We start from the raw sequence: 57,671 nt of genomic DNA, 5'->3' as shown, positions 1-57,671 counted from the left end.
AAGCGTGTTTCAAACAAGATGGTATCCTCAATGGCAAAAAAATGTGGGGCCCGAGTGTTCAGCTCTACACTCTACGTACACAACATAACTGGGGTATCGGTGACTTTGGTGACCTGAAGCAGCTAGTAGCAGATATTGCATCACGCGGAGGCGACTTTGTTGGTCTAAACCCGATTCATTCACTGTTCCCAGCCAACCCAGAGGGCGCAAGTCCATATAGCCCTTCATCGCGTCGTTGGTTGAACATCATGTATATCGATGTGAGTTCAGTACCAGAGTTTGCATTGAGCATTGAAGCTCAGCAAAAAGTAGGCAGTGCAGAGTTCCAGCAGCGTCTGCAAAAAGCACGTGAATCACATTGGGTGAACTACACCGAAGTCGCGAACTTAAAAATGAGCGTGCTGCCACAGCTGTTTGCTGAGTTTAAGAAACGCCATCTAGAAAAGAACTCTGAGCGTGCACAAGCGTTCTTGGCATTCGTTGAAGAAGGCGGTGAAAGCTTAGTTCATCAGGCGGCATTTGATGCGCTGCATGCCAAATTGCATGCTGAAGATTCGAATGTTTGGGGTTGGCCTGTTTTCCCGCAAGAGTATCGCAAGTTCGACAACAGCGCGGTACAAAGTTTTATTGAGAAAAACCAAGACCAAGTGCACTTATACATGTACTTGCAGTGGATCGCCGATACACAAATCAAAGAAGCTCAAGCTCTGGCTGAAGAGAAAGGCATGTCGGTTGGCCTATACCGCGATTTAGCTGTGGGCGTTGCTGATTCAGGTTCAGAAACTTGGGCCGATAACGGCAACCTAGTGATGGACGCAAGCATTGGCGCGCCACCAGATATCCTAGGCCCACTAGGTCAAAACTGGGGTCTGCCACCATTAAACCCTCAAGTGCTTCAAGCGACGAGTTACGACGCCTACATCAAGCTATTGCGTGCGAACATGAAGCACTGTGGCGCTTTGCGTATTGACCACGTGCTAGGTTTACTGCGTTTGTGGTGGATTCCGAGAGGTGAAAACGCAACCAAAGGTGCGTACATCTACTACCCAGTTGAAGATATGCTGGCAATTCTAGCGCTTGAGTCACATCGCCATCAGTGTAGTGTCATTGGTGAAGATTTAGGCACAGTGCCCGACGAAATCGTTGATATCTTACGTGATGCAGGTGTGCATTCGTACAAGGTATTCTTCTTCGAAACATCAGAAGAAGACGGTGGCTTTATCTCACCAGTTCACTATGCACCGCAGTCAATGTCGGCGCTGTGTACCCACGATATGCCAACATTACGTGGTTTCTGGCACTGTGACGATCTTAAGTTGGGCGAAGAGTTAGGTTTGTATCCTGATCCTGAGCAGCTAAAAGGTCTGTTTGCTGACCGTCTAGAGTGTAAACAAGGCATTCTAGATTCAGTGGCATGGCACGGTTATCTACCTGAAGGTGTTGGCCGCGATGCCCAATATGTGCCTATGGATTCGTACCTTGCCGAAGCGCTACAGCTTCATGTTGCCGCGGGTGCTTCGACGCTGCTGAGCGTTCAGCTTGAAGATTGGCTAGAGATGGATAAACCGGTCAACATTCCTGGCACGGTAAACGAATATCCGAACTGGCGACGTAAACTGTCGATGAACCTTGATGAAGTGTTCGCTCAGGAAGGGGTAAATCGTATTGCTCAAAAGCTCACCGAAGTAAGAGCTAAAGTAAGCAAATAGTGAACTCGTTACAGGCGGTACATGGAAAATTTACGGTTACATCACTCTATGTAGAGCCGGAATTCGGTAAACTGCAAAAACGCTAATTAAGCCCGCTGCCTAGCGGGCTTTTTAGGTCATAGACCTGTAAATAATACAACCGAACCATTTCGGAATTTGAAAGTTAGGTTAGGGAGAGAGGCAACTTGAAAAAAACAACGTTAGATAAGGCGACACAGAGTTATAACCGACTTTCACACGCTACGTTTGCTGACCCATTTTCCTTTATCGGCCCGTTTATTGACCCAAAGCACGGATCGCTGCGGGTATGGATGCCGGGGGCAGATAAAGTTGAGTTAGTGATTGACCATGAGCGTATAGAGCTAGATCGCGAAGACGCATCGGGCTTTATCCTTAAGCAATTCCAAGATCTTCACTTAACTCATTACTTGCTGGCCGTGGATTGGAATGGCACTGAACAACTGATTGATGACCCTTATCAGTATCACAACATTTACGCTGAATACGACGATCTGCATACACCAAAAGAAATGTACAAGCACATGGGCGCTCAGTTTATTACGCTTGAGCGAGGTGGTAAGCAGATCTCAGGAACGCGATTCCTTGTTTATGCACCGCATGCATCGGCTTGTAGCCTAGTCGGCGAATTCAACCAGTGGGATGGACGTCGTACCCCAATGCAACGTCTCGACTACGGTATCTGGGGAATATTTATTCCGAATCTTGCTGAAGGCACTCAGTACAAGTTTGAGCTAAAAGGCCCGAACGGCGAGGGTTTACCGCACAAAGCGGATCCATGGGGTGCTTACGCTGAGCAGTACCCATCATTTGCCTCGGTGACTTATGATCACAACCGCTATCAGTGGCAAGATAGCCAGTGGCAAAACCGCGCAGTGACAGAAAAGCGTAAAGAAGCACTCTCTTTCTATGAACTCCATGCGGGTTCGTGGCGACGAGCGGCCAACGGTGATTTTCTCAACTACCGCGAGTTGGCTGAGCAGCTAATTCCTTACCTTGTCGATATGGGCTACACGCATATTGAGTTGATGCCAGTATCAGAGCACCCATTCTACGGCTCTTGGGGTTATCAGCCTGTTGGTCTGTTTGCACCCACCAGCCGCTTCGGTACACCTGATGACTTTAAATATTTTGTTGATCAATGCCACCAAGCCGGTCTTGGCGTGGTATTAGATTGGGTGCCAGCGCACTTCCCATCTGATGACCACGGCTTAGCCAACTTTGATGGTACGCCACTGTTCCATGACCCGGACCCACGTCGCGGCTGGCACCAAGATTGGAACTCCTATATTTACGATCTTGGTCGTGAACACGTTCGTCGCTTCTTAGTCTCGAATGCGCTGTATTGGTTCGAGCAGTTCCATATTGATGGTATCCGCGTTGATGCTGTTGCTTCAATGCTATACCTCGATTACTCGCGCAGTCACGATCAATGGGTACCTAACATCGATGGTGGCAATGAAAACTACGATGCAATCGCGACCCTAAAATGGATGAATGAGGAAGTGTACAAGTACTTCCCGAATGCGATGACCATTGCTGAAGAGTCAACCGCTTTTCCTGGTGTCTCGGCGCCAACCTTTATGGGCGGTTTAGGCTTTGGTTTTAAATGGAATATGGGCTGGATGCACGATTCACTCTCTTACATCCAACAAGACCCTGTGCATCGTAAGTACCATCACAATACCGTTACTTTCCCGTTGGTTTATGCTCACAGCGAAAACTACGTGTTGTCACTTTCTCATGACGAAGTGGTGTACGGCAAAGGCTCTATCCACAATAAGATGCCGGGTGATGAGTGGCAACAAACGGCGAACTTACGTGCTTATTTAGGCTACATGTATGCTCAGCCGGGCAAGAAGCTTAATTTTATGGGCACGGAATTCGGCCAAACTGCAGAGTGGAATCACGATGATCAACTGCAATGGTTCTTGCTTGATTTTGAACGTCACCAAGGTGTTCAAGCACTAACGCGTGACTTGAATCATCTATATCGTAATGAAAAAGCGATGCATGAACTTGATTGTGAACCGCGAGGCTTTGAGTGGCGCTTACAAGATGCAGATGAAGCATCTATCTTGGCTCATGAGCGTTTGAGTGACAGTGGTGAGCGCATTCTCGTCGTGACCAACTTCACGCCAGTACCACATGAATCGTTTAGACTCGGTGTACCCCACAAAGGCACTTATCAGTTGCTGCTCAATTCTGATGATGAGAAGTACAGCGGCAGTGGGTTTGAGGTGTTTGATTCGGTCAAGACGGAAGCGGTCGAAAGTGAAGGGCTAGAACAGTCTATACACTTAAGATTGCCACCACTGGCAACGGTGTTTTATAAGCTAAGTTAACCTTTACACAAGCCCAGCCGTCGCTGGGCTTTTTATTGCAGGATAGATACGCTTTCCTCGCGTTTGGCTGGCAAAACTACTGATAGTTGGGCAGTTGTGCTCTTAATCCTTCAAACGTGTTACGTGCACTCTCTTTGGCGAGTTTATTGGCCAACCAATCGGGTAGAGCACCACCGGGATCTGCGTAGGCAATGTATTCAATCAAAGTATTTCCTGTGTTAAGTTTTTGCAGTGTCCACGTCGCTTTGACTGCCGTAATCCGAATGTAGCCCTCTTGCTCGGGTAAACTGGCTGGTGGCGCATCCTGAATGTCGAGCGTAAAGCCAATATCGTCGATTTTATAGCGAGAATAAGTGACCATATCTCGGTCTTTAGCTGGCCAAGGTGCGGAAAACTGGGTGTAAACGATATTTTCAGACTCAGATATTTTTCTGATCACACGACTGTGGCTGACGTTATCTATCCAGTTGGGTACGTTTTCCGTATCTTCGAGCAGCGCAAGAAAGGCGTTATAGCTGGTTGGGGCAAACATTCTTGCTCTGATTTCGACTAAACCGTCACTGTGCTCGCGAGAGTAGATGGTAATGCCATTCTCATCACTCTCAAACTTCCAGTTAGCCACAGGCTTAGCTGACGAAAAACTCGCCGTGCATATGGCGAAGACAACAATACTTTTCCCTAAGTGTGTCATGGTCAAAATCCTAAGCATCCTCAACTTATTCTACATGACGTTGAAACTAATGGGAGATTCGGCCACGGAGAGATTTAGTTTGAGACTTAATGTTTTTGCTCTTTAAACGCCGCTCTTTCGAGGCACGAGTGGGTTTTGTTGCACGGCGTTTCTTTTGCACCACCATCGCGGATTGAATCAGCTCGGCTAATCGATTAAGTGCATCTTCTTTGTTTTGCTCTTGAGTCCGAAACTGCTGCGCCTTAATTGTAATCACGCCGTCTTTTGATATGCGGGAGTCGCTTAATGCCAACAACCGCTCTTTATATACACTCGGCAAACTGGAGTGCTTGATATCAAACTGCAGATGAATGGCACTGGAGACTTTATTGACGTTTTGTCCGCCAGCGCCTTGGGCACGAATTGCCGTGAGTTGAATTTCCCACGATTGCAGCGTGACTGTGTTTGAGATTTTTAGCATGCTGTTAGAGCGAGTTAATTAATGAACACTCTATTCTAACCTCACTGAAACTCTTCGCCATGATTTTCAAGCTTTTTATGTCCGCACTCTTGGCATACTACGTAGCGATCAATCAGTTCTATAGACGCAAGTGCCGGCCCAACCGCTACGCCCGCTAAAAAGCCCGACAGAAATTCTTTGAATTTTTCCTTGCGACTCTTGCCATACTTTGACGGTTTCTGTTTGATGAGTTCTTTGTGCTCGGTCTCTTTGCCACACTTTTCGCAATATTGAATAGCCATCTTAGTTGTCACTTGTTGTTATTAGTTTAGGCTCAAAAATACCACACAATAATGCAACTAGATTTATATTTTAGTCACAGTTTCTGGCTTTTAATTTTTGATTTTTCAAGGTGTTGGCACCGGTTTTTGCCAGATTATTTCTAAGGCAAGCGGCAGCGCACGAATAGATGGGTACCATCGTTTACTCGAACACATGCTCACTTAAGCACCAATAACCGATAATAATCAATATTGATACTGGCATTCATCCATATGTGCACTAGTTTTATAAAGCTACATAGATCGCTCAAGGAGGTAGCATGCAAATGAATCCGGTAGGTTGGTTTGAAATTTATGTTGATGATATGCCGCGCGCAAAAGCCTTTTATGAGGCCGTGTTGCAGACGTCATTAGAGCAGCTTGATTATGACGCAAAAATGAATCTCGAGATGTGGTTGTTTCCGTCGTCAATGGAACAATACGGAGCCGCTGGTGCGCTGGCTAAAATGGAAGGCGTTTCGGCAGGAGGAAACAGCACGCTAGTTTATTTCTCGTGCCAAGATTGTGCCAATGAGCAATCCAGAGTTGAAGCCGCGGGTGGCAAAGTGATGCAACCTAAATTTGCTATCGGTCAGTATGGTTTTATCTCTATTGCAGCTGATACCGAAGGCAACATGATCGGCTTTCACTCTATGAGCTGAGAAAATTAGCCCCCGCGACAGGGGGCTAGTCGTTCTATCTAAATTAGCGTTGCGGCAGTTTGCTCACCCATTGCGATGAGTTTGTCTAAGATCTTTTCACCATCGGCACGCAACCCATTGTGCTCATACTCATTGGTAATCCACGCCTTGGCATTCGGGATCATTGTCAGTGTTTCGCGGCTAATATCCATCTCAACGAACATGTCATCCGCATAGACCGCGCAACTTACGGGCACCTTGTTGCTGGCTAACTGCTTGGCATCGTACAAGGCTGACCAATCTTGCTTGCTGGCGATTAACTCCGCCGCCTGTTTTAGTGGTTGCAGCGTTTGGTATTGGTCGAACATCCAAGGGAACACCATTTCGCCAGTGAAATAGAAAGGCTTGCTCTTATCGTAGTTGAAAGCATCATGCTCTTGTCTTACTCGGTGCGCACTCCAGTTGGAGGCGAAGCCTTGGCAATAAATCGACTCATGCAACAGAGCATAAATAGGATTGGTCTGAAAGCCTTGCTCGAACAACATGCTATTAAGAAATTCATAGCGTAACTGGGGTTTGCCATTGACTTCAATCAGCGCGTTTTCTAACGCGTAGTAAGTGGGTAGAAAGGTATCACTTACGCCAAAATTAATCCCAATCTGTTGGAACTGTTCAACGGTAAAGCGTTGGCCGTTGGGCAGAAATTCTTCATGCTCAAGCAGGTGATCGGCGATTTGTTTACACAGTTGTTGTGCTTTCGGAAACTGTTGGAAAAACGCTTGGTTCTTATCCATTGTGCGCTTAAATGTGGCGTGATAAACATCATCAGGATGACGAGATATCGAAGGTACGCCACCGGTGATATAGCTGCGTGACAGGCTTTCAGGGAAAAGAGACAGATAAGTCAGTGAACAAAACCCCCCAAAGCTTTGTCCGAGAATAGACCACTGCTTAACGCCGAATTCTTCACGGATAAATTCCGCATCACGGACGATATTGTCGGCGCGAAAATGACTCAGATATTGCGCTTGCTCTTCCGAAGATAGGTGCGCCAACGTCTGGTGAGAGATGACGCTACTGTTACCTGTTCCCCTCTGATCGAGCAGTAGCACGCGATACTCTTGCAATGCGCGTGTTACCCAACCACTGTTTCCGTTCTGGCGTGGGGAAGGAAACCCAGGGCCACCCTGAAAGTACACTAACCAAGGTTTTGTGCTGTCGCCATCGGCGCTTAGGGACAGTTCACGCGCAAAAACGGTGATCTTGCCTTGGCTGAGATCGGAATAATCTAACGGAACCTGAAAATAGTGTGGCGTGTATTTGACACCGGCATCAATAAACGGTTGAGCATTGTTCATAATAATAGTTACATCCGTGACGTTAAGTGGCGCTATCTTAGCGTGTTGCTCAAGGTATACCAATGTTAGTTTCGCTGAGTGAGTTCTCAGTAGTAGAGAAAATAACTGTCAGTGAACTGAGCCGCTGGTGGTTAGCACTTCTGGGAAACAACTCTCCTTGAGCAATAGTGAGACAAGTCGACAAATCTCGCTTACATCGCTTTGTTTCGTCAATTTTAGCGGTTAAGTTGAATCACAAACACAATGATTCTCGCATAAGGCTCAACGATGAATATTCCCCATAACGCTCTTATTCACTCTTATCTTGACGGTGCTTACTTCGCTGACACACACAACATTGAGTTGCCTTATCAAGGTGAAAGTGCGTTAGAGATCTACATTACGACAATGAAAAAGACACCTAATTGGGTCAATACCTTAATGGATGTGCGTAATCGTATTGTGTCCAAACTTGGACTGAAGCACTTAGGTAGCTTGGCGGATGTGGATAAGGATAAGGCGCTTGATGACTATCAGGTAGGGGATCAAATCGGTATTTTCTCTATCGTGAGTATAGAGCCCAATGAACTGGTGGTCGAAGATTGCGATAAACATCTCAATGTTAGGCTCTCTTTTCTCATCGTGCCTAAAGGCGATCGCATGGTGCTGCATGCCACTACTGTGGTTGATGTAAAGAACACCTTGGGTAAAGTGTATATGTTCTTCGTTGCCCCAGTTCACAGACGGATTGTCCCAACGTCTCTTAAAACCTTATTGCCAGCGTAGATTAGGAGGCTTGTTCGAATAATTCGAACGAGAGGCTCTAATCTTCCCGCTCATATTCTTTTCAGTGATGAGTAGACTGGCATTATTCCTTGAAGGAGCCAGAACATTGGGAGACAACATGAGTGCAACCAGACAAATCAATCAAATTATCCGCGTCCAACCAACCTCAGATGGCGATGGCGTGAAAATACAGCGAGTTGCTGGGTTTAATAACGCACAGTTTTCTCCGTTTCTGATGGTTGATGAGCTGAAATCTGATCAACGCGCCGATTATGTTGGCGGATTTCCTCCTCATCCGCATCGCGGTATCGAAACGCTGACGTATATGCTTAAGGGCCATTTTCAACATAGAGACCATATGGGGAATGTTGGAGAGCTAAGAAGCGGTGGCGCGCAATGGATGGCAGCGGGGCGCGGTGTTATTCACAGTGAAATGCCGATCATGGAGCAGGGGGATTTGCATGGCTTTCAGATTTGGATAAACCAACCAGCGCGAGACAAGATGAAACCTGCGAAGTATCACGACTTCCAGCCAGAAACGATCACGGAATACAGCAATGAAGAGCTGGGTTTAGTACGAGTACTTGCCGGTAGTATTAGCGCCAATGAACAGCCGCTTAAAGGCCCGTTAAATGATACTGGCGTCGAACTCAGTGTCTCTGATTGGCGTTCAGATAAAGGCCATTTCCTTAACCTGAGTGCACCTGAGCAGTTCAATATGATGGTATTGATTTACAAAGGTTCGGTACGAGTAGGGGAGCGTGAGGTTAAACAAGGTGAATTGGCGCTGCTGACTAAAGGTGAGCGAGTCGAACTCAATGCCCTAGAGCCAAGTGGGTTGCTGATTTTCGCTGGTGAGCCGATTAATGAGCCTGTGGTTCACTATGGTCCATTTGTCATGAACAGTATGGCTGAAATCGAACAAACGATTAACGACTATAACGCTGGTGTTTTCGAAACATACTAGATTGATTTATCGAACGATTTTTTGAAGCTCGATTTGGGCTTCATTCAACACAAAACGAACAATCCACTGCCAGTTCATGTTGTTTTGCCACACTCTTGAGTGTGGCTTTTTTCGTTTTAGCTATAACAAATCTGGGTGTGTGCAATATCGTTCAATAACTCTGTTTTATCTCGCGCTACTTTGGTTTACCGATAAAGGAGGACGAAATGAACAGTTTAGTTATTGCGATGTTGGCGTTTGCATTTGTTGGAGCGGCAACCCCAGGCCCGGTAAACTTATTGGCGACCGCTACGGCGGTTCAGCGTGGCAGCACAGAAGCACTAAAGTTGGTGCTTGGCGCTTCCATTGCCTACGCTCTGGTTGTGCTGATTTCTGGCGCTATGGTGCATCAAGTCGTTGCATTTATTCCTCGCTTAGAGAGCGCGCTTAAGTGGATTGGCAGTGCGTTTTTGCTCTATCTTGCTTATCAAATCTTTACTGCCTCTGTGGCAGATTACCAACGACAGAAAACAATGACTTCGGGCTGGTGGATAGGTTCACTAACCCAATTACTCAACCCGAAAGCTTGGCTGGTCGCGATGTCGGGCGTGAGCCTATATGTGGTTGGGCAAAGTGATTCCGAACATTGGTTGTGGGTCTTTACCTTGGTTTCGTTAATGTGCTGCATTGTCGGCGTTGGACTATGGGCGCTCACTGGGCGAGCGTTTGCAAAGTATCTGGCAGAGCCATATAAACAGCGCACATTTAATCGAATGATGGCGATTACTTTGGCGGCATCTGTTAGCATGATTTGGCTATAGTGTTATGAACCCATCACGCGCAAGGAGCGGCGCATGAAAAAAGACATCAGTGCCAACTTTAAACAAAGTACAGTACTGCCGTGGATAGAGATGCGAATCGCCAGCCAAAGTACGGCGTGCTACCAAGCTCATTCCCATGATGAGTTTTCGTTTGGCATTATCGAGCAAGGTAAGGCTAATTATCGTAACCATAAGACAACCCACCATATTGGCAAAGGGGACATAGTGACGATCAATCCAGCCGATGTTCACTCTTGCAACCCTGAAGCGGGAACTTGGTCTTATAGCATGCTATTTGTCGATACCGAGCAGATGGGACGAGTGCAGCAAGAAGTGATTGGACAATCTCATCTAGGCTATAGCGCCGACTATACTCCATTTCGCAATGCCCTTGAGCGTAATGAGCGTATCAAAAGTCGCTATTTATCACTGTTCCAAGGTTTACAAAACGAAGCTAGCGAACTTGAAGTGTACACGCGACTGTATGACTTTATCGAAGCTGTTCACGGACAAACGCCACTGAGTAATAAGCCGTTACCCTCATCATCGCTAAAACGAGTACAGGAAAAATTACTCGATGATGTTAGCCGCACCCCTCACTTGGAACACTTGGCCAAAGAAGCGCAAATGAGCCGATACCAACTCCTAAGAGCGTTCAAGCATTACTATGGTTTACCCCCTCACGCCTATCTAATGGATGAGAAAATAAAGCGCGCGAAGGTGATGCTGAAATCAGGGCAAGAGATCGCCGATGTGGCATTAGAACTAGGATTTGCTGACCAAGCCCACTTCCAACGCCAGTTTAAAAAGAAGATTGCCGTCACGCCTAAATTTTACCAGTCTCATTTTGTGGATTGAGATGCTAATTAGTTCTAGCAAACTAAATTGGAAACTTATTCGGGATAAATTATAGGTGTGCTGTGGAAAATAAGAATTTTTACAGCCCGCGATATCCCACAGGCTGTTACAGAGTACACATGTAGAGCTCATTGAGCGCGCTCTAGGTGAAAAGCTGTCCAGTCGTCACTAAAGCTCAATTTTCTTCAAGGTTTCCTCTAAATCGTTTTGTTCGGTTGCTAATCGTTCTTTCAACTGTATTCCCTCTTTGGATAACGGGGCTAATTTTTCTAATTTCTTAAGTTGAGTTGTAGCTAGTACTAAGTTTTGGCTTTCCAATAGGAACTCAATATATGTTTCTAGGTAAATTCTGAAGTCTTCAGGTTCTGTATTTGAGTGCTCAATGGCTTTTAGTATATAAGGTTCCGCTTCTAAATAGCGTCCATTTTTTATTAGGAAGTTAGCGTAGTTGTTGTTTGCACAGTCATCATTGCTATTTTTTTCAAGCGACTTTAAATAGTAGTTTTCTGCCTCCTCTAGTTTTCCCTGTTCAGCAAATAACTCGGCTAGATTTACCATCGGTATAATATCATTAGTTAACTTCATCGCTGATTGGTAATGCTCAAATGCCAATTCATAGTCTTTCAATTCCTTAAGATGATTGGCAAAGTTATTGTGTAGTTCGTACGAGTTTGGCAAGTTGTTGATAGCATTTTTATACATGCTAGTTATTTTGTCTTTGTCTTGTTCTTGGTCAATTCTAATCTGCCAATCCACCCAGTCTCTTTTTACGCCAGTTGCCGAGCCATCTTCTTGAAGTTTTTCTCTTATGCCATCAGAGCTCTCCTTAAATAGTTTTAATGTTTCTTGATCTAAAGTGGACAACATTTTTTGTGTATTTCTTGCAACTAAAGATTTTTGGTCATGCCTGTTGTAGCCCCATACTTTTCCTATCTCGAACATCAATTGGTCAAAGCCTGGTGTCGCTACTAGGACCCCTTGGTGTTTATCCATTAATGTGGGTATATCCCCGTTAGGTTTCCCATCTGGTTCGTAGTAACACCAAAATGGTCGGCCGCTAATATCGTTTGTTGCTAGGCTGTTGAGGAAATTCATCAAACTTCCGTCGTTTCCACCATATCCGATAAAAACAGGTGTGTAGAAACGAAATATGCTTTTAAGTGCGTCCACCCAATCCGTCTTAAGCTCACCAACACCATCTTCGTCATTAATAGGATCTGTAAACAGATCTCGGTGAATCTTGGCAATCATAGGGCGACGAGACATTGGTTTAAGGTAACTTGCAAGACTCTCGTGCCCAATAACCAATGGGGTCTTACCACCGTAAATATACATAGAATCCGCTACCAAATTGTCAAAGTTGGTTGTCACAACCATGTTGTGGCGATCTTGTGCAAGAATCCAAGCCAATACTGCGTAACCAAAGCTAGGACTGCCTTGCTCGATTGCTTTTTCCAGCTCAGCATATCCAGATTCATGATCACCTTCAAAACAGCAACTAAATATTTGTGGATAGTGAGTTGCGAGGTTATCGTAATCCCAGTCTTCAATGTCTAGTGGATTATTTTTAAGCCACTCCAAGTAGTTGCTCTCCTCACCGTTTTGAGATCGTCGGAAGATAATTTTCATCCATTCTGTTGCAAGTCGGGCTGCGCCTTTTACTTTGGATTCAATAGAGGCTCCGGCACCCAAGATAAAAACAAATCGCCTATCTGGCATAGTTTCGTGGATACGTTTTAGTTCATCTAAAAAGCCGTTTAGTGACCATTCTTGTTCTTTACCCATGTTTGCCTCTGAAAATTATGACGTTGGGGTTAAATTTGATTGTTATCAGCATTTAAAAGTATTGGTAACAAAATGCTTATGGAAAGGAAAGTGCCTGATTCGGTCAATCTTAAGTTATTGATGTGCAAATTAAATCAATAACTTACGCTACTTCTTCCTCGTCTTGGATAAAGCCACCCGTCTGATGCGCCCATAGCTGTGCGTAAATACCGCCGCTTTCAATCAACTGCTGATGGGTGCCTTGCTCAACGATTTCGCCTTTATCGAGTACGATTAAGCGATCCATTGCGGCAATGGTTGAGAGTCGATGCGCAATGGCTATTACAGTCTTGCCTTGCATCAGCTCGACTAGGCTTTCTTGAATCGCCGCTTCCACTTCTGAGTCCAGTGCAGACGTTGCTTCATCTAAGATGAGCAGTGGTGCATCTTTTAGCAATACTCGCGAAATAGCGATGCGTTGGCGTTGACCACCAGAGAGTTTCACCCCGCGTTCGCCGACTTGGGCATCGTAGCCCACGTTGCCGAATGGGTCGTTGAGCGTTTCGATAAACTCATGAGCGTGTGCTTGCTTGGTCGCTTTTAACAACTCGTCTTCAGTTGCATCTGGGTTGCCGTACAAGATGTTATCTCGAATTGAGCGATGCAGAAGCGAGGTATCTTGAGTCACCATGCCTATCATACTGCGCAGAGAGTCTTGCGTGACATCAGAGATCACTTGTCCATCAATTTTGATCTTGCCGCTTTCAACATCGTGGAAGCGCAGTAGCAAGTTAACCAAGGTCGACTTACCCGCCCCAGAGCGCCCGACTAGGCCGACTTTTTCACCCGGCTTAATATTGAGATTGAGATGGCTAATCACGCCTTTAGTTTTGTCGCCATAGTGGAAACTAACATCTTCAAACGCAATGCCCCCTTGGTTGACAACCAAAGGTTTGGCATCGGGTTTATCTTGAATATCAATTGGCTTAGACATGGTTTTCATACCGTCAACAACAGTACCCATGTTTTCAAATAGCGCACCGACCTCCCACATGATCCACATCGACATACCGTTGATACGCAAAGCAAGCGCGATTGCAATCGCAATGGCACCAATGGTGATGGAGCTGTCCATCCACAGGAAGATAGACAGAGCGGCAATCGAGAACACCAACACATAGTTAGTAATTTCGACCGCAACATCGAACCCCGTCACTAAGCGCATTTGGCGATAAACGGTGCCTAAGAATCCATTCATCCCTTCTTCTGCATATTCGGTTTCACGTCTGCTGTGTGAGAACAGCTTCACGGTTGCAATATTGGTGTAGCTATCAACAATGCGACCCGTCATAGTTGAGCGCGCATCCGCTTGTTCTGACGCGACCTGCTTAAGTTTTGGCACGAAGTAAAGCTGAATACTGACATAGCAGCAAAGCCAGATGATCATCGGAATGACCAGTCGCCAATCTGCCTGAGCCAGTAGTACAACGATTGAAGTGAAATAGACAGACACGTATACAAACACGTCCATCGTCTTCATGACCGTTTCACGCACAGCCAAAGAGGTTTGCATAACTTTAGTCGCGACGCGCCCGGCAAAGTCATCTTGATAGAAGTTGAGGCTTTGCTTGAGCAGATAACGGTGAGCCAACCAGCGTATCGACATCGGATAGTTACCGAGCAAAGTCTGATGTACGAGTAACGAGTAACACACAACAAGAATTGGCATCACAACCAGCAGTAAGGTGCCGTAGAAGATAAGATCGCTGCGGTTATCTTGCCAAAATGTTTCAGGGTTACTGTTTGATAGCCAGTCAACAAGGTTGCCCATAGCGCCAAATAGCGACACTTCAACAATAGCGACAATGGTTGCCATGATAGACATGACGAGTAATGGGATTTCAAATCCGCGAGTGTAGTGGCGACAAAAGGCAAAAATGCCCGAAGGAGGTTGAGTCGGCTCCTGCTCAGGGAACGGCTTGGTAAAGCCTTCAAATTTCTTAAACATAGTAAATTCCTAAACACGCAAAGACGAAATAGGCCAACGTGGCTGATTGATGCGTACGTCCATTAATAGGAAGGGGTTAGCAACATACTGAATAATGAATGGGCAATTGCGCGCATAGATACTTATCCAGTTCTTTAGCGCAATGGTATACTCTTGATGGCTGAATTGTAACCAGTTTATTATTCTTTCTCTTGCATAATATCCACTCGACAGATCATTCAAAATCATAGTGACAATAAAAATTACTGCCACAGGATTGTTTTACAGTTGTATTTACTGCCTTGATGGTGATTTATCAGGCTAATTCAGTAATATTTCTTTTAACATTATGCCTACAATTGGCAGTAATGAGTGAGATTAATTGAGTTTGTCACAATGTTGAAACAGCAAGCCCTACTACCAAAAAATCAGTCAACAGTACAAAACGCTAATTGCGTGGTGATGGTGCCACCGAAAGAGTTTGCCTTTAATGCCGAAACCGCAAAAGACAATGAGTTTCAGCATCAAGTTGCGCAAACAACCAGCGAAGTGCGTGAGTTGGCAATGCAAGAATTCAACACTATGGTTGCAGAGCTGCGCCAAGTGGGTGTTCAAGTTGTGGTTTTCGACTACCCTGCGGGTGAGATTGAAACACCAGATGCCGTCTTCCCGAATAACTGGTTCAGTACGACGGCTAATGGCGATTTGTATACCTTCCCGATGGCGTGCAAAAATCGTCAGCAAGAAGTTAAGGTCGACGCGCTAGTGGATACGCTAGAGAGTGCAGGCCGCCCAGTACAAAGCCAAGACAGTTTACTGAGTTATTTACAACAAGATGCGCATCTAGAAAGTACCGGTGTTATGGTTATCGATCACGTCAATCGAACCATCTACGCTGCACTTTCTCAGCGCTGTGATCGCGAAGTGTTAGAAGACTACGCCGAGCGTATTGGCTATGAGCGCGTGGTCTCTTTCCAAACTGCGCTTCCATCAGGCAAACCGATTTACCACACTAATGTCATGATGGCGATTGGTGAAGGTTTCTGCGTGATCTGTGATGAAGTGATCCCTGAATTCGAACGTCGTTTTGTGATTAAATCACTGGCTAAAGATAAGCAGGTCATTTCGATTTCTCTTGATCAGATGAATAAATTCTGTGGCAATATTCTGCAGCTTGAGACGGTGAACGGCGAGAAAGTGATTGCGATGTCTCAGTCGGCATTTGATGCGTTTTCACCAGCTCAGAAAGCGCAACTTTCTAGCCACGGCAAGCTTCTGCCATTCAATGTTCAAACCATCGAAAACATTGGTGGCGGCAGTGTACGATGTATGTTGGGTGAGGTCTTTTTACCGACACGCACCAACCCGCTGTAACGCGGTCATTGCACAATGAGCAACAAATGAACAGTCAATAGCAAAATGGACACCGAATGAGGTGTCCATTTTTTTAGCTATTGATAATATTGATTCAGATAGTCGTGCAACTGGTCTAAATCGACAGGCACAATCTGCGAGTTATCGGCCCCTTTTTTGACCAAACCTTCTTTGATCAGCTCATGAATAATGCGTGTATAGGCTCTCTCTGTGCAGCCAAACCTTTGCGCTTCCTGATACATATAGCTATGACCTCTGGCGGAATCCTGAGAAGTGAATCTAGCTAACATATCTTTGATAATGTTAAATTTTAACGGATAAAGTGAACGCTCCATCGCGATGTTCATGGTGTTAAGGTAAATGTTCGACATACGATGACTCATCCAAAATGCGACGTGTGGATCCTCTAATAAAAACTCGGCAAACTTTTCTTTTGGAATGACGGTAAGCACAGCATCTTCGGTTGCTATAACACTAAAAGGGCTGGGCGCATCTGAGAAAAATTCCATTTCGCCAAAAAAGTTATCCTCTAGATAATAATCACCTAAACTGAGGGTCTTGCCGTTTTCTGCTGTATGTATAACAGAAAAGCGCGCCGCTTCAGTCCAGTAAACTTCCTTCACTTCACTATGCTGGTGAATGATGCACTCTCCTTTGCGTACCTGCTGCGACTTATAGGGCTCTTGTTTCACTAATTGACGCAGTTTTGCTAATCCGCTGCTTAAAATTTGGTTCTTATCCATAGAGAAATTGCTTGTTTAACATTGAGTTGGCGAAATTTTCTAGCAACCGGACAATTGTCGTGTCGCATATTATTGTAAATCATATAACATGAGTTTAATCGTTATCAAAAACAAATGATTAAGTGCTATTCCAAACGGGTTGCTATAGTTGCAAGACTCGTTGTTATTTGCGCTGAATTAATAAGAACTAAAGTTAGGACAACCTACAGATGAACTATTTTGAACTGCCGAAAATCGATCTTCATTGTCACCTTGATGGTAGCCTGCGCCCACAAACCGTATTGGATTTGGCGGCGCAACAAAACCTCGAACTGCCAAGTCAGGATGCTGACGTTATCAAAAATATGATGGTCGCACCGGAAACGTGTCCTAATTTGCAAGAGTACTTAGACCGCTTTGCTCTGCCGATCAAAGTAATGCAAACCGCAGACAGCATTGAGCGTATTTCATTCGAGCTTTTTGAAGATGCGGCTAAAGAGAACGTAAAGTACCTTGAAGTTCGTTTTGGCCCTCAATTACACACCAAACAAGGATTGAGCTACTCAGAAATTATTGAGAGTGCGGTTAAGGGCATGAAACGTGCCGAAGCGCAGTACGATATTAAGGGTAACTACATTCTTTCGTTGGTAAAACTTCTACCGCTCGACTCGGTGAATGACATTATTGATGCCGGAGTTCCTTTGTTGGGTAAAGGGGTGGTAGCCTTTGATCTTGCAGGCGCAGAGCTGGATAACTTTGCACAAGAATATGTAGAGTACACCCAGTATGCACGCGACAAAGGCTACCGCATTACCATCCATGCTGGGGAGCAAGGCTGCGGACAAAACGTCTATGACGCAATTGAACTGCTGGGTGCTGAGCGTATCGGACACGGTGTGGCAATTAAAGATCACGCTGAGGCTTATCAGCGCGTTAAAGACGATGTCGTTGGATTAGAAGCGTGCCCGAGCAGCAATGTTCAGACGAAAGCGATCCCTGAGTTAAAACAGCATCCACTTAACGCTTTCCACCAAGATGGATTAGCGGTAACGATAAATACTGATAACAGAACAGTATCGAACACCACGATGACCGATGAAGTTAAGAAAGTCATGGAGCAGTTTAAACTCAGCGCTGAAGATTATAAGCAGATTTACACTGCGAGCGTGGAGCAGTCTTTTGCCTCTGACGAAGTGAAAAAACACTTAATGCAGTACGCTTAATTTCATCTAAAATTTTGGCGCTCGCAGACTATCTGCGAGCGTCATGACGATTGCACCTCCCGCCCCTTACAATTCATTTTGTCTCGATAATTTCTGACTTCATCGCCCTACCACTTTTTCCTACTCTTCATTTTCAGCCACTAATACGTTGCCAGATCTCCTATTAAAGTTAGACAACTAACTAAAATAATTAACATTCCATATTGTTATTAATGTAAATATGATTATTTTTCATATAGTTGAATGCTTTTAAGATTTTACCTCTAACTTGTTTGTTTTAATTTTGGTTAAATGACTAATGATTAGCCTTCAAAGTAAATATTTTATGCATAATGTGATTTGAGCCACATTTTGTGGGTTGGTTTTATTGGGTTTCTTGCTATTTCAGTGCGGTTTAAGGAGATAATAAATACGAAATTTATTTAGAGTACAAAGGAAATGCACATACCTATGATCGTATCAGCTCCGTGGATCGCTTATCCGGAAATAAGCGAAAAGCCGGAAAATCACTGGTCATTCAGTGAACCAAAAGCTGAAGATGGCGACGATGTTTACAAGTTAATCGCCAATTGCCCTCCGCTGGATGTTAACTCCTCTTATTGTAATTTTCTTCAGGCGACCCACTTTAGCCAAACGTGCATTTTGGTGCGCTATAAAGGAGAAGTAGCGGGGTTCGCTTCGGCTTATCGTAAGCCACAACAACCCAATACTTTGTTTGTGTGGCAGGTGGCTGTTTCTTCTAAGTGCCGTGGCTTGGGGTTAGCATCCCAGATGATTGAAAAGCTGCTAGCCCGTAAACATCTCTCGGACATCACTGCAGTCGAAACAACGATTACGCAAGATAATCAAGCCTCTTGGGCACTGTTTAAAAAACTCGATGCACACAACGGTCAGCACGGGCACATTTCTACTTTTCTTGATGAAAATACTCACTTTAAGGGGAAGCATGATACGGAATATCTGTATCACATTCCTCTGAATACAACTCAATAAACAGGATAGATAAAACGGTCTAATCATGGATATTTTTGACAAGCAAGAATCTCAAGTTCGCTCATACTGTAATAGTTTTCCAGTCGTGTTTACTAAAGCGAAAGGATGCTGGCTAGAAACAGAATCCGGAGACAGATATTTAGACTTTCTTGCTGGTGCGGGTTCACTCAATTACGGCCACAACAATCCAGTCTTAAAACAAGCGTTGCTGAAATACATTGAGGCTGATGGGATTACTCATGGTCTTGATATGCATTCAGGAGCCAAAGAAGAGTTTCTTAAAACTTTCCATGCTCACATTCTTAAACCCAGAGCATTGAACTACAAAGCGCAATTTACTGGCCCAACGGGAACAAACGCGGTTGAAGCTGCTCTTAAATTGGCGCGGAAAATTAAAAACCGCAGCTCTATCGTTGCGTTCACTAATGGTTTCCACGGTTGCACGACTGGCGCTTTGGCAGCCACGGGCAACCAGCATCACCGCCAAGGTGCGGGGGTTAGCTTAAATAACGTGACGCGCATACCTTTCGATGGCTACGCTGATATCGACGGCTTGAAACTGTTCGAAACTATGCTGCAAGACAATTCGGCCGGTATCGACAAACCCGCGGCAGTACTGGTTGAAACGGTGCAAGGTGAAGGTGGTTTAAACGCGGCTTCTGACGAATGGTTACAGCGTTTAAGCGAGATCTGTAAAGGCAATGACATTCTGCTCATCGTCGACGACATCCAAGCTGGTTGTGGTCGAACAGGTACCTTCTTTAGCTTTGAATCCGCAGGGATCAAACCGGACATGGTGACCTTGTCTAAGTCTATCGGTGGCTACGGTTTGCCTATGGCGCTGGTTCTATTGAAACCAGAGTTGGACATTTGGAAACCAGGTGAACACAACGGCACTTTCCGTGGTAACAACCACGCTTTTGTCACCGCAGCGAAAGCCATTGAGGTTTACTGGTCTGAAAATCAGCAGTTTGAACAGCATATTGCTAATTGTTCTGAGATGGTGTCTGAGGTGATTGATTCCACATTAGAGCGCTACCCTGAACTGTTTGTTAAGCAAAAAGGGCGCGGAATGATGATCGGTATTGAGTGTTGCAGCGGCAATCTTGCGAGCGAAATCGCTAAAGCGTGTTTTGAAAACGGCCTGATCATTGAAACCGCTGGCCCGGATGATGAAGTGGTTAAGTTCTTTGCACCGCTAACCATCACTGAGGCAGAGCTAAAACAGGGACTGGAAATATTCGAACAAGCGGTAGAGCTTGTCATCCTTCAACAATTTAAGAAAGCATCGTAAACAGGAATAAATAATGATTGTTAGAACACTTGACGAATGTCGTGATAGCGAGCGTAGAGTCGCGTCAGAAACATGGGAAAGCGTGCGTATGCTTTTGAAAGACGACAATATGGGTTTTTCATTCCATATCACGACTATCTTTGAAAATACCGAGACGCATATCCATTACCAAAATCACCTAGAATCGGTTTACTGCATGAGCGGAGAAGGTGAAATTGAAGTGGTAGGTGGCAAGACGTACCCCATTAAACCGGGCACGCTTTACATTCTTGATAAGCATGATGAGCACTATCTGCGTGCTTACAAAGATAAAGAGATGGTCATGGCGTGCGTCTTTAATCCGCCAATTACTGGTAAAGAAACCCATGATGAAAATGGCGTTTATCCTCTTATCGATTAAGTTTCGATTCTGGCTGGACGAAAGCGTCCAGCCCCTCTCACCATTTCTGTAAATAAAAGCCCAAAAGGCCCTAATATGACTTATACCGTAGAGAAAATCGGCGGTACCTCAATGACAGCATTTGATGCTGTTTTAGATAACATCCTTCTACGCCCAGAAGAAGACGCAATGTATAACCGAGTGTTTGTTGTTTCCGCTTATGGCGGTATCACCGATGCCCTACTTGAATGCAAAAAAACCAGTAAACCTGGCGTTTATCAACTGGTCGCGCAAAGAGATGATGGCTGGCAGCAAGCACTCGATTATGTTGAGCAAAGAATGCTGCTTACCAACGAGAATATTTTCGCGGATCCGATGAACCGTTTACGAGCAGACAAGTTTATTCGTTCACGGATTTCTGAAGCCAAAGTGTGTATCTCAAACATTCTAGATACATGCCAATATGGTCAATTTTCGCTGCGTCACTACTTGCCTCAAGTGAGAGAGTTTCTCTCGTCGATTGGCGAAGCGCACAGCGCTTATAACACCGCATTAAAGCTCAAAAATATGGGTATCAATGCCAGATTTGTCGACCTTTCTGGTTGGAACTCTGAGAGCCCTGTCAGCCTAGATGAAAACATTCTGAGCGCGTTCGCTGATATTGATGTCAGCCAAGAAATGCCGATAGTGACGGGATACGCCTCTTGTAAAGAAGGGCTGATGTCGACCTTTGATCGAGGTTATAGCGAGATGACGTTTAGCCGCATTGCTTCACTGACTGGCGCCGACTTGGCGATTATTCACAAAGAGTATCATCTGAGTTCGGCAGACCCACGTATTGTCGGCGCGGATAAGGTGCTACCGATTGGAAAAACCAATTATGACGTGGCCGATCAACTCGCTAACCTTGGTATGGAAGCGATTCACCCTAACGCAGCTGCAGGGTTGCGAGAAGCGGGAATCGAGCTACAAATCAAAAATACGTTTGAACCAGAACATGTCGGAACGTTGATTTCTGGTGAGTTCCGCCCTACGCGAGACAAAGTGGAAATTATCGCTGGTAAAGAGAAAGTATTTGCCTTGCATCTGTTTGACCAAGCCATTGTTGGCTGCGTCGATAACGTCAGCTACGAGTTGATGGAGATCATTTCAGATGAGCGAGTACGTCTTGTTGGTAAAGAGATGAACGCAAACTCAATGACGTATTACCTTGCTGGCAGTACTGGCGCGCTGAATAAGGTGCTGTACAAAACGGAGAAGCGATTCCCTACTGCCGAGATTAAAGGACGTATGGTAGCGCTGATTTCGGCGATAGGTTCTCAGTTTGATACCAACAAAGCGTTAGCTCAAGGCATACTTGCGCTGATGGACAAAGGTATCACTCCGATTGCCGTTCACTCGTCAGTACGTAACGTCAATGTTCAGTTTGTAATTTCTGATGAAGATTACCATCCTTCGATTTGTGCGCTGCATGATGAATTTTTCGACCGAGTGACTGAGCCTGCCAAAGCCCATGTGGCTTAGCAACTTTCGATAATATAATAATAAAAGACCTAACATGAGTTAGGTCTTTTTGATCTAGAAGCGATAACTTTATTGGCTTGGGTTAGAACTTAACCTGATAGTTTACTGTGTAAGTACGGCCTCGGCCTTTGTAGTCGTACGCTGCGGCTTCATAGTGCGCCGAGTAAAGAATCTGCGCGCGTTGACCCCAAGCTGTGGTGTAATCTTCATCAAACAGGTTTTGGATACCAAAGCCTAAGCTGCCCACAGGAAGCTGGTAGCTACCGACAAGATCAAATAGGGTATAGCCCTCTAGCTTGTTGTTAGAAGCATCTTCATAGTCGAACATTGTCTGACCTTGAAGTTTTACCGCGAGGTCTGCATCGTACCAACCAGCCCAAGCGTTGGCTTTAGACGTACTTGCGTAGCCCGCATCATAATCTTGCCAGCCTTCATCGCCTTTTACTTCCGACACAACATAATGGCCAGACGCACCCAATTGGATGTTGTCATGCACCCAGTAAGAGAGCATGGCTTCTAATCCGTAAACGCGTTTCTTATCTTCAATCTCTTCAATCAACAAGGTTGTTTTGTTGTACTTAACATCCTTATCGGACTGAGAATAGTAGGCGGCGGTTTGCAGGTTAAGATCGCCTTTATCTAAACGGTAACCAAGCTCGAAGCTGTTGGTTTTAATCCCAGACATTTTTGATTCGTTGACGTTAATGCTGTCGTTGAGTTGCCAGTGGTCGCCAACTTGCGTGTAGTCACCTTGGCCGTAGTATTTAGCCGGATCAGCAAGATCGAAGCCTTGGGAGAAGTTTGCCCAAACTTGTGAGTCTTTGTTGAGGTGGTAAATCGTACCTAGGTTGAAAAGGGCAACGCCGTAGTCTGTGGTGCCACCAGGTACGGCATCGGCAGATGTACCAGTTCCTGCAGCAATCTTCTTCTGCTGAGCGTAGCCAACGAAGTCATCAATTTTATTGGTAATAAATTGATAGCGCACACCACCTTCAACCGTCCAATCTTCTGTGATTGAGTAGTCGGCTTGAGCAAAGCCTGCGATAGAGCTGACCTCAACCCCAGGGTAGCGGCCGACTTGTGCGTAAGTTTGGTTGATCAAGTTACCTGAATTGGCGGCAATCGTTGGGTCATATAAGGCTTGATTGCTTTCGAGTGTATCTTGGTAAGCATCGATGCCGTAGACGACATTGAATTGATTAAAACTCTTCGCTAGCGCGGCTTTAAGAGAAATGACGTCAGTGATCTGCTGACCAGAAGAACCATAATAAGGGGTGTAAGTCTGGTCTTCTTGACGGTATGACGCTTCGGCGATCAGTTGGTGACCAAGGAATTGATCATCGACATAAGAGGCGCTGAGCATAATACGCTCAGTGCCGTGTTCGCGATCTGACTCAAAGCCTTTACGCACATCGACAAAGTCGCTACCGACTATGTAGAGACCGTAAGGCGAATCTTGTTGGCTATCATAGTATTGAGCTAACAGATTGACTTTTTTAGTCTCGGAAACATTGATTCCGACTGTGGTTAAAAAGTCGACTGTTTGGTTGTATTGCAATGAACCTTGCGAGATATCAGGGGTAACTATGTTGCCATCAGCATCGAAAAAGCCTTGTGTTTCGTTGTAAACCAAAGAAGCGCGCGCCTGCACTTTTTCATTCCCGCCTGCGATAGACTGAGCCAGTTTATAGTCGAAATCTTCACTCGAATTTAACCCCGATGTAGCACCGACGAAAGATTCAAATTCTAGCTCTTCGCCCTGTGCTTTTTTAGTGATGATATTGATCACACCGCCCGAGGCTCCAGCACCATAAATTGATGTTGAGCCTGAAAGTACCTCAATACGATCGATATTGAATGGATCAATCGAGTCGAGGTGACGGCTGATTGAGCGTGAAGATTGTAGCGACACACCGTCAATCATCACCAGCATTTTGCGTCCGCGTAGATTTTGACCTAGGTTGGTACGAGCACCGCTACTGACATCCAAAGATGGAATGGCAGAGGCCAGAATATCACCGAGCGTTTTACCACCACGGTATTCTTGTTCGATTTTCTCAGCTTCGATGTACCAAACTGTCCCAGGGATATCACTGATCGCTTTCGGCGTTCGGCTCGAAACCACCACCATTTTTTCTTCAGTTGTATATTCTTGAGCTTGAGCTTGAGCGGCAAATACTGTGCTTGCAGAGGCGACCGCTAGGGCTACCGTAGAAAGCTTAAAAATTCCTTTTTGAATCTTCATTTTTTTCTCTATGTTTATTGATTAAAGGCTCCACAGGTTCATTGACTTGTGTGTACCTTGGTTTTGTTTTGGGTTTAATTCGCGCCTTTGTCGCCCACAGGGTGAAAGACAATGGCGATTGAAATTAGGTGGCAGGCCGCTTAGATCACCGCGGCTGTGCTCACGGTTGCCGGGCTTAACCAATCGATCATTCCGCGACCTGAATTGGTTTCGAACAGTTGTTCTCCGGCTAAACTGTTGATGATTCGAGCGCTGCGCCATGCCATTAAACTCAGTTGAGGCTCGGCGATGCCATGGCTATGCATTCCTGCGTTGACGGCAAAAATTTTATTGGTGTTTTGGCCTTCCCACTTGAGTTCAAAATCCGGTGTCATTTGATAACGATTGTGAGCATCCATATCCAAAAGAGGAATGATGGAACTTAGGCAGCTAGGAGTGGGGGCTTCGAAACCTGTCGCTAGGATGACAATGTCTGCATGATGCGCTTCAAGACACTGACTAAGAGCATTGCTAGCCGTCAACTTAAAACCGTTGGCGTCTTGTGCAAGGTGAGTCAATGTCCGATGAGGCAGAAGCCTGACCCATTTGTCCTGTTTAAGAACGTCAAAGCGGTGGTAGAGCTCTTGATAGATTGTAAGCAGCGCTTTTTGAGTAATGCCATCGGAAGTCAGTTTTTGAGTGGCGACTTCTTGGCTTTTTATCTCAGGTGCAAGCTCAACAAAAGCATCGACATAATCAGGGGCAAAGAACTCATTGGTGAACGACGCTTCATCAAGTGGTTGGTAATTAGAGCGACGGGACAACCAGTCTAGTGATTTGGGCTGACCCCACTTACTTTGGAGAGCATTGAGGAAAATGTCAGCACCGCTTTGACCACCACCAATGATCATGACGCGCTTGCCAGTGAAATCACGCTCTCTCAAACCTATCTCTGCTGCGTGTAAGACGCGTTCGCCGACGTGTGCTTTGGCACATTCTGGAATCGAAGGCACTTTACCTGTTCCAATACAGAGATTGTTCGCTTGGTACACCCCTTGGTTGGTATGTAGGTTAAAATGCTGGCCATTAAAATCGACATGTTCGACTCGGGTTGAGAATTGAACATTGTCAAGTTGATGCGCGGTCCAAGCTAGGTAGTCGGAAAACTCGTGACGACTAATGCACTGCAACTCAGCCGAAAGAAAGCGATAGAATTTTTTGTTTTTGACGAGATAGGACAGAAACGAGTATCGACTTTCTGGATTGACCGCGCTGACGAGGTCTTTTAAGAACATGGTTTGCATGTTGGTGTTGTCGAGCAATAGACCAGGATGCCAAGCAAAACTATCGCGGCCTTCAAAAAAGCGCGCGTTAATTTCAGTTTTGTCAGAGAGCAGGGCAGCAATGCTCAAGTTGAAAGGGCCGACTCCAACTCCAGCGAGGTCTAGTTTGACGTTGTTAGTGTGTTCCATGAGAACAATCCTTTTCTTGGTTTAATTTTACGGCTTAACTGAATACTAAAGTTATTATGATTATTGAAACGCTCGGCTCTTAGCGGCGGTGACGAGCGGGTTGTCCAACATGTCATCCATATCAGGTAACATTCTCGATGAGCTAGAATCTGTGCTATGGCGAAATTTTGCGAGGTTAAGTCCGATGCGTAAGATGCGCGGTTTGAATAAATCGAACTTAGCAAATCTGTGTTGATACTCTGGATGAGCGAGCGTGTAAGCCTTGATCCTCTGACCGAGCAGTGAGTAGAACTCTTGCTCTGAGAAGCCGAGTTTTGCAATCAGTGGGGAGATAAAACGCAATGTAGTAACAAAGTGACCAGTTTGTAAGTCATGAATAATGAGATCTTCTGGCAATCGTACTGTCACTTGTTTCACGCTATCAGATAAAGTTGCTTGTTCTTGATAGTCACTTTCGACTAAACGCATGTCACCTTGAAAATCTTTGACAAGAATGCGTTTAGGACGTGATCGTTCTAAGATTAAAGTGACGTTTTGACCATGAGCAATCAGAGATACGCCATACTTACACAGTAAGTGATAGTAGGGGATGACCACGGCATCAAACAGTTCACTGAGCCAATCTCGAATAGAGAGTCCAGAAGCTTGAATGTACTCTGCGATTAATGGGTTACCCAAGTTGTCGCTTTCCATTAATGCGGCCATTAAAATAGCACTTTCGCCTTGTTTCAATTTTGAAGGGGCAGACTCGCGCCAGATAACACCGAGTAGTTCGTGATAGCGATAGGGCGCGCTTTCCAGTCGTTGATAATCCGCTTGCGCTGTGAATGCAGCGGCCGGCTCTTGCAGCACCTCTGCACCTTTTTTCGTCAATAAGTCGTCCGACTTGAAAATCGAATCGATCCAATCTGACGCGCTCGGGCCCGCAAGAATATATCGACCTGGAATGCCTCGATAGCACGAGGTATTCATAATCGTAAGCGGCAGCTTAATATCGTAACTGCTTGGTCTTGTTACGTTGCTTAATGTGCGCAGGGAAAGTTGAGGTAAAAAGTCGTCACCAAATTCGCCAAGATAAATCAGCTGTTTACACGCCATTTCGCGGACAAAAAGCATCGATAGTTTTTGTTTCCATTGCCAAGGATGGACGGGCACATAGGTATATTGAGTCGTGTCGACATCAAATGCCGCCATAGCACTATCCATCTGTTTTATGTCGTAGTCGGATACTGCGCTGGTAAGCAAATCTTGCCAATGAAGGTCGTCACTGAGGGCGAGCTTAAGTATCGAGTTATGTACTGCAACCCAGCTTAGCTGAAAGGCGCGTTCTGATTCAGGGGCATAGAGTTTAAGATCGTCACTACCCCACCCGCGGCGGCCTTTATTGAAGGCAAATTTTGGATGACCATCGAAATACGTTTGTTGCTGTTCACATGGGAGCAAAGCGAGATCACGTGCGGTCATTGATTCTTTACGTTGCAGCAATTTGCAATCCCCAAGAAGGGTTGCGTTGAGGTCTTCCAAATGCTCTGCCAGTGCATCGTCAGACATGGACAGTAGCGGTTGTAAATCGCGCATTAGCAGCGCGGCTGAAATCGGTGCACTTGGCTCTGTTGAAGATTCTCGCATCACTGAGCTTGGTTTTATAACGACCTGACCCCAAATGTTCTCTGTCCCGGCAAAGGAATAGCGTGTGTCGTTATTTAATCTCAACACATACCCTTGAGACGTGTTATCAAAACGGAATGCTTGTTCGTAAGCGAACTCGCTAATGATTTTTGCGACGAGTTTATGATTGGCCGATGACCAATATTTTTGTAAAGCGAGTTGTTCCATTACCATTGCTCCGCAAAAAACTCGTCACGAGTTAGCATTAATAGTGCTGAACGTTTATGAGGAAAATTAAACTCAAACTGTTTTTGGTAGCCCATAGATAAGATGCGATTGAATAGCCTCTCGTTGTCTGCTCTTGGCTCCAAAACGATACGTTGAGTTCTTACATCATCGAGGAATAAGTAGTGGCTAATGGCTTTTATCCATGCATTGAAGTATTTAGGGCCCCTGAATTCCTGTTCGCCAACAAGTAGGTGAATGCCTCGATCATAATCGTGTACATCGTAGTAAGGGCTTAAGCGATCCTCTGCTACCCAGTAGGCTTCGATGTAACCAAAAGGCTGACCATTGAACTCGCCAATCAAAGGAATAATGTGCGGGTCTGCCAAGCGCTGGGTGAGAAACTCTGCAAGCCTTTCCTCATTCCACGCTTGCTCCCAAAAATGTGCCACTCTAGGGTCGTTCATCCAGCGCGTAAACCGATCTAGGTCGCGCTCGATTTCTATAAGGCGGAAACTGACGTCTGATTGTGCATCGAAATCATGTCGCTTATACACGCGGCCGCTTGGCATAGGCGGTCGTAAAGGGTGATGTCGGTAGCGGCTGTCTGACTGAACTAAATGCTTTGGGAAGCCCGTTGAAGTTTTGTGTTGATGCCAAAACAGAGGTGCTTGAAAAAAAGCGTGACGTGTTAGTTTCCCTGCGACTATCGGCAAATGCGTTGCCAACAATGGCGCGAACGTTGGATCGATACCTTCGATAACCAATGACTCAAGCTCGCTGTCGCTGTTAAACAATTGGTCGATTTCATTGCACAAGGTTTGTAAGGTGTGCGGATGTTGAAAGTCGTTGGGTTGAACAGTGAGTGTAATCGTCTGATTGTCATGGTAAACAAACGTGTTGAAATTAGGCATATGTTATCTCCTCAATTGAGGCCAGAGGATTGGGTAAATCAAAGTAGATCACTGCAGGATCGGGAATCGAGTTCTCGTTAAAGTTTTGCAAATAGCAGAAAAAGTTGCCCTTGCAGCACAGCGCTTGATTAGCCAATACATATCGCAGGCAGCGATCGTCTTTCACTCCGGATTCGAGTAGTGCGTTGAGTTTGCGGTGGAGCACTTGCATCAATTGCATCTCAGTGATATCGAGATTGGCACAAATCGCAGAGATAACATTAAAGGTGGAGTTGATGATCAGGTAGTATGCGAAATAGCGTTTAACCTTATCGAAATTCCAGTAGTTTTCTAGTGCTTGTTTTTCATCACCTAATTTGTCACCGAACAAGGCGAAGGCGAGATCTGTGTAGCCCGTTCCTTGACAGTCGCGGTAGTACATACCGACTGGGAACCCTTGCTCAAGCTGCATAACGATATTTTGCTGGTGGGCGAGAAATACAATGCCGAAGTTGGCTTGAAGATGGAAAAGAGGCACAACAGCATGAGTACAGTACGCATCAAACCAACGTTCCGCTGCTTCGGTATGTGAGATCTCATTAATATCAGCGTAGTGGCAAATTCGCTGTGCAATTAGGCTTGGCTTACTATATGGATTTTGTTGGGTTAGCGTTGCGAGCACAACCGCTTCTTGCTGCGAATCATCGGCTAAAGGATTGTCACGAAATGCCACAAGACTTTCGTCAATAATTTCGTTGTTGAGGTCTTGCAAACCGATATAAGCGGGTTCTTGCATTAATTGAAATCCATAGCCATTGCCAAGTTCATCTGCAAGCACTGGCTGCTGGAAGAGCTCATTCAAGCGAGTTCCACGAATCACTTCTTTTAGCGACAAATTACGAATTGAGTTGGTCAGTTTCACGCTCAAGGAGAACTTAAGCATGTATGGCAGAGCAGGTGAATAGAGAGAGCGCGTCGACGATGTTGGATACCAAGTGGCACCCAGTTGCCCCAAACTGCGGATCTGACCTGACGCTAAGTAGTGTTGGATTGAGGTGTTGTCTTGCATCACTGCCCATTGCCAAGGGTGAGCGGGCAATAAGGTTTTGCCTTTAGTTTCTGCGAGAACTAGAGCTTTGCTTAGTTCCTCATCGTGGGCGACCAGCTCGGACATTCTTTGTGAGAATGCGATACCCGCAGAGCTACCATGGCTAACAATGCTTTGTTCTACCTCTAGCCAATGCAATGGAAAGCATCCGCCTAATTCCGGTGAATAAGACTTGGCATCTTCTAATGTAAATTGTTCACGACTCTTTGGTGCTGGATGGAACGAGTGACCAATTAACAGCCCTTGCTCGGCCGTTTGGAAATTGAGTTTTTCTGTGAACAGTTGCGCTTGATACGGTGAGTGTTCAATTGCGTGCGCGGTGTTGCGATGGCTTTCAAGTACACGGGAAATGAAAATGTTTTTCTGCTCTTGGCTGATTCTCCCAACCAAAGCTGGCTCAGAGACTATTTTTTCGATTAGCTCTGGATTGGAGAGAGTCACTTCAATGCCCTGACTCACTAGGCTGGCGGGAAGTATGTACTCATGGCTGCCGAGCTCAGAGTAGTAGCTGAGCAAGATGCGAATAACTTTGTTTTCAGCCAAAGGAAGAACATAAAACGCTTTATCTGACAGATGTTCAATTTGAACACAGTGACTTTCTCGGGCTAGAGAGTTAAGAAAGCAGGCCAGCGCCGGATCGTTTGGTTGCGCGTGGTTGCTTGTTGTTTTTCGGTTGAGCTGATCGTTAATACGATTCATTTTTCTTTCTCGATTTGTTAATAACCATACTGACATGTGAATGCTAATTATTATCATTCGTATAATCAACTGTTTTTTTGATAATTATCGAAATAAATGATGGATTTAAAACTGACAGTTTTATCAACGGGTTATTAATAGCTCTGCTAAGGAAGAGGGCGGTACCTCTTCCTATGGAGTGATTTGGAGCATTCAGCGTTTCATGAGATAGAGGAAGTAACCTCCACCAATCAAAGAAGCCAGCAGCCCTGCTGGAAATTGCCACGGGAACCATAGCGTTCGCCCAATCCAGTCAGCCAATACCATGATTGACGCACCAAGCAGAGCAGCGGTGAGCATCTGCGGCAATGCACGATACTGGTGAAGGGAGCGCGCGATATGAGGTGCTAACAAGCCGATAAAGCTCAGTGGGCCTATCACTATGGTACATAGGGTGGTGAGTGCTGCGACAATAATCAGCAACATCAAACGGGCTAAGGTGGTGTTCACTCCTATGCTGCTGGTACTTACTTCACCTAGACCAATAAGCGCTATCCATCGATTCAGTGATAAAGCTAATCCCCCGACAGTAGTGACGCCGAGTGTAAGCATAACTAAATCGTGGGTCGTGACTAAATAGGTTGAGCCTGAAAGCCAGGTTAACAAGGCGGAGGCATTGTCATGCCCTGAACTCATTGCGATTCGGAGTAAGGCATCAAGACCAGCGCTGAGCGCGATGCCGGTCAGTAAGGTTTGCGCGGGCGCAAAGTTGTGTTTTCTTCCCATAAACCACACACAGCTGGTTACCAAAACAGCGCCTAGCGTGCCAAGTAACATCTGTTGCTCTCTGCCTACAACAACGCCAAACAAAGTGCCTAGTACCAAAGCTAAAGCCGCGCCGGAGCTTATTCCCAACACTTCAGGGCTCGCCATGGGGTTGTTGGAAATACGTTGAATAATGCAGCCCGCGAACGCAAGTCCGATACCAGCAAGCAAAGCAACCAAAACCCGTGGGGCTCTGAGTTCGATTAGCGCGGCATTGATACCAAAGCTCCAACCGAATTGATTCTTGCCAACCAGAGTCGCGAGGATAGAGATGATGATTAAGCTGGCTATCAAAGCAAGCACTACGTTACGCGCCGGGACGAGTTTGTAATGGCTGACAGACTCTGTTTGCGCCTTTAGCGTCGCGGGTAATTTTGTATTTTGCAGCAGCCACAATAAAAAAGGTGCACCAACAAGTGCGGTCATTGCGCCGGTAGGCAGTAGCTCTCCGCCTACCCCAGAAAAAGGCTGGATCACTAAGTCGACGATAAGTAACAAGTAACTGCCAATCGCGCCACTAAAGATAATTTGTATTGTCAGAGTTCGAGCCCCAAGCATCCTTGCTATTGCGGGCGCGACGATACCGACAAAGCCAATCAACCCTACTTCGCTGACCACAGCTGCGGTGATGAAGATCGCCAGTGATAAGCAGAGTAACTTGATTTGTTTGATATTCACGCCGAGTGACGTCGCAACGCTATCACCGAATTGAAGTGCGGATAAAGGCCGTTGAAACATCAATAGAAGCACGGTGGGTATGAGAACGAGTGGGAGCAGTGTCTGAGTGCTCGACCAGTCATTCTGATTTAGCACGCCTGCTCCCCATACAAAAACACTGGTCAGTTTTTGCTCATGTAGCAACAGCAGCATAGTGTTGAGTGAGCCTAAAAATAGACTCACCACCATGCCCGCCAGCACCATATGCAAGGGGGCAAAGCCTTTGCTCGCACTGAGAATAAAGACCAGACTGGTTGCTAGACAGCCGCCCAAAAAAGCAGGAATAAATTCGGGGATGTTGATCGATGCCGGAATCAGCAGAATGCCAAGTAACATCCCCATTTCAGCGCCAGCAGCGACCCCCAAAGTCGTCGGCGAAGCAATAGGATTGCGCAGCACGAATTGCATGACGCAACCAGCGACCGCGAGGGCAAATCCACAAATGAGGGCGACAGAAAGCCGAGGAAGATAAGTTAGGTGCGTAATAAGATGCTGATAGTTAGACGCATCAAAGTGAAACAGTGTCTCCCAGAGTAGACTTATGCCTTGTGAATATGGCGCGGTTGCCTGTAGCAGCAAGGTGATGAGCACAATCGCCGCACAGGATAGAGCAATCGCTTTAACGTTTATCGCGTTGGGTAATGGGCTAGGGAGTTTTAGGGTATTCATTCTGTCTTGGTCAGTTGCTGGGTGATATGGTCACTAAAGCGCTGCGCAGCGATTAATCCACCAAAGCTCCAAATCGCAGGTAACTCATAGACGGAATCTGTGCGGGTAAATTCCATCGCTTGCCACAGGGCGGAGTGAACCAGTTTTGACCGTTGCTCTTCATTGAGTGGACCAAATATCATGACGTTGGCTTGTTGATGCTCCGCCAATTTTTCAATACCTGTCGTGGTAAATCCCCACAGATTGGTTTGCTCGCGCCAATCATTGTGTAATCTCATCGCATCAATCGTCGCTTGGGCTAAAGATCCTTGACTGTGAATACGCAGGGTTTTGTCATTGATAAAACGAGCAAAAATGAGCGGTTTAGTCGCCTTACCTGCCGCGCGAATTTTTTTACCGTTTTGCTCTAGATGTTGAATGGTCTGGTCAATTACGCGCTGAGCTTGCGGCTCTTTATTGAATAGTTTGCCTAACTCAATAGTGACATGTTTCGCCGACTCAAATGGGCGCTTTTCTGCGCTATAAACGCTGTACACTAAAACGGGGGCGATACGATTGAGCTGTTCGTAAGCCGCTGCCATATGCTGACTCATCAGGATAACATCAGGTTTTAGCTCAGTGAGGAGTTCGAGGTTTGGCTCACGACGTGAACCTACGTTGATCGCCTCTGCATTTAAGCTCGGCTCTACCACCCACTCTCGATAACCTTCAGTATCGGCAACACCGACCAGCTCGATACCTAAACTAAGGACGGTTTCTGTTAACGCCCAATCCAGAGCGACCACTTTCTTCGGCGGTGCTGAAAAGGACGTTGTGCCCATCTCATGATTGATTTCAACAGCGTGGCTGGTACAGGCTAAAACCGTTGCCAGCATGGCAAAGAATATTTTCACAAAAGAGTCCTTATTGTTTAGGGAATATAGCTGATTGGATTGCCAGTGCTTGGATCGGTAAACAACGCGAGATCCATACCGTAAATTTTGCGCAGTGTTTCTGTTGTCATCAGCTCTTGTGGCGATCCGCTCGCGATGACATGACCAGAATGAAGCGCGATCAGTTCGTCGCTGAATTTCGCTGCCATATTGACGTCATGTAACACCATGATCACGGTTAAATTCAGACTGCGATTAAGGTCTCGGATCAGAGACAGCAGTTCATGTTGATGTGCAACATCGAGAGCAGAGGTAGGTTCATCAAGCAAAATACATTGACTTTGCTGAGCAAGCAGCATCGCGACCCAAGCTCGTTGTCTTTCACCGCCAGATAGCGTAGCGACAAAGCGATCAGAAAATGCACTTAAGCCTACTTTATCAATTGCTTGGTCAACAATGTCATAGTCTTGTTGGCGGTAGCGGCCAAACACCCCTTTCCAAGGATAACGTCCGAAGCAAACGAGTTCACGCACGGTAACCCCATCGGTGATAGGTGGGTGCTGAGGTAAATAAGCAACGTGATGTGCAAATTCTAAATGATCGAACGAAGCGACAGGGTGTTGATCAAGCAGGACTTGCCCAGTTGAACTGGTATTTTGACGGCTCAGTAGTTTAATCAAGGTCGATTTACCGCAGCCATTGTGACCAAGCAAAGTGGTTACTTTTCCAGGGGCAAATTTAAGATTAGTCGGAGCTAGGATCGTTTTTCCGTCGATTTCAAACGACGCATCGACCAGTTGGTACATAGCGAAATAGTCAGTTGAGTAATTGTCTACAAGGCGTTAATGTTACCATATCGAAATATAAATGATAATTATTTTCATAATCAACAAATCTATCATTATGTTGATGTTGTTTTTGTTGACCCTTCAAATATTGAGTATTACAAATTATGTCAGGTACGCTGAACAACCGGTCACAGTTGGCGGTTATTAGTCTTGCAGCTGCGCTTATGGGTATTGGCCAAAATGGGCTTTTGGTTTCATTGCCATTTCTTGTTGAACAGTCTGCGTTTGATTTGCCAACTTGGTCGATTCTAATTGCGGTGGGAAGTTTTCTGTTTTTGCCATCGGCACCTTTTTGGGGAAGGTATAGCGATAAATTTGGCCCTAAAAAAGTCGTGGTTCAAGCGCTGGTGGGCATGGCGTTCAGCTTTGCTTTACTATGTCTTTTTGCCATGTATAGCGCTAAAGGAGCGCAGTGGACCTTGATTGGTTTGCTAGGGCTAGTTGTTGCACGAGTGGTTTATGGCTGTACGGTTTCCGGCATGGTGCCAGCCAGTCAGCATTGGGCAATCTTATTGTGTGGTGAGCAGCATCGACTGCAAGCGATTACGGCGGTGAGTATAGGTTTGAGTAGCGGGCGACTGCTTGGCCCGTTACTGTCCATTGTGGCGTTGAAACTCTCTCCTTTTGCCCCGCTGGTGGTTATGATAGTGCTCCCTAGCATAGCGTTAATAGCGGCGCTGTTTTTACCTGCTCCTAAGCCAAATCGAGAGCAGAGTCAGAATAAAGCGCCATTACCTTGGTTACCACAAAAAGAGTTGTCGCCATTTTTACTCACTGGTTTACTGCTTTGTGCCTCAATTTCTTTACTGCAATACAGTTTTTCTCCGCTCATTTCTTCTATCACTCACTGGTCAACGGCTGAGATAAGTGACGCGATTGGTGTACTACTGACCATCAGTGCAGCGTGCACATTTGCTGCTCAGATCGTCGTGGTTAAGAATAAAAAAATGACAACGCAGGCAATGTACCGTTTCGGTGCTATCAGTCTAGTGATTGGCTTCGGACTGTTTTTAATTCCGTCTATTTGGGCTTTTGGCGTCGCGATGGCGATTGCTGCTATAGGTGCGGCCCTACTTGTGCCTGCCTATACCTCATCAGCCACCGAAACACAAAGCGGATCACCGGGGGCGGTTGCAGGGTACATATCAATGTCGCATACCATTGGATACGGGCTTGCTTCGTTGTTGGCCTTTTGTGCCACAATTGATTCCCGCTACCCTGTTTATCTGTGTTTACTGTTTTCGGTACTGATTTTCGTTACAGCACTTTCCAACTGTAGGCAAAAAAAAGCTCAGGTGCTTGAACAATCTTAACGTTTGTTATTTGGGTGTCTAGGGCAGTTGCTGCATAGCTTGCGGCCCTGACACTTGTAGACTAAACAACAGCTCGTTCGTACAAAAGTAAGCTGTTTGGACTCTTCGTCGTAGGTGAGAGACGCAATGAGCTTTTCGGGAAGTTGACATGCGGAAAGCCATTGACGAGCTTGGTTGAGTAGATATTGGCCTGAAAGGTGAGGAGAGTCATGATGGAGTTTAACTAGACAGCTGAGTATGCCATCTGCAAATAAGTGATTGGTAAAACCGGGTCTAATGCGCGTCCATAACGTCATCTCTTGGCGAAAATAGTTAAATAGAGTTGTGAGTTCTTTACCCGCTTGTTCAATGAGCTCTTGCTCCGTACCACCGATATATTCTGCAGAGCTAAAGTGAAAACCACTGATGAAATTCGGTTGTACTTGCTGCGCAATGGAGGAAAGTTTTGGTAACCCTTTACAGGCATAAATCGCAATAAAAGCAACATAGATAGGTTGCCAGCACAGCAAAGTCCAAGTCCGAGTGAGCCAGTAGGGTGCCCCGGCTTCTGGATGAGCCTGTTTGAGGTTTTCATACAAGGTTTGAATACTGTCTGCGCTGGAGCAACCAATATGAATAATGGTCTGATCCAACGTGTTGTTAGAAAATGGTTTTATGCTGCCATTGAGATAAGGGGTAACCTGTTTTGAATGTTCGAAAAGGTGCTCAAAGAACGAGAGGCCACTCATGGGTTGTGTTTGTTTTGTGGAATGATGTCGCTAAGGATAATCAAGATTAAAAGTTAATGCAATTGATTCTCATTGTTGTTTGTTGCATGAGAGGGAATTAAAACGGCTTCGCATGAAGCCGTTTTTGACTCAAATTATAAATCTCGCGTTTCGGCAAATTTCTCTAGTCCGAGCACAAGAGCAATGGCGCATAGCATTAACACGATTGCGACACCTAGTTGAGAAGGCTGTGAGGTTAAAGCTTCGAAATCTGCTGGCGATAAATTGTGTTGAATCAAGGGAACTTGTTCACCGCTCGAGTTAGTACGCCATGTAATGGTTTCCTTCCAAGGCCAAATCTTGGGTAGCGTCCCTAACATCAACCCAGTTAGAAATACTAACGTAAGGTCTCGAAAACGCTTTAAAAGCCAAGAGAGCACGTGTGAGAAACTCAATAGCCCCAGTACGCAGCCGGTTAGAAACAGCGCAAGTATGGTGATATCGGCTGATTTGACCGCAGTTAATACCGGAGTATACATACCGATTAGCAATAGAATGAAGCTCCCCGAAATGCCTGGTAAGATCATAGCGCAAATAGCAATCCCGCCAGCAAGTAACACATTAATACTGCTAGGTTCCAACTGCAGTGGGTTGAGAACTGTGATGCTATAAGCGAACCCAATACCTAGCAGTAAGAACAGTAGGCGGCTTAAGCTTTTATGCTCAATTTGCTTAAGCATATGGAAAACAGACACCAAAATTAGACCAAAGAAAAAAGACCAGATTGGGATGGGGTGCGTCGCCAGCAGCCAGGAGATAAGTTTGGCTAGCGTCGCGATACTTGTCAGCACACCGCCAAATAGAGCAATGAGAAATAGACCATTGATATGTTGAAAAGCGGCTTTGAAGCCCTCTCGTCTCACAATGCTGATGACACTAGGATTTATACGGCGAATACTCTCAAGTAAGGTGTCATAAATACCGGTAATAAAAGCGATGGTTCCGCCAGATACACCGGGGACAACGTCAGCAGCACCCATTGCCATACCTTTAAGAAAAGTGGTTAAGTAATTCATTCTTTATGGTGTCTAATGTTAGGTGCAGAGAGTATATCGACTCTTAACGACAAAAAGTAACAAAAATCAACGTTGATAGATATGTTTATAAGAATGTAGTTTAATATGTTTTTGCGAACTTTTGCAAAATGCGATTTTCATATTGCATTTTAGGAAGCCAAACGGGCAGAAAAATGCGGAATACTACAAAAATATGCCTGTTTTAAACTTGGCACGCTAACTGCATATATATAACCGACCCTTCTTAAGCCGAGGGTCACCTAGCCAACTGACGTTGTTAGTGAATGTAATTTGTTCACACTATATATAAGCCAATTGCACTTTTTGCGATTGGCTATTTTTTTGCCTGAAACGTGTTAATTACTCTTTTTCCTCAATCCATCCCCCTAAAATTTGGCACTGGTTTACACTTGTTTGAGAGGTGTTTTCTACCCAATACTCGACAAATAAGTGAATTTTCAATGACAATGCTCGTTTTCTTTGCCCACACCCAATCTGATTTGGTTGGTAATGCTGTTGAAACTCACCTCATGAGGGAGTTTGGATAAGGACAATTTCAATTGCAAAAGTTGAATTTTTGAGCATAGATCCACAGAGTTAGTTCTGACTCTGGACTCGTTAGGGAAGATGAGTGAATCACAAAAAGAGGTTATATGAATCAGATAATTTCAGTTGGACCACTAGAATCTTTCTTAATCGCCATTAGCGTTTTATTTTTGGGGCACTTTGTTAATGCTAAGCTCCCGGTACTAAAGAAATTCAATATTCCAGAGCCAATCGTTGGTGGATTGATCGTCGCCATGATTATCACTCTTACGCATTTCAATGGGTTAGACCTTGAATTTTCTTTGCCGCTGCAAAAAATATTTATGCTAATGTTTTTTAGCACTGTCGGGTTAGCCGCCAACTATACCCAGTTGATTAAAGGCGGTGCTAAAGTGTTCATCTTCTTAGCGGTCGCTTCGTTTTACATCATCATTCAAAACGGTGTCGGTGTCTCTTTGGCAACAGCGCTCGGGTTAGATCCATTAATGGGATTAATTGCAGGTTCAATCACCTTATCGGGTGGTCACGGAACGGGCGCCGCTTGGTCACAGACATTTTCCGACAGCTACGGTTTATCTAATACCTTAGAAATAGCGATGGCGTCTGCGACATTTGGTTTAATCATCGGGGGTATTATAGGTAGTCCGGTGGCACAAAAACTGATTAACAAAAATAGTTTTGAGTCGGAATATGGCACTGGGACGCATACTCATGAACGTTTTCCGGAGCTCGTGACTTACAATGAGTATGAAGAAGATAAAGTGACGGCGAAGAAAGTCATCGAAATTTTGTTTATTCTGCTTATCTGCGTTACTGGTGCAAAATACCTCGAGCAATGGGTGAGCAGTTTTGAGGTCAGTTGGCTGATGATTCCTGACTTTGTTTATGCGCTTTTTATCGGTGTTTTTGTCACTAACTTACTTGAAGTCAGCAAGGTGCATAAAGTAGATGCTGAGACGGTCGACATTCTAGGTACGGTCTCCTTGTCATTGTTTCTCGCCATGGCATTAATGAGCCTAAAATTGTGGAATATCTTTGATTTAGCAGTGCCTTTCTTGATTATCTTGGCGGTGCAGTCGTTCGTTCTGGGCGTATTTTGTTATTTTGTCACCTTCAAAGTCATGGGATCCAACTATGACGCCGCGGTCATTGCGGGCGGCCACTGTGGGTTTGGCTTAGGTGCAACGCCGACTGCGGTGATGAACATGGGATCTTTGGTGAATAAGTTCGGTCCCTCCCCACAAGCCTTTATGGTGGTGCCCATTGTTGGCGCGTTCTTTATCGATATCGTCAACCTGATCATTCTTCAAGGTTACATCTCGTTCATCGGCTAATCTTGTTTGAGGAATAAAAAATGCCCTGCAATTTAGCAGGGCATTTTAGTTGCAGACTTGTTTATCTAAGTGTCAGCTTAGTACCATCAAATTTTAGGTGTCCGAGCAATACTTTCGCGTTCTCTTTACCATTGTCAGTAAAGGCCACCCCATAGCGGGCGTAGTGCAGTGAACGTTGCAAGTTACATACTTTGCCGAACAAAGGCTCAAACGGTTTCCCTTTCTGCGAACCAAGCTGTACGTGCAGTTCAATATCGTCGCCAATTTGGAACGGTCGACTGAGTGGGGCTGTGATGAAACGACAGCCACTTTTAGACAAGTCGCGAATTTCGCTATCGAGTTTGTGACTGTCTGCAATGACTTTAGTGGTTAAATTGACGTCAAAACGAGGTTCTTTGCGCAGTTGTGTTACTTGCATCGTTTGCGGAACGGAAAGCGTGAAAATGGCGACTGGCGCTTTTAAAATGTGTTGCAGTTGACCGCGAAAATGAACAATCGCGCCTTCTCCCCGTGGTGAAATAGCTCTGATTGTTGCCCAAAAACCGGCTTGAAAGAAAAAATCCAAATCATCATCAGAGATCTTTGGTAGCTCAGCTAAGATGACATTATCTGAATGCGTCCCGATGAACGCGGTTTTACAGCGAAAGGTTGTGCCCACGGGGGTAGTAATTCCTATGGTAAGCTCACCGCCATGCTCGACCATTGCCAATGCATCAGTACTGTTTAAAACCGAGATATTTTTATCAATTGCTGTACGAGCTGGCTGCTCTTTCACCGCCGTTGCCTGGGTATTCATCTAGCCTCCGTTGTCCCCACCATGTTATTGTTTTTGAGGTAGGTGAATATATGACATCCAAATGACACTCTGTAACATTTGGACAAAATCAATTCTAAGTTTGGTTTGCGTCATGTTCAAACATCAATTTGCTCAATAAAGTTGAGCTAAGTATCATTTTAAGGAGTCAACATGGCCCATAAGGTAACTCTCGATCGCTCAAACGGTGAATTTCGTGTCCATTTAGAGGGTGAGCACTTCGCCGTGGTAAAATTTCAGGACAAGGATGGCATCTATGCGATTACCTCAACCAAAGTCCCTGAGGTGTTGCAAGGAAAAGGTTATGGCAAGGTCATGATGGAAGCGGTGTTACCTGAAATTGAAAGTCTGGGTGTGAAGATAGAGCCGATCTGCAGTTATGTTGCCCACTATCTAGAACGTAACGCTCAATGGTCTCATTTAAAAGCCTAAACCATGCAGTACAACTATCAATCGTTGGTTTCTCAACTTGGCTACACCCATCTCCAATCTAAACAGGTACTGCAGGTATTGTGGGGAGGTTACGGCGAATTAGTACGACTCAACGTCGACAACACCAGTATCATTGTTAAACATATTCAATTGCCCAAACCGAGCAACCATCCGCGTGGCTGGAACAGTGATTTGTCACATCAGCGTAAACTGCGCTCTTATCAGGTTGAATTGAACTGGTACCAAGGTGGTGCGAAATCGTGTTTTGCCAGAGTGCCAAAGACGGAAAAGATTATCCAGCACGGCGAAGCGCTTTTATTGGTGATGGAGGATCTCAAGCAAGCGGGGTTTAGTGACGTAGTTACCACTCCCAATCGAACCCATTTACGCTCCTGTTTACACTGGTTAGCCGAGTTTCACGCCCAACATATTGCTCATTCCGGTGATGGATTATGGGAGGTTGGTACCTATTGGCACCTAGCTACGCGACCAGACGAATGGCAAGCTCTGCCAGACTCTCAACTCAAAGCGCAAGCTGAAAAAATAGATAGGGTGTTGCAGCGCGCACCTTATTTGACCTTAGTTCATGGCGATGCCAAATTAGCCAATTTCTGTTTTACACCTGATGGGGAGCAAGCCGCAGCGGTCGATTTTCAGTATGTGGGTATCGGCTGCGCGATGAAAGACGTCGCGCTGTTTATGAGTAGTGCTGTCGCCCCGGAGCAGTGTGCTGAGATGGAAGCGTGGGTTTTAGACAGTTATTTTTCGAGTCTTGCATTCGCTCTTGCTAAGCACCAACCGAGCCTTTCACCTCACTCTGTAGAGCAACAATGGCGTCCTTTGTTTGCGATTGCGTGGGCAGATTTTCAACGCTTTGTTAAGGGGTGGAGTCCTAATCACTGGAAGATAAACTCGTATACCGAGCAACTCACTAAGCAGGCATTGGAGATGTTGAAGGCTTACCCTTAGGCAAGCCTTTGAATGCGGCGGTTAAGCTTTTATGCGTGCCATATAACTAGTATTGATGTACTCACCATCTCGGAATGAACCAAATTTGGCTTCGCCTTCTAGTTCAAAACCAAACTTTTTATAGCAAGCAATCGCTGCTGTGTTGTCGCTGTTGACTTCAATTTGCACACGTTTTACTTGCAGCCAGTTGTCTGCCAAGTCGAGTACAGTTTCAATCAATTTGCTGCCAATGCCTAAGCCATGAAAGTCATCATGCACGCCGATACCAAAACTGGCGCAATGGGCGGTACGCGGTCTTTGTGAGTGCTCCAAACCAATATTACCGACGACTCTTCCCTCAACTTCTGCGACAAAGCTGTAAACTCCAGTGGGCATGTTTTCCAGTCGGGTTGTCCACATACTCACTGAAGGCTTAGGCAGCTGAAGTGTTTCGCGTTGCGCTTTAGGCTGAGAATAAATATCGCACAATGCAGCGGCATCACTAACTTGAGTCGGGCGTATTGTTATTTCCATATTATGACCTTAACGACTGGTTAAACATCATGACACCATAGCGAGAAATAAACTTATGTTAAAGTATTGTTTTAAATTAATTTATCATATCGGAATATCATCCTTATCCTGAGTTTCAGGCACTAAGATGGAGAGCGCTGTATACTTGGTAAATTGATTTGTTTCTTAAGCCTCGGCGATTTAAGGTAACAGCTTGTTCACATAAGGAATCACTCATGAATCATTCGGCGAGCTGGAAAACTCCACAAAATTTTCTAATGCTTATCTCAATTGTGGTGCCGATAGCATTTTCCAGTTGGATGGCACTGATTAACAACTTTGTTATCGAACGTGCTAACTTTGATGGTGCGGATATTGGTTTGTTGCAAAGTGTACGCGAAATCCCCGGTTTCCTAGCGTTTACCGCTGTGTTTGTGTTGCTCTTTATCCGGGAACAACGTTTCATGCTACTTTCCTTAGCGGCGCTGACTTTAGGTACCGCTATAACAGGGTTCTTCCCCTCACTGTTTGGACTGCTGTTTTCGACCTTGCTTATGTCGACAGGCTTTCACTATTTTGAAACACTCAAGCAGTCGTTGTCGTTACAATGGTTGACCAAAGACGAAGCGCCTGAAATGTTGGGCAAATTTATCTCTGTTGGCGCACTAGCTTCGCTGGTAACGTATGGTGCGCTATGGCTTTGTCTCGAAGTATTTCAAATGGACTTCCAATGGGTCTATCTGACGTTCGGTGGTATTGGCTTTCTGCTAGTCGCATGGATGGCATTTGCCTTTCCTCAGTTTGAAACCCATGTACAGCAGAACAAAAAGTTAGTGCTTAGAAAACGTTACTGGCTTTACTACGCATTAACCTTTATGAGTGGTGCTCGCCGTCAGATTTTTACGGTGTTTGCTGGCTTCCTCATGGTGGAACAATTTGGTTATTCTGCCGCAGACGTCACTTTGCTGTTCATCATCAACTACGTGTTTAACTTTTTGTTTGCCAAGCGCATTGGCCGATTTATTGGTCAAGTGGGAGAACGTAAAGCCTTGTTGTTTGAGTACACTGGACTAGTCTGTGTGTTTGTTGGTTACGCCTTAGTGGAGACAGCACAATGGGCGGCAGCCTTGTATGTTATCGATCATCTATTCTTCGCGTTAGCGTTGGCAATAAAAACCTATTTCCAAAAAATTGCCGATCCGGCTGATATGGCATCCACCGCTGGTGTATCTTTTACTATTAACCACATAGCGGCAGTATTTATTCCGGTTACCTTTGGTTTTATTTGGTTAGTTTCGCCTGCGGCGGTGTTCTATTTAGGCGCGGGAATGGCAGTGGTTTCATTACTGCTGTCGTTCAACATTCCCAAGTTGCCGCAAGAGGGTAACGAAGTTCGAGTCTTAAGATGGAGTTAGTTCGATCAATGAAAGTTGGTATTATTGGACTGGGCGATATCGCGCAAAAAGCGTATTTGCCAGTCATCACTCAAATGGCTGATGTAGAACCGATTTTTTGTACGCGTAAGCCTCAAGCCCTCACTCAACTAGGACAACAATATCGAGTTGAAAAACATTGCCAAGATTATCAACAGTTATTGGCGTTTCAACCCGATGCAGTCATGATTCACGCGGCAACTTCAGCACATCGTGAAATCGCTGCGTACTTTCTAAAACAGGGTATTGCGACGTTTGTGGATAAGCCTTTGGCCGACAACGCGCAAGATGTCGAGTACCTCTATGAGTTAGCCGAAAAGCACAACCAACCGCTGTATGTCGGTTTTAACCGTCGCCATATTCCGCTCTACAATCAACATATTTCAGAGCTTAAGCAAGGCTCAACAGGCGATCTCACGTCACTGCGTTGGGAGAAGCATCGCTATAACCTGACCGGTGATATTCGTACTTTTGTCTTTGATGACTTTATTCACCCTTTGGATAGCGTCAATCTAAACTCGCAAGCACAATTAGAGGATGTCTATGTGAGTGCACAGTTCTCGGCTCAGCAACTTGCGCGAGTCGATGTCCAGTGGCAAGCAGGCTCGACATTGCTCCACGCGTCAATGAATCGCCAATTCGGGATCACGACAGAACGCGTCTGTGCAACGTACACGAATCAGGCTTTGGAGTTCGACTCTTTCGTAGAAGGTAAACGTTGGCATCAAGCTCAACAATCAACACTGGCGTTAAAAGATTGGACCCCGATGCTGACCAGTAAAGGCTTTGCCAACATGATTGAAGATTGGCTCTCTGTCGTGCAAAGCGGTAAGCTCAACAGTGAGATTATTGCGCGTAACATTGCCAGTCATCAGTTGGCTGAGCAACTGGTCACTGAGCTCGAAAACCGTTTGAAATAATGCCGCTAGCGGAGCTTTGTCTCCGCTTTATTTGCCGTGATGAAACCTATCTTCCAAATAGCTCACAAAGGTCTTGATTTGGCCTGGAATAAACTTCGATTGGGCGTATTGAGCAATCACCTTGCCCTGATAATTACCGCCAACATGCCAATCCGTTAGGATCTCTACTACCTCGCCAGAATCCACGTATTCTTGAATTGCAAACTCAGGGAAGACAGAAATGCCGACCCCACGTAGTACCGCTTCACGACGAATTTCACTGTGATTGACGGCAAATGAGCCACTGACATTAATCGAAACTTTTTTTAGATTGTTGGTGAAATCCCAAACTCGGTCACGAGGATTTTCACCAAGACAGACACAATTGTGCGCAGAAATATCCTCCGGGTGGATTGGAATGCCGTGAGTCTCCAAGTATTCAGGGCTGGCGCATAGTACCAATCGGCATTGGGTTAACGTTTTAGCAATCAGCCCTTCAGTCGGTTTATCGGTGATATGAATGATGACGTCCACCTCGTCGCCAATCGGATCAATGTAGTGGTCTGCGACTTTAAGCTGCAGTGCCACGTTAGGGTAGGCTTCGATAAAATCCAGTATCATAGGCATCAATACTTGTCTGGAGAGCGCTTTGGGAGCCGCGACGCGCAATACCCCAGAGATGTCCGTTTTATCTGCTTGCGCCGCTGAAACAGCCAGTTTAGCCGAGTTCATCATGTCACTGCATAAATTATAAACCTCCTGCCCAGTCGAGCTGAGGCGCATTTGACGCGTCGTTCGTACCAACAGCTTTTCTTGCAACGCATCTTCTAGACGTGTGATTGAACGACTTACTGAAGAGGGCGATACGCCGAGTTTTTTTGCGCTGTTTGAGAAGCTGCCTGAGTCAACCACATTAACGAAGATTGCCATCTCTGATAGTAAGGGGATGAGTTTATTTGTGTTCATGGCGCAAAAATCCTTTGCGAATATAGAGTATTGTTTCGTTTAAGTTACTTATGGATACTAATTAAGTCAATTGACAACAGGGACAGTAGGAAAGACAGCGTGAAAAAATTACGAAGTATTGATGATATTCGCACTATCTCAAGCAGGGTGAAACATGTGCTTACTCTGTTTAGTGGTGGTTTAGATAGTACGTATCTGCTTGAACTACTTAAAGAAAGCAAAGTGAAAGTCACGGCTTTAGTGGTTGATCTTGGCGAAGGGATTGATGAAGCTAATTTACGCCTGATTGCTGACCACTATAGCGTCGATCTGGTGATTGTTGACGCTAAGCAGGAGTTTGTTGAGCACAGTTTAGTTTCGGCCATTCAAGCTCAAGCTCTGTATTTGGGTGACTATCCTGTGAGTTCGTCGCTGTCCCGCCCCATTATTGTTAAGCAGGCCATGCAAATTGCAGAAAAACTCAAGTGCGAGGCGATCATTCACACTGCGAATCAGTCACAAAATAGTTTAAGACGATTAAACGGTGCGATAGAAGCGAGTGGTTACCAAGGGTACTACGGATCTCCCTATGAATATTCGGCGCTTACCCGCGATGAAAAAATCGCCGAGCTGTTTCACTCAGGTTTAGTGGGATTCAAAACTCGCACAGTGAGTGGGGATGCCAATTTGTGGTGTCGTGAGTTTGAGTCTGGCGTGTTGGATGATCCTGAGTCTTTTACTCTGTCAGAATCCCTATTTAGTTGGTCACAGTGGAATCCGGAAAAACAACTACAAAATCATCAAATTAAAATAGGATTTCGCCAAGGTTATCCGGTGACGATCAATGATCTACCGCTCAATCTTAAGGAATTGATTGCTTTCATTAACAACCACGTTGGCGCGTATGAAATAGGTCGATATGTAGGTTTCGACCACCTAGATGGGGATGAGAAAGTGTTAGAGGTGCGCGAAGCACCCGCAGCTCACATCCTTATGAAAGCATATAAGTTGTTGGAAACAGCAACATTACCTACCGATGTACTCAAAGCGAAAGCGATGCATAACGACATGTGGACTCAAGAAGCGGTCGAAGGCCGTTGGGGAAGCTTGTTGCAACGTTCAAGCTATGCGTTCATTGCCCACACTGCCGAGCATGTCTCTGGCAGTGTTTTATTCTCACTATCACGCGGTCAGGTACTCGCAACCAGTATCGTGGCAGATAAAGCTAAGTATCTGCGTGATAGGGATGCATGGGAGGTACAAACCGCTCATCAACGCAGTTTGCGTACGGTTTCTCCCTTAGCCAGCAAGAAGCAACAAACGGTTTAGGGACGAGGTACTGAAATGGATACAGTGAAAAAACCGATTGAACGCCATGCCGCGGTCATTGCTCAGTTGCTCAATCAAAACAATTATGTCTTTGTGAGTGGTAAGCAAATGACCAATATGCTGACGACCAATGTCGATGAGGTGATTCGTTTTAAGCACTGCTGGAATCATCTAGAGCGAGATAACTATATGGCCGATGGTGGTGCATATCGATATCGACGTTATGGGCAGTTCTATAAGGCAAAAGGTGGCCAACAGATTGTTATGTTGCCTCACGAACCTTATGTTCAGCCAGCTTACATCAACCATTTAAATGGCGATGTTGAACGTTATTTTGAGCCGCTTACTGACCGGTTTGTGACTTCTCCAATTCTCGAAAAGCTGTTGCTCCTGATGAGTGAAGTGTACGACGGAGTAGAAGGGCGTTCGATTGATTGGAACATTCGCTTGCACCCATACCGAATTATTGCCGATGAAGTGGAAAAGGGCGAACCGACACCAGAAGGGTTGCATCGTGACGGTGTCACCTATATTGCGTCATTGATGATCAATCGCATTAATGTGTCTGGCGGCGTAACCACGATTACTGATGCCAGTGGCACGGCTTTGGAGTCTTTAACGCTTGAAAAGACCTTCGATCTCATCTTGGCAGACGATGAAAAAACCATGCACCAAGTAACGGCGATTACGCCACTCAGTTCTGATAAATGCGCGTACAGGGATGTACTCGTCATCGCTTTTACTAAAATGGAGGAATAAAATGACAACGGCTACGGGTCAATTAAATAAAGGCAGTTTTAAGTTTCCGTTAACCGAAACATTGTTACTGTTGGTCGCGGTCTTTTGGGGCACAAGCTACGGCTTAACCAAGAGTGCACTTTTGTATACCAGCGTGTTGGTTTTCATATCGATTCGTTTCTCAATCACCTTTCTATGTATGCTACCTGTAGTGATTCGAGATTTTCGCCGTGGACTTAATAAAGATTGGAAGATTGCCATACCGACCGGCTTTATCCTTTCGGCGATTTTTTTCTGCGAAGTGTTCGGGGTTTCTCAAACCTCGGCATCTAATGCGGCATTCTTGATCAGTTTGTCCGTCATTTTGACCGCATTTGCTGAACTGATCATCAATAAAAAGCGTGTTAGCAATACGTTATGGATCTTGACCTTATGTAGTGTTGTTGGGGTGTTACTTCTCACTAGCAATCAAGGGATCGAACTGTCACTCAATGCGGGAGATTACTTTATTCTTGCGGCGGCATTACTACGTGCATTGATGGTGACATTGACCAAGCGCTTCACTGAAGGTAAGGAGATCACTACCACTACGTTGACTTCATTACAATCATTGGTAGTCGCAAGCGTGGCGATCATTGCTGCGATGAGTTATTTGCCTGCATCTGAAGTTGTGATTCCTACCAGTACCGAGTTCTGGCTGACGGTGGCTTATCTAGTGTTGTTCTGTACTTTGTTTGCGTTTTATGTGCAGAACTACGCGGTACGTCGTACCTCACCAACCCGTGTCTCGTTATTGATGGGCAGTGAGCCTTTATTTGGTGCCATATTCGCTATGGTTTGGCTGCAGGAATCACTTAACACAGTGCAAATTCTTGGTGGTACGCTGATTCTCGTCAGTGTCATAGTGACTTCGACAAGGGAGAGCTAAATCAGGCACCTCTTCACAAAAACGTAGTGGCTACTATTCAAGTGATCGGAGACAGTTTAAAGTAGCGAAAACTTGTTAGATATGAATCAGAAGACGAGCAAGTGGGCTCGTCTTTTGCGTTGAGGTGAATCATGACCACACCACTAAATGAATGCATTGTGCCAATGTATCCGACGATTCAAGCATTAGATGTCAATGCGCTCGAGCCCGGTGAGCACAAATTTTGGTTTGCGGTCGCGACGGACGCTATTGGTCATCCACAAACCTTGCCCGTTCGTGTCTTTAAAGGTGCGAAGCCCGGTAAGCGAATTGTGATTACCGCGGGTGTGCATGGTGACGAGCAAAACGGTATATTGACAGCACAGCAGCTCGCGCGTGAGCTTGAGGGTAAAGCCATTTCTGGTTGCATTACCATTGTACCTGCGGTCAATTTGTCTGGTATTGCTCGTCATAGCCGTGATTTTCATTCTGCAGCTCCCGATAGCTCATCCGCTAATCTCAATCGACTTTTCCCAGGAGATCCGAATGGTGATGATGCGAATCGTTACGCCAATAGCTTGTGGGAGAACCTACTCAGACCCAATGCCGATCTTGCGATCGATTTGCACTCGCAAACCAGCGGCAGCGCTTACCCTCTCTATGCCTTTGCTGACTATCGTATTGAAGACGCAATTCGTATGGCAAGATTGCTCAATCCAGACGTGATCCTCAATGATCCCGGTGACCCTGGTATTCTCGAAACGGTCTACAATCGAGCTGGCATTCCTTCTATTACGATTGAAATAGGCGTTGGGCGTTATACCGACTTAACCCTTGTCAATCGAGCAACAGACGGCGTACTCAATGTTCTACGCTGCTATGAACTGATTGAAGGTCAAGTTGTTACTGGCAATAACCAATGTGCTGAGGGAACTGAAATTACGAGTGTAAGAGCACAGCAAGGTGGCTTTGTGATTTGCCATGTTGAACTGCTTGAAACTGTGGTAAAAGGGCAAAAACTGGCAACACAATACAACAGTTTTGGTGATGAAGTGGAAACCTACTACTCTCCTTCGGCCGGAACGGTTATCAGCCACAATGTTGAGTCGGTACGTGCGCCTGGTTCGCTTGTTGTACGCTTAATTCATTGATATCGTTGAAACTTGCCCAGTTTGTAGCAAACGAGCAGCAACTTCTTACTGAGCCGCATCATCCCTGAGAACTGAGTGATTGACTCAGTTCTCACAACTAAACCTGCCATGAATCAATGGATTAGAGTTATATCTTGTAACCATCAATTTTTTTAATTGATTCGATTTGGTTTTTTATCCTTTCTTAGTGAATAAGTTTTCACAAATTGCTTGTGCTGGAATTTTTTATATATATAATCGCCAAAATTGAAAATATATTCACTTATTATGAGATTGCAGTCATCTAGGGAGTTGTCAGATGAGCGATACACTTGTTATACCAGAGACCCATAAAACCAATCGGAATCTATTGATGTTTTTGATTCCTTCTTTGCTGGGGCTGTTCTTTTTTCTTGCCCCGCTAACCTACGACGGTAGCTTTACCTTCCCGCTTGCATTAATGGCCAAAGGGGTTAAAGCGGTTTTAGGAGATGCGGTTTTACCAACCGTTACAGGCGTGATCTGTTTTTCTGCATTGGGGGCAATTGCTGCCAGCCTAGTTAAGCCAACGTTTGTGACTCAATCTCAACTGCTTACTCGCCTGTTTGTGCTAACCCCGACTTGGTTAGTCATCCGCTCGTTAGGTGCAATATTTACTTTGCTAGCGCTCCACCAAATTGGTCCGGAGATCATCTGGAATGGCAATACGGGTGGTTTGGTTTTAAATGATCTGCTGCCATCTTTATTAGTGACATTCTTCTTAGCAGGTTTATTGCTGCCGCTACTGCTTAACTTTGGTTTGCTTGAATTGTTAGGCACTCTGCTGAGCAAGTTTATGCGTCCTGTGTTTCGTCTTCCAGGCAGAGCTGCGATTGACTGTATGTCCTCTTGGCTAGGTGATGGGACAGTTGGTGTCATTCTGACAAGCAAACAGTATGAAGATAAAAAATACACCGCGCGTGAAGCGGCTGTGGTGGCGACCATGTTTTCACCTGTCGGTATCTCATTCTCGTTAGTGGTGTTGACGCAAGTTGGCTTGGCGAACTACTTTTTGCCATTCTACTTTTCGATCTGTTTGTCCGGCGTTGTTGCGGCGATGGTGATTCAATTTCTTCCCCCGCTGTCGTACAAGAAAGATCTCTACATTGACGGTAGTGCGCCGAATCGTGATGACGAGCTAGTGCCTGCAGGAAAATCGACTCTCGGCTTCGGTATGGATCTCGCACTGCAACGTGCAAGCAAGGTGAAAAGCTTGACTCATGTCGCCAAAGAAGGTGTGCACAACGCGCTTGATATGGTGTTTGGTGTACTCCCTGTTGTTATGGCGATCGGGACACTAGGTTTAGTGGTAGCAGAAGCCACACCGCTATTTTCTGTGTTAGGCGCGCCATTTGTTCCACTGCTAGAGTTACTCAATGTACCAGACGCAGCAGCAGCGGCAGAAACTATGCTGGTTGGCTTTACTGATATGTATCTCCCTTCGATCATTGCTGCTTCTTCGGTGAATGCAGATATGACAAAATTCATTGTTGCCGCATTGTCCGTCACTCAGCTTATTTTTATGTCTGAAACTGGCTCAGTGATTCTCAGCAGCAAGGTGCCAATCAACTTCCTAGAACTTGTGGCGATTTTCTTACTGCGCACTTTGGTGACACTACCAATTATTGTTGTGGTTGCACACGCGATTTTCTAAGCTCCGATGTAATCGAAAAAGCAAAAGCCCGATCAGTTAATGCGATCGGGCTTTTTTGTAGTGACTATCTCGATTGCTCAATCAATCGAATCAGTAGCTTGAGGTCGGCCATTGCCTGTCCTTGCAGCGGATAACCAATATTGATCCGCACGCAATCTGTATAGAGATCTAAGGTACTAAAAAGGTGGCCGAGTCTGACATCAAGTCTGTGGTTGGCTACCGCTTGGGCGAAGGTATGGTGATTTAAGCCTGGAATCTGAATCCACAAAACCATGCCCCCTTGCGGGCTGCTGATTTTTACATCGCTAGGCAAGTTTGGCCCAAGATATTGCAAATATTGTTGCCTTAAATTAAGTAACTGATGCCGCCTTCTCTTAAGGTGTTTTGCATACTGCCCAGATGCAATAAAGTCAGCCACTGCGAGTTGTGTTGGCAGTGCGACGCCATAACTTGCACAAGCAAAGTGCGATTTATACGACTCCAAATATCTGCCAGGCAGACACCAACCGATGCGGTAGCCGGGAGATAGACTCTTTGACACCGAACCGCACCACAGTACATAGCCGCCTTTGTCATAATATTTGGCGGGCAGCGGAGTTTGCGTAGTGTATGAGAGCTCAAGATAGACATCATCCTCAATCACGGGGACTTGATATTGGTTGGCGAGAAGAGCCAGTCTTTGCTTTTGCTTGGCCGACATGCTGATCCCTTGTGGATTCATATGAGAGGTGCAAAAGATAGCGCCAGCAACGCGTTGGTGTTTAAGATGGCTCTCCAACTGATCCAAATCGATACCATCATCTAGTGAGGGGATCTCGATGATCTTACGTGACATCTTACCAAGCAGTTCTAATATGCCCTGAAAGCAAGGTGAACTGATCGCTATGGTATCCCCCTCTTTTGTGCAAGCCTCCAAAGCGGTTTTGATTGAAGACATACAGCCGGATGTCACTACCACCTCATCTAGGGTGAAGCATAAATCTAGTTTGGCATAGTGGTCAGCCAATGCGCTGCGCAGTGAAGGCTCGCCCTGAATATGAGGGTAGTGGTTGAGTCGATCGCCGATCCGTCTGAGTGCTCGGCGGAAACTTCGCTCCAACTCAACAACTGATTGTTCGTCATTAGCGGTTGTTGAGATGCCGAGAGGACCTGGATCGAGTGTTTGCGCGGGGGCGCTCTTTTTTACCTGAGAGACTTTACTGGTGAACTGTACCCATTGAGGTGTGGCGTGAACAGCGCGTTTTGGCGAAACGAAATAGCCCGATTGTGGTCGAGAGTGAATCCACCCTTGAGACTCTAGTTCTTGATAGCAGCTCACAACCGTAGACATGCTGACCGATTGCTGTTTAGCCAACTGCCGCAGTGAGGGCATTCTTGCGCCGACCACTCGCTGACCGCTTTCAATTTCGTTAATAAATTGATCCGCTAACTGTTGGTAAATGCTCATCTTACACGCTCAACTGTACTGGTTTTTATTATAAAAATTGTATCTGTACCTTAAGTGTTGCTCAAGGGATACTGAAGAAAAGTGCATGAGGGATGACAATGAAAAGAAATGATTTTTTACTCGCGGTGTTCGTTATGGCGATCTGGGGATTTAATTTTTCAATGATCAAGATGGGGGTGACCAATGTTCATCCCCTGCTGGCAACGGCGGCGCGTTTTGCTTTAGCGGTAATGCCAGCGATTTTCTTTATCGCCAAACCTAACGTTCAGTGGCGCTATCTGGTTGGCTATGGGGTTGTTTTTGGTGTTGGTATTTGGGGAATGGCTTCTTGGTCCATCACCGCAGGGTTGTCGTCTGGGATCTCATCGGTACTGCTGTCGAGTAATGTGCTGATTGGAATGGTGGTCGGTATTTTGATCTTCAAAGAGTATGCTTCAATGCGCAAGTTGTTAGGCGCCGCATTCGCCTTGTGCGCACTCGTTGTATTGGTTTCCTCTACGACGGGTAATGTGACCACCGAGGGTGTGGTTCTCATTATGATCGCTGCCTGCTCTTGGACGTTGATGGGAATGATAGTTAAGGCCTCTAAAACAACCCAAGCGTTCGCATTTAACGTGTGGGGAATGTTGTTTGCGCCAGTGCCACTGGTGATTTTTGCGGTGTTATTGCATGGTGACGAGATTGTTTGGCAGGCGGTGGAGCTGTGGGATTGGAGCACAACGTTAGCCGTGATGTTCCAGGCCTACCCAACCACTTTGTTTGGTTATTGGGTTTGGAATCTAATGCTGATTAAGTATCCGTTAAGTACCACCGCACCTCTGACGTTACTTGTGCCAGTGTTTGCGTTAGTGAGTGGTTACTGGATGTATGATGAGGCGTTATCATTGGCTCAGATAATTGCATCGGGATTGTTTCTGGTTGGCATAGGCTTGATTGTCAAGCCTGCTCAATCTCAATCAACTATGCCTAAGCGGGCGAGAAAATTGGCAGGCTAGTTTTGGTCTGTCGCTCAGCCTAGCTCGCCAAATTGCTTGCGGTACTGCTGTGGAGAGACCCCAACCAAGCGGCGAAAATGATGGCGCAGTGTTGTGGCGTTCTCGAACCCCGCCATGCTTGCTAAGCGCTCAATTGAATGGGATTCAACTTCAAGCAAGCCTTTGGCTCTCTCGATGCGCTGCTGGATTAGCCACTCTTTGGCTGACAGGTTAAAACTGGCGCGAAACTTTCGGTCGAATGTGCGACGCGACATACTGGCTTTTTGTGCTAAGAGATCAACACTGATGCTTTTATCCAAATTACTGCATGCCCAATCGAGAGCCGATGAAAAGTTATTCGGCACTTCGAGTATCGGTGTATCGACAAATTGTGCTTGGCCGCCAAGTCGGTGCGCCGATATTACCAGTCGTTTTGCCACTTGATTGGCAATGTCGTAGCCAAAGTCATGACGAATCACGGCTAGACCGAGATCAAGCGCTGCCGCACTACCCGCAGAGCAGCCGATGTTGTCATCAAAAATATACAACACGTCAGCTTGATATTGGATATGAGGAAATTGACTGCGAAAGCTCTGTTCATACATCCAATGCGTCGTTGCCGCTTTGCCATCTAATAACCCCAGCCTTGCAAGTAGAAAAGCACCCGAACACAATGTAAGTACTCGCTTACCTTGTTTGACAAAACGACTCACTTCGGACTCGATCGCCTGTGGAACATGGTAGTCCCACGTTGGCCATCCTGGCACGATAAGCGTGTCGTAAGGGTCGAGGGTGTCGGCAGGCTGAGCGCTGATGACAAGGTTGCCAGTGGTCTCAATATCGCTTTTTTCTAAGCTAATCACATCAGTCTTGTACCATACGTCAAATTCAGGCCGAGGCAGAGCGAACAGCTCGATCGCGCATGACATTTCAAATAGCGTGACATGAGTATGGGCGAGAATAGCGACGCGATTCATATTTCATCCTTGCATAAACAGGTGATAAGAACTTTGGCTCATTATTAACGAACTATGTCTTTTGAGCCAATGTTTGATCATTTCTTTTCATCGCATTATGTCGCTATACCATCATTAACCAAGGAAAGATTATGACTAGTGCAGTATCACGTATTCCGGCAGCAGACAGTGTGCAAGCTTTGGTGCATTTTGAACAATTGCTTCGATTCGAGACAGATTGTTGGGATGTGCATCATGCACTGACTAATGGTTTGCAAGACTTCGTTTTGATCGATGTGCGAGGAGAGAGTTTGTTCGTACAAGGGCATATTGATGGCGCCATTAATATCCCTCATCCTAGACTGAATGAAAAGCGCTTGGTCGATTTCCCACCAGAGACTCTATTTGTTGTTTATTGCGCCGGACCTCACTGCAACGGTACAGAAAAAGCAGCTATTCGCTTAGCCAAACTTGGTCGTCCGGTGAAAAAGATGATCGGTGGTGTCACGGGTTGGCTGGATGAAGGATTCGAACTTGTCTCACAGGAGGTTGAGCTATGCAATTAATCGTCGGAACCGCTTCTACATGGTCGTTACGCGCATGGTTATGTGGGCAAATTGCCTAAATCACCAAGCAGAATTTCAATGGCAAATCATTGGATTAAAGGTAGTATGTAGTCTCTACTTAACTCAATTGTCTGGATAATATGTTTGCAGAATGGATGACGCCTGAAGCAATGATTGCGGCGTTTTTGATATTTCTTGGGTCGTTTGTGCAAACCGCGATCGGTTTTGGGTTAGCGATTGTTGCGGCACCTCTGCTGTTTTTGGTTTCTCCAGATTATGTCCCAGCGCCAATCTGTCTAGTTGCACTTTTTATCTCTGTGCTTAACGCGCTTAAACATAGAGCCAGTGTTGAAATCGGCGGGCTCAAAATGGCGCTGATTGGGCGCGTTCCTGGCTCTATTGCTGGTGGCGTCTTATTGGTAATGGTATCGACGGATTTACTGGCGTTGTGGTTAGGTGCTTTGGTGCTGTTCGCCGTCGCGGTTAGCTTACTGCCGTTTCGTATTGAACCCACGCCCGCCCGAATGGGCATTGCCGGTTTCTTTTCGGGCTTCTTTGGTACCAGCTCTGCGATAGGCGGGCCTCCGATGGCGTTGCTATTGCAGCATCAAGAAGCCAATCAACTGCGGGGTAATCTTTCGGCCTTTTTTGTTTTTAGTTCGATGATCTCTTTACTGATTCAGATGCCAGCTGGTTTCTTAACCTTGCATCATTTATGGATTAGTATCCCACTCATTCCGGCGGCATGGGTAGGTTACAAGCTGGCGATAATGACAACTCAATCATTACCTAAAGAGAAAATCCGTACCGGCGCATTGCTGCTTTGTTCGGTTAGTGGTGCGACAGCGGTTTGGCAGGGTTTGTCCTAACTCTCACTCAATCATTGTTCATCTTACGTTAAGGAAAAAGCATGATACTGGAAGTCGCAATATTAGATGTAAAACCGGGCATGGAAGCCGAATTTGAACAAAACTTTGCTAAAGCACAGGCGATCATCTCGAGTATGAGCGGTTATGTATCACACCAACTGCAGCGTTGCATTGAAACACCTAACCGCTACATCTTGTTAGTGAACTGGCAAACATTGGCAGATCATGAGCTGGGTTTTAGACAGTCTGCTGAATATCAGGAATGGAAGGCGCTTTTACATCATTTTTATGACCCATTCCCAACTGTAGAACATTACCAGCCTGTCTACGATGAGTCGTTTTAAAGGAGAGCAAAAGGTGTTGAGAGCGATTGGAAATATAATTTGGTTCGTATGTGGCGGCGTGATCATGGGACTGATGTGGTGGTTTTTCGGACTGCTCGCGTTTGTCAGCATTATTGGTATACCTTGGGGACGAGCATGTTTTGTTATGGGCAATTTTTCCTTCTTTCCATTTGGTCAAGAAGCGATAGCCCGAAATGAGCTGACAAATGAAACTGATATTGGGACCAGCCCGCTAGGCATGATAGGAAACATAATTTGGTTCTTGCTGGCAGGTATTTGGCTTGCCATCGGTCATATTATGTCTGCGGTCGCGTGCTTTATTACCATCATCGGCATTCCATTTGCACTGCAACATCTAAAGCTCGCGTATATCTCCTTAGCGCCCATCGGTAAGACTGTGGTGCCGAAGGAACAGGCCGCGTTGGCCAGATATTCGAAATAGATCAAACTTTAAAGCCCCGAAAGGGGCTTTTAGTTTCAAAGGCTTAGTTAAATAGTGACCAAGCAATCGATTGGACAAATAGTCAATTGATCCTACTATTAGGAAGGTTATAGTACGCAGTCAGTTGCAAACCTTCCGGATAAGAACACTACATGGCATATCAGTCGGGTCAATTTTATCGTCTTACTCTCGGGTGGATGGGATTTATGCTCGCCGCGTCTAGCGTTGCAGAGCCCATCAAACTGGAGTTGTATACTCAGGAATTTCCGCCGCTGCAAATACAAGTCGACAGTCAGGCAGAAGGCTATGTGGTTAAGTTCGTTGAAGCTGTGGTCAGTCACGCAGCCGAAAAACTTCCGATGGAAATTGCAGCCGTCCATTTTGCGCCTTGGAAGCGAGCGATTCGCAATACACAAGAAAACGAGAATGTGCTGTTTTTTTCGTTATCACGCACGCCAAGCCGTGAACAAGAATACCAATGGATCGGCCCAGTCTCTCCGTATGAAGTCGCTATCTACCGCCACTATGATGGCCCGAGTGTGACGCCTAGTACTTTCCAAGAATTAAAAAACTTCAGTTTTGCCGCACAAACAGCAAGCAGCTTTGAAGAAGTGGCGAAGGAAGAAGGTTTTGCCAAAATTATCCCGGTCAACTACGGAAAAGTGGCGATTAAACTACTGCATACCAATCGAGTCGACTTCGCACCATTAGTTAAAGCCAGCTACTTTTATCGCATGGAGCAATATGGCTATGATCCCAAAGAATTTATTGAAGTCGTTAAAGTCGATAGATTGTGCAAGGAATTGTGGCTAGTGACAGGGAATAAAACGTCACAACAAGTGGTTGAGGTTTTGCGTGAAAGCTTTAGTGAGTTAAAGAACCAAGGTAGGTTAACAGAACTGATTGACTACTATCAGCCTGACAGTGATGTTATGGTTCGCTATCGAAAGGCGATGACGTTAGTGGAATAAAAAGAGGCTCAGTTGAGTAATGCCAGTCAGTTAAG

General features: G+C 45.6%; 52 protein-coding genes (1 of these 52 running past the window's edge). 30 read left to right on the top strand and 22 right to left on the bottom strand.

Annotated features, from left to right (window positions below):
• Both malQ and glgB read left to right on the top strand, forming a co-directional pair.
• Positions 1 to 1,709 carry the 3' portion of a 4-alpha-glucanotransferase gene (gene malQ / locus TW81_RS15005; protein ID WP_045956547.1) on the top strand. Its footprint begins 472 nt before the window's first position, so the window shows 1,709 of its 2,181 coding nt (coding positions 473-2,181); its start codon lies beyond the left edge, outside the window; it ends in the stop codon at positions 1,707 to 1,709.
• Positions 1,710 to 1,894: 185 nt separating this feature from the next.
• Positions 1,895 to 4,072, top strand: coding sequence for a 1,4-alpha-glucan branching protein GlgB (gene glgB, locus TW81_RS15000; protein WP_045956546.1), 2,178 nt, complete (start codon positions 1,895 to 1,897; stop codon positions 4,070 to 4,072).
• A 76-nt stretch (positions 4,073 to 4,148) separates the two neighbouring features.
• On the opposite strand, the gene TW81_RS14995 is transcribed toward glgB, so the two are convergent.
• The 3 genes from TW81_RS14995 to TW81_RS14985 are packed head-to-tail and all read right to left on the bottom strand — an operon-like array spanning position 4,149 to position 5,504.
• A complete protein-coding gene (locus TW81_RS14995; protein ID WP_045956545.1) occupies positions 4,149 to 4,763 on the bottom strand; it encodes an START domain-containing protein in 615 nt (204 codons plus the stop codon).
• Positions 4,764 to 4,809: 46 nt separating this feature from the next.
• Positions 4,810 to 5,223 carry an alternative ribosome rescue aminoacyl-tRNA hydrolase ArfB gene (gene arfB / locus TW81_RS14990; RefSeq protein ID WP_045956544.1) on the bottom strand — a complete coding sequence of 138 codons (414 nt, stop codon included), beginning with the start codon at positions 5,221 to 5,223 and terminating at the stop codon, positions 4,810 to 4,812.
• 41 nt (positions 5,224 to 5,264) lie between these two features.
• Complete coding sequence (locus TW81_RS14985; protein ID WP_045956543.1) at positions 5,265 to 5,504, bottom strand: hypothetical protein; 240 nt, start codon at positions 5,502 to 5,504, stop codon at positions 5,265 to 5,267.
• Positions 5,505 to 5,803: 299 nt separating this feature from the next.
• Between TW81_RS14985 and TW81_RS14980 the strand changes: the two genes are divergently transcribed.
• Positions 5,804 to 6,184 carry a VOC family protein gene (locus tag TW81_RS14980; RefSeq protein ID WP_045956542.1) on the top strand — a complete coding sequence of 127 codons (381 nt, stop codon included), beginning with the start codon at positions 5,804 to 5,806 and terminating at the stop codon, positions 6,182 to 6,184.
• A gap of 38 nt (positions 6,185 to 6,222) precedes the next feature.
• Here TW81_RS14980 and TW81_RS14975 read toward each other — a convergent pair whose 3' ends face one another.
• Positions 6,223 to 7,521 (bottom strand): alpha/beta fold hydrolase, encoded by a 1,299-nt coding sequence (locus TW81_RS14975; protein WP_045956541.1) that lies wholly within the window; start codon positions 7,519 to 7,521, stop codon positions 6,223 to 6,225.
• A gap of 267 nt (positions 7,522 to 7,788) precedes the next feature.
• Between TW81_RS14975 and TW81_RS14970 the strand changes: the two genes are divergently transcribed.
• The 4 genes from TW81_RS14970 to TW81_RS14955 all read left to right on the top strand — a co-directional run bounded on the left by TW81_RS14970 (position 7,789) and on the right by TW81_RS14955 (position 10,911).
• The gene (locus tag TW81_RS14970; protein ID WP_045956540.1) at positions 7,789 to 8,286 is read left to right on the top strand and encodes a DUF2867 domain-containing protein; all 498 of its coding nucleotides are present in this window, start codon (positions 7,789 to 7,791) and stop codon (positions 8,284 to 8,286) included.
• A gap of 118 nt (positions 8,287 to 8,404) precedes the next feature.
• Positions 8,405 to 9,253, top strand: coding sequence for a pirin family protein (locus TW81_RS14965; protein WP_045956539.1), 849 nt, complete (start codon positions 8,405 to 8,407; stop codon positions 9,251 to 9,253).
• Between the two features lie 206 nt (positions 9,254 to 9,459).
• The gene (locus TW81_RS14960) at positions 9,460 to 10,053 is read left to right on the top strand and encodes a LysE family translocator (RefSeq protein ID WP_045956538.1); all 594 of its coding nucleotides are present in this window, start codon (positions 9,460 to 9,462) and stop codon (positions 10,051 to 10,053) included.
• Between the two features lie 33 nt (positions 10,054 to 10,086).
• Positions 10,087 to 10,911 carry an AraC family transcriptional regulator gene (locus TW81_RS14955; RefSeq protein WP_045956537.1) on the top strand — a complete coding sequence of 275 codons (825 nt, stop codon included), beginning with the start codon at positions 10,087 to 10,089 and terminating at the stop codon, positions 10,909 to 10,911.
• Between the two features lie 168 nt (positions 10,912 to 11,079).
• Here the strand turns inward: TW81_RS14955 and TW81_RS14950 are convergent, their stop codons facing one another.
• On the bottom strand, positions 11,080 to 12,696 hold the full coding sequence (locus TW81_RS14950) for a tetratricopeptide repeat protein (RefSeq protein WP_045956536.1): 1,617 nt from the start codon (positions 12,694 to 12,696) through the stop codon (positions 11,080 to 11,082).
• A 142-nt stretch (positions 12,697 to 12,838) separates the two neighbouring features.
• Positions 12,839 to 14,683 (bottom strand): ABC transporter ATP-binding protein, encoded by a 1,845-nt coding sequence (locus TW81_RS14945; protein ID WP_045956535.1) that lies wholly within the window; start codon positions 14,681 to 14,683, stop codon positions 12,839 to 12,841.
• A 375-nt stretch (positions 14,684 to 15,058) separates the two neighbouring features.
• Here TW81_RS14945 and TW81_RS14940 point away from each other — a divergent pair, with 375 nt between their 5' ends.
• Entirely contained in the window at positions 15,059 to 16,036 is a 978-nt protein-coding gene (locus TW81_RS14940; RefSeq protein WP_045956534.1) for an arginine deiminase-related protein, read from the top strand.
• A gap of 77 nt (positions 16,037 to 16,113) precedes the next feature.
• Here the strand turns inward: TW81_RS14940 and TW81_RS14935 are convergent, their stop codons facing one another.
• Entirely contained in the window at positions 16,114 to 16,779 is a 666-nt protein-coding gene (locus TW81_RS14935; protein WP_045956533.1) for a Crp/Fnr family transcriptional regulator, read from the bottom strand.
• Positions 16,780 to 16,988: 209 nt separating this feature from the next.
• On the opposite strand from TW81_RS14935, the gene add reads away from it, so the two are divergent.
• From add to TW81_RS14910, 5 genes are all read left to right on the top strand, one after another.
• Entirely contained in the window at positions 16,989 to 17,981 is a 993-nt protein-coding gene (gene add, locus TW81_RS14930) for an adenosine deaminase (RefSeq protein WP_045956532.1), read from the top strand.
• A gap of 450 nt (positions 17,982 to 18,431) precedes the next feature.
• Entirely contained in the window at positions 18,432 to 18,974 is a 543-nt protein-coding gene (gene ectA, locus TW81_RS14925) for a diaminobutyrate acetyltransferase (protein WP_045956531.1), read from the top strand.
• Between the two features lie 25 nt (positions 18,975 to 18,999).
• Entirely contained in the window at positions 19,000 to 20,268 is a 1,269-nt protein-coding gene (gene ectB / locus TW81_RS14920; RefSeq protein ID WP_045956530.1) for a diaminobutyrate--2-oxoglutarate transaminase, read from the top strand.
• Positions 20,269 to 20,281: 13 nt separating this feature from the next.
• Positions 20,282 to 20,668 (top strand): ectoine synthase, encoded by a 387-nt coding sequence (locus TW81_RS14915; RefSeq protein ID WP_045956529.1) that lies wholly within the window; start codon positions 20,282 to 20,284, stop codon positions 20,666 to 20,668.
• Between the two features lie 75 nt (positions 20,669 to 20,743).
• A complete protein-coding gene (locus TW81_RS14910; protein WP_045956528.1) occupies positions 20,744 to 22,171 on the top strand; it encodes an aspartate kinase in 1,428 nt (475 codons plus the stop codon).
• An 82-nt stretch (positions 22,172 to 22,253) separates the two neighbouring features.
• Here the strand turns inward: TW81_RS14910 and TW81_RS14905 are convergent, their stop codons facing one another.
• The 8 genes from TW81_RS14905 to TW81_RS14870 form a co-directional block, all read right to left on the bottom strand.
• Entirely contained in the window at positions 22,254 to 24,416 is a 2,163-nt protein-coding gene (locus tag TW81_RS14905) for a TonB-dependent receptor (RefSeq protein WP_045956527.1), read from the bottom strand.
• Between the two features lie 140 nt (positions 24,417 to 24,556).
• Positions 24,557 to 25,867 (bottom strand): lysine N(6)-hydroxylase/L-ornithine N(5)-oxygenase family protein, encoded by a 1,311-nt coding sequence (locus tag TW81_RS14900; protein WP_045956526.1) that lies wholly within the window; start codon positions 25,865 to 25,867, stop codon positions 24,557 to 24,559.
• A gap of 60 nt (positions 25,868 to 25,927) precedes the next feature.
• Positions 25,928 to 27,703: an IucA/IucC family protein gene (locus tag TW81_RS14895; RefSeq protein ID WP_045956525.1), complete on the bottom strand. Its 1,776-nt coding sequence runs from the start codon at positions 27,701 to 27,703 to the stop codon at positions 25,928 to 25,930.
• On the bottom strand, positions 27,703 to 28,614 hold the full coding sequence (locus TW81_RS14890; RefSeq protein ID WP_045956524.1) for a GNAT family N-acetyltransferase: 912 nt from the start codon (positions 28,612 to 28,614) through the stop codon (positions 27,703 to 27,705). Before TW81_RS14890 ends, TW81_RS14895 begins: the two co-directional genes overlap by 1 nt.
• The gene (locus TW81_RS14885; RefSeq protein WP_045956523.1) at positions 28,607 to 30,400 is read right to left on the bottom strand and encodes an IucA/IucC family protein; all 1,794 of its coding nucleotides are present in this window, start codon (positions 30,398 to 30,400) and stop codon (positions 28,607 to 28,609) included. Before TW81_RS14885 ends, TW81_RS14890 begins: the two co-directional genes overlap by 8 nt.
• Positions 30,401 to 30,592: 192 nt before the next feature.
• The gene (gene fhuB, locus TW81_RS14880) at positions 30,593 to 32,590 is read right to left on the bottom strand and encodes a Fe(3+)-hydroxamate ABC transporter permease FhuB (protein ID WP_045956522.1); all 1,998 of its coding nucleotides are present in this window, start codon (positions 32,588 to 32,590) and stop codon (positions 30,593 to 30,595) included.
• On the bottom strand, positions 32,587 to 33,483 hold the full coding sequence (locus TW81_RS14875; protein WP_420835066.1) for an ABC transporter substrate-binding protein: 897 nt from the start codon (positions 33,481 to 33,483) through the stop codon (positions 32,587 to 32,589). The genes fhuB and TW81_RS14875 overlap by 4 nt, the downstream gene beginning before the upstream one ends.
• A gap of 17 nt (positions 33,484 to 33,500) precedes the next feature.
• Positions 33,501 to 34,268, bottom strand: a complete 768-nt coding sequence (locus tag TW81_RS14870; protein ID WP_045956521.1) for an ABC transporter ATP-binding protein — start codon at positions 34,266 to 34,268, stop codon at positions 33,501 to 33,503.
• Between the two features lie 146 nt (positions 34,269 to 34,414).
• Here TW81_RS14870 and TW81_RS14865 point away from each other — a divergent pair, with 146 nt between their 5' ends.
• Positions 34,415 to 35,623 (top strand): MFS transporter, encoded by a 1,209-nt coding sequence (locus TW81_RS14865; protein ID WP_045956520.1) that lies wholly within the window; start codon positions 34,415 to 34,417, stop codon positions 35,621 to 35,623.
• On the opposite strand, the gene TW81_RS14860 is transcribed toward TW81_RS14865, so the two are convergent.
• Together TW81_RS14860 and TW81_RS14855 are read right to left on the bottom strand one after the other, a co-directional pair.
• Positions 35,620 to 36,351 carry a siderophore ferric iron reductase gene (locus TW81_RS14860; RefSeq protein ID WP_045956519.1) on the bottom strand — a complete coding sequence of 244 codons (732 nt, stop codon included), beginning with the start codon at positions 36,349 to 36,351 and terminating at the stop codon, positions 35,620 to 35,622. The two genes, TW81_RS14865 and TW81_RS14860, sit on opposite strands and share 4 nt — an antisense overlap.
• A 134-nt stretch (positions 36,352 to 36,485) precedes the next feature.
• Positions 36,486 to 37,406, bottom strand: coding sequence for a polyprenyl-phosphate transporter (locus TW81_RS14855; protein ID WP_045956518.1), 921 nt, complete (start codon positions 37,404 to 37,406; stop codon positions 36,486 to 36,488).
• A 653-nt stretch (positions 37,407 to 38,059) separates the two neighbouring features.
• Here TW81_RS14855 and gltS point away from each other — a divergent pair.
• Complete coding sequence (gene gltS, locus TW81_RS14850) at positions 38,060 to 39,286, top strand: sodium/glutamate symporter (protein ID WP_045956517.1); 1,227 nt, start codon at positions 38,060 to 38,062, stop codon at positions 39,284 to 39,286.
• Between the two features lie 61 nt (positions 39,287 to 39,347).
• On the opposite strand, the gene TW81_RS14845 is transcribed toward gltS, so the two are convergent.
• Entirely contained in the window at positions 39,348 to 40,082 is a 735-nt protein-coding gene (locus TW81_RS14845) for a PilZ domain-containing protein (protein ID WP_045956516.1), read from the bottom strand.
• Positions 40,083 to 40,253: 171 nt separating this feature from the next.
• Here TW81_RS14845 and TW81_RS14840 point away from each other — a divergent pair, with 171 nt between their 5' ends.
• Together TW81_RS14840 and TW81_RS14835 are read left to right on the top strand one after the other, a co-directional pair.
• Positions 40,254 to 40,532, top strand: a complete 279-nt coding sequence (locus tag TW81_RS14840; RefSeq protein WP_045956515.1) for a GNAT family N-acetyltransferase — start codon at positions 40,254 to 40,256, stop codon at positions 40,530 to 40,532.
• Between the two features lie 3 nt (positions 40,533 to 40,535).
• Positions 40,536 to 41,501, top strand: coding sequence for an aminoglycoside phosphotransferase family protein (locus tag TW81_RS14835; RefSeq protein WP_045956514.1), 966 nt, complete (start codon positions 40,536 to 40,538; stop codon positions 41,499 to 41,501).
• Positions 41,502 to 41,522: 21 nt separating this feature from the next.
• On the opposite strand, the gene TW81_RS14830 is transcribed toward TW81_RS14835, so the two are convergent.
• Entirely contained in the window at positions 41,523 to 42,014 is a 492-nt protein-coding gene (locus tag TW81_RS14830) for a GNAT family N-acetyltransferase (protein ID WP_045956513.1), read from the bottom strand.
• Between the two features lie 215 nt (positions 42,015 to 42,229).
• Here TW81_RS14830 and TW81_RS14825 point away from each other — a divergent pair, with 215 nt between their 5' ends.
• Both TW81_RS14825 and TW81_RS14820 read left to right on the top strand, forming a co-directional pair.
• Positions 42,230 to 43,408 (top strand): MFS transporter, encoded by a 1,179-nt coding sequence (locus TW81_RS14825; RefSeq protein WP_045956512.1) that lies wholly within the window; start codon positions 42,230 to 42,232, stop codon positions 43,406 to 43,408.
• A gap of 8 nt (positions 43,409 to 43,416) precedes the next feature.
• Entirely contained in the window at positions 43,417 to 44,346 is a 930-nt protein-coding gene (locus TW81_RS14820) for a Gfo/Idh/MocA family protein (protein ID WP_045956511.1), read from the top strand.
• A gap of 27 nt (positions 44,347 to 44,373) precedes the next feature.
• On the opposite strand, the gene TW81_RS14815 is transcribed toward TW81_RS14820, so the two are convergent.
• Entirely contained in the window at positions 44,374 to 45,291 is a 918-nt protein-coding gene (locus TW81_RS14815; protein ID WP_045956510.1) for a LysR family transcriptional regulator, read from the bottom strand.
• 99 nt (positions 45,292 to 45,390) lie between these two features.
• Here TW81_RS14815 and TW81_RS14810 point away from each other — a divergent pair, with 99 nt between their 5' ends.
• The 5 genes from TW81_RS14810 (at position 45,391) to TW81_RS14790 (ending at position 51,067) form a co-directional block, all read left to right on the top strand.
• Positions 45,391 to 46,599: an argininosuccinate synthase-related protein gene (locus TW81_RS14810; RefSeq protein WP_045956509.1), complete on the top strand. Its 1,209-nt coding sequence runs from the start codon at positions 45,391 to 45,393 to the stop codon at positions 46,597 to 46,599.
• 15 nt (positions 46,600 to 46,614) lie between these two features.
• Positions 46,615 to 47,358: a 2OG-Fe dioxygenase family protein gene (locus TW81_RS14805; RefSeq protein ID WP_045956508.1), complete on the top strand. Its 744-nt coding sequence runs from the start codon at positions 46,615 to 46,617 to the stop codon at positions 47,356 to 47,358.
• A gap of 1 nt (position 47,359) precedes the next feature.
• Positions 47,360 to 48,265, top strand: a complete 906-nt coding sequence (locus tag TW81_RS14800) for a DMT family transporter (RefSeq protein ID WP_045956507.1) — start codon at positions 47,360 to 47,362, stop codon at positions 48,263 to 48,265.
• Between the two features lie 131 nt (positions 48,266 to 48,396).
• A complete protein-coding gene (locus tag TW81_RS14795) occupies positions 48,397 to 49,395 on the top strand; it encodes a succinylglutamate desuccinylase/aspartoacylase family protein (RefSeq protein WP_045956506.1) in 999 nt (332 codons plus the stop codon).
• Between the two features lie 298 nt (positions 49,396 to 49,693).
• The gene (locus TW81_RS14790) at positions 49,694 to 51,067 is read left to right on the top strand and encodes a YjiH family protein (protein ID WP_045956505.1); all 1,374 of its coding nucleotides are present in this window, start codon (positions 49,694 to 49,696) and stop codon (positions 51,065 to 51,067) included.
• 64 nt (positions 51,068 to 51,131) lie between these two features.
• Here the strand turns inward: TW81_RS14790 and TW81_RS14785 are convergent, their stop codons facing one another.
• Entirely contained in the window at positions 51,132 to 52,514 is a 1,383-nt protein-coding gene (locus TW81_RS14785; RefSeq protein ID WP_045956504.1) for an aminotransferase-like domain-containing protein, read from the bottom strand.
• Positions 52,515 to 52,612: 98 nt separating this feature from the next.
• Between TW81_RS14785 and TW81_RS14780 the strand changes: the two genes are divergently transcribed.
• On the top strand, positions 52,613 to 53,509 hold the full coding sequence (locus TW81_RS14780) for an EamA family transporter (protein WP_045956503.1): 897 nt from the start codon (positions 52,613 to 52,615) through the stop codon (positions 53,507 to 53,509).
• A gap of 14 nt (positions 53,510 to 53,523) precedes the next feature.
• Here TW81_RS14780 and TW81_RS14775 read toward each other — a convergent pair whose 3' ends face one another.
• Positions 53,524 to 54,465: a helix-turn-helix domain-containing protein gene (locus tag TW81_RS14775; RefSeq protein ID WP_045956502.1), complete on the bottom strand. Its 942-nt coding sequence runs from the start codon at positions 54,463 to 54,465 to the stop codon at positions 53,524 to 53,526.
• A 131-nt stretch (positions 54,466 to 54,596) separates the two neighbouring features.
• On the opposite strand from TW81_RS14775, the gene TW81_RS14770 reads away from it, so the two are divergent.
• The 5 genes from TW81_RS14770 (at position 54,597) to TW81_RS14750 (ending at position 57,636) form a co-directional block, all read left to right on the top strand.
• Positions 54,597 to 55,010 carry a rhodanese-like domain-containing protein gene (locus TW81_RS14770; RefSeq protein ID WP_045956501.1) on the top strand — a complete coding sequence of 138 codons (414 nt, stop codon included), beginning with the start codon at positions 54,597 to 54,599 and terminating at the stop codon, positions 55,008 to 55,010.
• A gap of 140 nt (positions 55,011 to 55,150) precedes the next feature.
• The gene (locus TW81_RS14765) at positions 55,151 to 55,879 is read left to right on the top strand and encodes a sulfite exporter TauE/SafE family protein (RefSeq protein WP_045956500.1); all 729 of its coding nucleotides are present in this window, start codon (positions 55,151 to 55,153) and stop codon (positions 55,877 to 55,879) included.
• 41 nt (positions 55,880 to 55,920) lie between these two features.
• Positions 55,921 to 56,223 (top strand): antibiotic biosynthesis monooxygenase family protein, encoded by a 303-nt coding sequence (locus tag TW81_RS14760; protein WP_045956499.1) that lies wholly within the window; start codon positions 55,921 to 55,923, stop codon positions 56,221 to 56,223.
• Positions 56,224 to 56,236: 13 nt separating this feature from the next.
• Positions 56,237 to 56,665, top strand: coding sequence for a YccF domain-containing protein (locus TW81_RS14755; RefSeq protein ID WP_045956498.1), 429 nt, complete (start codon positions 56,237 to 56,239; stop codon positions 56,663 to 56,665).
• A gap of 152 nt (positions 56,666 to 56,817) precedes the next feature.
• Positions 56,818 to 57,636 carry a substrate-binding periplasmic protein gene (locus TW81_RS14750; RefSeq protein ID WP_045956497.1) on the top strand — a complete coding sequence of 273 codons (819 nt, stop codon included), beginning with the start codon at positions 56,818 to 56,820 and terminating at the stop codon, positions 57,634 to 57,636.
• Positions 57,637 to 57,671 lie beyond the last annotated feature (35 nt).

The organism is Vibrio galatheae, assembly GCF_000967545.1.
Lineage (GTDB): Bacteria > Pseudomonadota > Gammaproteobacteria > Enterobacterales > Vibrionaceae > Vibrio > Vibrio galatheae.
The sequence above is the reverse complement of the archived record's forward strand: the minus strand, read 5'-3'. Positions and strand labels throughout refer to the sequence as shown.

Excerpts from the sequence above, each read along its gene's own strand:
- TW81_RS14825 (WP_045956512.1), top strand. The coding sequence starts at position 42,230 with ATGAATCATTCGGCGAGCTGGAAAACTCCACAAAATTTTCTAATGCTT.
- TW81_RS14985 (WP_045956543.1), bottom strand. The coding sequence starts at position 5,504 with ATGGCTATTCAATATTGCGAAAAGTGTGGCAAAGAGACCGAGCACAAA.
- TW81_RS14795 (WP_045956506.1), top strand. The coding sequence starts at position 48,397 with ATGACCACACCACTAAATGAATGCATTGTGCCAATGTATCCGACGATT.
- ectA (WP_045956531.1), top strand. The coding sequence starts at position 18,432 with ATGATCGTATCAGCTCCGTGGATCGCTTATCCGGAAATAAGCGAAAAG.
- TW81_RS14750 (WP_045956497.1), top strand. The coding sequence starts at position 56,818 with ATGGCATATCAGTCGGGTCAATTTTATCGTCTTACTCTCGGGTGGATG.
- TW81_RS14805 (WP_045956508.1), top strand. The coding sequence starts at position 46,615 with ATGGATACAGTGAAAAAACCGATTGAACGCCATGCCGCGGTCATTGCT.
- add (WP_045956532.1), top strand. The coding sequence starts at position 16,989 with ATGAACTATTTTGAACTGCCGAAAATCGATCTTCATTGTCACCTTGAT.
- TW81_RS14950 (WP_045956536.1), bottom strand. The coding sequence starts at position 12,696 with ATGGGTAAAGAACAAGAATGGTCACTAAACGGCTTTTTAGATGAACTA.
- TW81_RS14815 (WP_045956510.1), bottom strand. The coding sequence starts at position 45,291 with ATGAACACAAATAAACTCATCCCCTTACTATCAGAGATGGCAATCTTC.
- TW81_RS14910 (WP_045956528.1), top strand. The coding sequence starts at position 20,744 with ATGACTTATACCGTAGAGAAAATCGGCGGTACCTCAATGACAGCATTT.
- TW81_RS14770 (WP_045956501.1), top strand. The coding sequence starts at position 54,597 with ATGACTAGTGCAGTATCACGTATTCCGGCAGCAGACAGTGTGCAAGCT.
- ectB (WP_045956530.1), top strand. The coding sequence starts at position 19,000 with ATGGATATTTTTGACAAGCAAGAATCTCAAGTTCGCTCATACTGTAAT.
- TW81_RS14900 (WP_045956526.1), bottom strand. The coding sequence starts at position 25,867 with ATGGAACACACTAACAACGTCAAACTAGACCTCGCTGGAGTTGGAGTC.
- TW81_RS14820 (WP_045956511.1), top strand. The coding sequence starts at position 43,417 with ATGAAAGTTGGTATTATTGGACTGGGCGATATCGCGCAAAAAGCGTAT.
- TW81_RS14785 (WP_045956504.1), bottom strand. The coding sequence starts at position 52,514 with ATGAGCATTTACCAACAGTTAGCGGATCAATTTATTAACGAAATTGAA.
- TW81_RS14915 (WP_045956529.1), top strand. The coding sequence starts at position 20,282 with ATGATTGTTAGAACACTTGACGAATGTCGTGATAGCGAGCGTAGAGTC.
- TW81_RS14890 (WP_045956524.1), bottom strand. The coding sequence starts at position 28,614 with ATGCCTAATTTCAACACGTTTGTTTACCATGACAATCAGACGATTACA.
- TW81_RS14845 (WP_045956516.1), bottom strand. The coding sequence starts at position 40,082 with ATGAATACCCAGGCAACGGCGGTGAAAGAGCAGCCAGCTCGTACAGCA.
- TW81_RS14955 (WP_045956537.1), top strand. The coding sequence starts at position 10,087 with ATGAAAAAAGACATCAGTGCCAACTTTAAACAAAGTACAGTACTGCCG.
- TW81_RS14830 (WP_045956513.1), bottom strand. The coding sequence starts at position 42,014 with ATGGAAATAACAATACGCCCGACTCAAGTTAGTGATGCCGCTGCATTG.
- TW81_RS14960 (WP_045956538.1), top strand. The coding sequence starts at position 9,460 with ATGAACAGTTTAGTTATTGCGATGTTGGCGTTTGCATTTGTTGGAGCG.
- TW81_RS14855 (WP_045956518.1), bottom strand. The coding sequence starts at position 37,406 with ATGAATTACTTAACCACTTTTCTTAAAGGTATGGCAATGGGTGCTGCT.
- fhuB (WP_045956522.1), bottom strand. The coding sequence starts at position 32,590 with ATGAATACCCTAAAACTCCCTAGCCCATTACCCAACGCGATAAACGTT.
- TW81_RS14975 (WP_045956541.1), bottom strand. The coding sequence starts at position 7,521 with ATGAACAATGCTCAACCGTTTATTGATGCCGGTGTCAAATACACGCCA.
- TW81_RS14885 (WP_045956523.1), bottom strand. The coding sequence starts at position 30,400 with ATGAATCGTATTAACGATCAGCTCAACCGAAAAACAACAAGCAACCAC.
- TW81_RS14870 (WP_045956521.1), bottom strand. The coding sequence starts at position 34,268 with ATGTACCAACTGGTCGATGCGTCGTTTGAAATCGACGGAAAAACGATC.
- arfB (WP_045956544.1), bottom strand. The coding sequence starts at position 5,223 with ATGCTAAAAATCTCAAACACAGTCACGCTGCAATCGTGGGAAATTCAA.
- TW81_RS14790 (WP_045956505.1), top strand. The coding sequence starts at position 49,694 with ATGAGCGATACACTTGTTATACCAGAGACCCATAAAACCAATCGGAAT.
- TW81_RS14940 (WP_045956534.1), top strand. The coding sequence starts at position 15,059 with ATGTTGAAACAGCAAGCCCTACTACCAAAAAATCAGTCAACAGTACAA.
- TW81_RS14895 (WP_045956525.1), bottom strand. The coding sequence starts at position 27,703 with ATGGAACAACTCGCTTTACAAAAATATTGGTCATCGGCCAATCATAAA.
- TW81_RS14865 (WP_045956520.1), top strand. The coding sequence starts at position 34,415 with ATGTCAGGTACGCTGAACAACCGGTCACAGTTGGCGGTTATTAGTCTT.
- TW81_RS14970 (WP_045956540.1), top strand. The coding sequence starts at position 7,789 with ATGAATATTCCCCATAACGCTCTTATTCACTCTTATCTTGACGGTGCT.
- TW81_RS14775 (WP_045956502.1), bottom strand. The coding sequence starts at position 54,465 with ATGAATCGCGTCGCTATTCTCGCCCATACTCATGTCACGCTATTTGAA.
- TW81_RS14780 (WP_045956503.1), top strand. The coding sequence starts at position 52,613 with ATGAAAAGAAATGATTTTTTACTCGCGGTGTTCGTTATGGCGATCTGG.
- TW81_RS14835 (WP_045956514.1), top strand. The coding sequence starts at position 40,536 with ATGCAGTACAACTATCAATCGTTGGTTTCTCAACTTGGCTACACCCAT.
- TW81_RS14840 (WP_045956515.1), top strand. The coding sequence starts at position 40,254 with ATGGCCCATAAGGTAACTCTCGATCGCTCAAACGGTGAATTTCGTGTC.
- TW81_RS14945 (WP_045956535.1), bottom strand. The coding sequence starts at position 14,683 with ATGTTTAAGAAATTTGAAGGCTTTACCAAGCCGTTCCCTGAGCAGGAG.
- gltS (WP_045956517.1), top strand. The coding sequence starts at position 38,060 with ATGAATCAGATAATTTCAGTTGGACCACTAGAATCTTTCTTAATCGCC.
- TW81_RS14765 (WP_045956500.1), top strand. The coding sequence starts at position 55,151 with ATGTTTGCAGAATGGATGACGCCTGAAGCAATGATTGCGGCGTTTTTG.
- TW81_RS14935 (WP_045956533.1), bottom strand. The coding sequence starts at position 16,779 with ATGGATAAGAACCAAATTTTAAGCAGCGGATTAGCAAAACTGCGTCAA.
- TW81_RS14760 (WP_045956499.1), top strand. The coding sequence starts at position 55,921 with ATGATACTGGAAGTCGCAATATTAGATGTAAAACCGGGCATGGAAGCC.
- TW81_RS14860 (WP_045956519.1), bottom strand. The coding sequence starts at position 36,351 with ATGAGTGGCCTCTCGTTCTTTGAGCACCTTTTCGAACATTCAAAACAG.
- TW81_RS14800 (WP_045956507.1), top strand. The coding sequence starts at position 47,360 with ATGACAACGGCTACGGGTCAATTAAATAAAGGCAGTTTTAAGTTTCCG.
- TW81_RS14980 (WP_045956542.1), top strand. The coding sequence starts at position 5,804 with ATGCAAATGAATCCGGTAGGTTGGTTTGAAATTTATGTTGATGATATG.
- TW81_RS14905 (WP_045956527.1), bottom strand. The coding sequence starts at position 24,416 with ATGAAGATTCAAAAAGGAATTTTTAAGCTTTCTACGGTAGCCCTAGCG.
- TW81_RS14965 (WP_045956539.1), top strand. The coding sequence starts at position 8,405 with ATGAGTGCAACCAGACAAATCAATCAAATTATCCGCGTCCAACCAACC.
- TW81_RS14995 (WP_045956545.1), bottom strand. The coding sequence starts at position 4,763 with ATGACACACTTAGGGAAAAGTATTGTTGTCTTCGCCATATGCACGGCG.